Here is a 48,828-nt window from a genome sequence, read left to right on the forward strand (position 1 = left end):
TACGACGAATGCTACAAATAATAGTGATTTTGGCAATCTACCTGCTAGAGTACCGCTAAAATCGAGTTTTACTAAAAAAGGGAAAGACAACCGTTTTAAAGTAAAGGGACGTTATTCCATTTTGTATGGCAAAGAGCTTATCGATATTTCCGGTTTGGAACAATTAGTGGATACAAGTCAAACCCAATGTTTAGCAGCAATGATAAATTATTATCAAAGTCATTTGTTAAATGAACAAGATACGTTATCTCAAGCAGCAGATAAATTATACACAGTTATTCAAGAACAAGGGTTAGATGTAATATCATCATTTGATGGGCATCCAGGTAACTTAGCACTGCCAAGAAAACAAGAGTTTTGTGCAGCACTTAATCGTTACCGTGGACTAAAAGTGAAAAATAAATAAACTCAAAAAAAGCACCGGCAAATAGTTGTCGGTGCTTTTTAGGTTCATACACATATAATTATCAAATGATTTTTGGAAACTTGAAATTTTTAGTCTTTATTTAAATGAATATGAATAATGTTATTTAATCATTTTACGCATCTTATAAACTTGCGCATGATTATTCCCGGACTGTCCGATAATTTTGTAGCCCTGTTTAGCATATAAGCGTTGAGCCGTAGTGTTTTCAACTTCAACGGTTAACGAAATTTTTGTATAACCTTTGTGTAACGCAAGTTGTTCAGCATATTCAAGTAAAGCACGTCCAACACCCATACCTCTGAATTGAGCAAGTGTTGCTAACATACTCACATGATACTCGTCTGTATTGCCTTCATCTAATCTTATCAAGGCGATGATATCTTTAAATGCATGTAAGAATTGAGGGACTAACTGCAACTTTTGAATTTTTGCAATTTGCCATACAGTCGTAAAGGTTTGTTGCTGAAGATCTCTGTAAGGCAAGCACGATATAGCACCTGCCGGTTGTCCATGAATCATAGCAACCATTGTATTTTGATAACTAAAGCGATTACTAGGTTGTTTCCATAATTTATGCATATTACGAATTAAAACTTGCTTGTCTGTTGTATAGAATAAAACTTTTGCCATATCATTTATAGCGAGTAAGTGGAAGTACGCGCCTTTTTGTAATTGTGGGTAAGCCGGAACGATTTTTAAATTGTTCATTAGTCATCCTCCTGAAAAGTATTTTGCTCAATATGTACCCATATTCATAAATAATTTATTATCATTTAAAATATTGAGTTGTTAACTTAAGATGATCATGTGCTTTAATTAGGTGAGGGTGAGCCGTCGGGTTGTGTGACGGCACTGTTACGTACCCTGTAAAAAACCAGCGCATCAATTATTATTAGGCTTGCTACTTACTATTTCTTATTAAATAAAGTTAAGTATTTTATACTATCATAAATATCGGTTAATGAATATTAATTTTAAAAAGGAGTTTACAACACATTTTGCATTGGTTAAACTTGGAATGTAAATGAATTAAGTAGTGCAATATACATAATAGTTAAGGAGCTTATGCTAAATGAAGGGGAAATGGATTTTACCAACAGTTTTAACTGGTGCATTATTAATCACTGGATGTTCAAACGAGGGTACGAAAAATGGAGACAACCAAGCAAATAAAGAAAATAAGGACAGTCAATCTACTAAAAATAGTGATGATGTGAAATATCCAAAAGATGGCGTAAGAGGTATTTATGTAAGTGCTGATGCGACAAACGGCGAAAAATTTGAAGAACTCACAAAGTTTATTGATGAAAGTGATTTAAATGCAATGGTTATTGATGTTAAAGATGATTCAGGGAACGTAACTATAAACTTTAACACTGGTAATAAAGAAATTGATAAACATACATTGGATATTGTGGATGCCAAGCCATTACTTAATAAAATGAAAGAGAAAGATATTTATCCTATTGCAAGGATTGTTACTTTTAAAGATAAGAATTTAGCAGAAAGTCATCCTGAATGGTCGTTCAAACAATCAGATGGTTCAGTATGGGAAAGTGATAGTGGCGATAAATTTGTTAATCCTTTCGTTAAAGAGGTATGGGATTATAATATAAATGTGTCTAAGGAAGCTGCAAAAGCAGGTTTTAGAGATATTCAATATGACTATGTAAGATTCCCTGAAGCATTTGAAAATGTAGAAAGTAGTTTGACGTATGATAAAGGAAACTATAAAAATAGCAAATTAAGTGATGTTGATCAACGTGTAGACACAATTTCACAATTTTTAAAAACTGCTCGTAAAGAGTTAAAACCTTATGGTGCAGAGGTGTCTGCTGACGTATTTGGTTATGCTGCAATGGTTGAAGAAGCACCAGGGATTGGTCAAAGTTTCCCTAAAATAGCAGAAAATACAGATGCTATCTCGTCTATGATTTATCCGTCACATTGGAGTCCTGGTGACTTTGGTTTAGAAGCGCCTGATAAGGAACCTTATGAAGCTGTTGATCATTATTTAGATAAAGAAACAGCTGTGTTAAATAAATTAGGTGATAAGAAACCGAAGTCTCGTCCATGGTTACAAGACTTTACAGCACGATATTTAGGTGAAGGTAAATATATGGAATACGATAGTAAAGCTGTAGAAGCACAAGTACAAGCACAAGTACAAGCACTTAAAGATCATAGCATTAATGAGTATCTATTGTGGAATGCGGGCAACGATTATTCTAAAAGGGTAGACTATACTCCTGAAGCAAATAAAGAAAAACTAGACCAAAATAAAGCAGAGTTAAAGAAAGATAACAAAGACGGAAAAAGTGACAAAGATAAAGATGACAAGTGACCTAGCAAAGTGAAAATATTACTTATACAACCATGACACTTTAAATTAAATATGTATTAATAAAAAGGAGTAGCCGGTTGAAATCAAATTGAACATTTTGATTTCAACGGGCTACTCTACTTTCTAGCTACTTAATTTTCTGTTTCCAATTAAACAGAAGTACAGGAAGCCAGTAATTATGATGATAACACCCATAATAGCGTACATATTTCCATAACCAGTTAAAGGCGTAACATAACCTAATAAGTATGGAGAGAGACCTAAGCCTGCATCAAAAAATATGAAATAAGTTGATGTGGCAATGCTTATACGAGAAGTTGGTGCAGATTTCACTGCTAAGACTTGTGTTGCTGATTGTAAATTTCCGAAACTTAATCCCATAATTGCGCTGATTAATAGTAATATAAATCCACTTGTAACTTGGCTTAACATAAACATACTAATTGCATAAAAAATGATTGCTGGATATACAACGACGTGGTTTCCTTTATTATCCATGAGTTTACCTGCAACCGGACGCGTTAGTAAAACCACAATGGCGTAAACCACAAAGAACAAACTTGCTACACTTGTTAAATTTAATTGACTCGCATATAAATTTAGATAAGTTAATACCTCAGAATATGCAAAACTTAATAATAAAATGATTAAACCAACAGGTATGACGCTTGGCTCAATGATATTTTTAAGAAATGATGTACCTTTTTCTAAATTAACGGAAGCTGTTTTGATTTCGGTGACTTTAGGGGCTTTAACAAAAATACTCATGATTAAAGCGATGCACATTATGGCAAAACAAAAACTAAATAATATAGAAAATGAAATATAATGAATCATTAATATACCAAGAAATGGGCCAAATGCAGTAGCTAACGTCGTACTCATACTATAGTAGCTAATCCCTTCAGACTTACGAGATTCTGGAATGATTTGTGTAGCAATTGAACTAATGATTGTTAATGCCATCCCATGTGGAATCCCATGTAATAAACGTATTAATATAAGGAACTGTACGTTGATATTAATAAAATAAATACCGATGATAGCTAAACATATGATGATGGTGATAAGTAATAAACGTTTAAGGCCGAATTTATTAATGAAATAACCAGCAAAAAGTCGGCCGATTACACCCCCGATAATAAAGATGCCACTGACGAGCCCTGATTGACTCATTGAAGCTTGGTAATGATTGATTGCAAAAGTTGCAATAGTAACCATAAGTAAGTAAAAGACTAAAGTTAGTAGAAAGTTAATCAATGATACACTGATAAACTGTTTAGTCCAAAGTTTATTGGATTGCATGATGAAAGCCTCTTTTCTAAAAATTTAAACTTAAAATTTATCAAAATTCGCACAAAAAAGACACTTTGGTAACCAAAGTGTCTTTATATTATTTTGTTAAAATGTATATCAATACAAGAAAGTACTGATAAAGATTTTACTAATAAAAATTGGTCACTGTCTTTGTATATATTGAATTAAAAAATGATAGACTACTCCCGACAGTACAGGCTTTTCGTGTCTCAAATAATTTTTTAATCTAATAGGTTTTACATATACAGCTACCATGGTTTAGTTGTCCTTTTAATAAAAATTTAATGATTAAATAATACACTCTTCAAATTTAAATAACAACACAATATATGATTAATTTAGGGAACTATTACATAACTATAATTTACATTTAATGAATGTAATTTTTGAACATCCAAAAAATAAACACAATATAATATTAGGAAAACTACATTATCTCTTTAATATGTTGTATAATATACAATATGCTATTTTTTATATTAATAAATACCAATGAGGAGTACATTATTTTATGATTAGAATTTTAGTTCCGTGTTTTAATGAGGCAAGCGTTATTAAAAAAACATATGCTGAATTAACAGAAATCATGCAACAAGATAGTCGCAACAATAATTATAAATACGAATTGCTTTTTGTGGATGATGGAAGCAAGGATAACACTTTAACTATTATTCAACAATTAGCGCAACAAGATCATGCAGTAAAATACATATCACTTTCAAGAAATTTCGGTAAAGAGTCTGCCATGTATGCAGGATTAAAGGCAAGTGTAGACGCGGAAGCTTTAATTATTTTAGACGGTGATTTACAACACCCGCCAACCTTAATACCACAAATGATTCAATACTTTAAGGAAGGCGAAGATCAAATTGTTGCCAAAAGGGATAGAACCGGTGAAAACATAGCACGTAAACGTGTGTCACAACTGTATTATGCAATGATTAATAAAATGGTTGATGTCACACTAGAAGATGGCGTTGGTGATTTTGGATTATTAAGCCAGCGAGCAGTGAAAGAAATTGTGAATATGGGTGAGTACAATAGATTTTCTAAAGGCTTGTTTGCGTGGATTGGTTTTGAACCGAAAGTCATTGAATATCAAAATGTAACTCGGGTAGAAGGAGAGTCTAAATGGTCATTTAGCTCATTACTCAATTATGGAATCGATGGTTTGATTTCGTTTAATAATAAGCCATTGCGTGCCATCATTTATTTAGGCCTTTTCATTTGCGGATTGAGTTTTCTCTATATTTTATTTAACTTTATTTACACATTGAATTACGGTGTGTCTACACCAGGATATTTCACAACAATCTTCTCCGTATTGTTTTTAGGCGGGATACAGCTTACATCATTAGGTGTGATTGGAGAGTATATAGGAAGAATTTATTATGAAGTGAAACAGCGTCCACTCTATATTGTTCGTCAATCTAACTTGAATGATCAAGAGGTGGAATAAGATGAAATTATTAAGGATAAATAAGACGTACCTTACAGTAACCGCACTGTTTATTTTTTATATTTTTATGGCTATGCTTACGCCATTAACGCATGATGATTGGGATTGGTATAGTCACTATGGTATTCAGATGCTACAAGAACGCTTTATAAATTTGAATGGGCGTTATTTGGGTAATATGTTAGAAATTATTGCCGTTAGACTTGATTGGTTTAGATGGTTGTCTTATGCGGTTTTTAGTATTTCGATTATATGGATAATTGGACGTTTTGTGAATGAAGCTAAGATTTTATATTATTATTTGTGTGCATTTATTTTGATGCTTACGATACCAAGTGACATATATAAGCAAACGTATGGTTGGTTTGCTGGATTTTATAACTATGTTCCTGCGACGTTCTGCGTGCTGTTTATTATTTGGTATATCTCAACAATACTATTTAAGCAGAAAAATTTAGATCCTATAACTAATATTTTGTTTTACGGTATCTGTTTTGTAGGACAATTTTTTATGGAAAATACAACGCTATTTAATACGATGATTTTAATTTTAGCAATTGTATTACATGTATTACTTTATAGAAAGTTAAATCCTAAATTTATATTAGGTTTGGCTATTTCATCACTAGGAACAATTTTGATGTTTATAAATCCCAATTATCGCAAAATATTTTTTGAGGGTAATAGTTATCAAAAAGTATCTAGTGATACCGGCATTATTGATAAAGTTACAACAACAATAACCACAGTACTACCTGATTGGGTGGTTTTTAACCAAATAACGATAATCTTGATGATTATTGGTGTTGCTATTGCACTTTTATTCAGAAACGCTACGTTACTTACACGTCCTAAATGGATGCAAGTATTTGTTATAACGGGTTTATTGATTTTGCCAATATACTACTTCTTTATTTATGAACAATTTGCGTTACAAAACTTTCATATACTTCTTATTGCTAATTTAGTAAATACATTCGTTTGTATCTGGTTTTTAAGTGCATTTATTTTAGCAATTCATATAGTCGTTGAGCCGAAAGAAGTTAAATATACGTTATACTTATTGCTGGCTGCTGTTTTGTTAGTGTGTGCACCTTTGGTGATTGTATCGCCGTTAGGGCCAAGAAATTTTTATACAGTTTCTGCTTTGTTTGTCATAATCTTTTTAATGTTATTTTCACAGTTGAATATTACTGGTCAACTTTGGAAACGGATTGTGGGTGTTATAGCAATTGGTAGTGCGACGTTTTATTTAGGGACATTTTCCTATATTAATCAAAAAAATGAAACACGAATTACACAGTTAAAAGAAGAAATACAAGCACATCCTAAAAAAGAATTTTATACGATGGAAAAATTACCCTTTGAACATTATTTGCATCATGCTACACCAACAAGCAAAAGGTATCAGTCATTATTTAACAAATATGAAGGTATACCTAAAGATACAAAAATAAAATATGTGCCCTTTGGTAGTAAACATAAATAGGGTGTTTGTATGCAACGTCTATAGATAGTAAAAGTAAATATAACAAGGGAGTGTACAGAAATCATATTTTGCTAAAATGATTTCTGTACACTCCTTTTTACCTAGTTAGTACAACGCTTAGTTATCAAGCTATAAGTCTGATGAGAGATATAACTTGAGATAAGATAGTCGTATTTTATAATTCTTTTTCTAATATAATTGCTTTGTAATCATGAATATCTATGCGAGCGAAGATTTCACGTTTTAAGTTTTTAATATGTTCTCGTTTAGCTATGTTACTCATCATGTTATTAGGTACATGATTTTCCGAATGTTCAAGTTCTGAGAATAATTCGTGCAATGATTTCATAAAATTACCACCTTTTATTTTTTTACAAATAAAATAGCTCTTCTTAGATAAGAAGAGCTTCCGCACATCTTCTCATCTGTCAGTTCGTAAATTAGAACTGTTGGATTTAGCACATCGCTCGTCTGAGCTGTTGCTGGAGTTTTACAGGGCCAAGTCCCTCCACTCACTCTTAATAAGAGAACTATTCTATTTCAAGTTATTGTAACGAATGTTCAGTGAATTAGCAAATAAATATATTGTCGAAATCTGTTGGTCATGAGATATGCACTTTCAAATATTGAAACAATACACTTCATAATTAATAAAAGATGAGACCAAGCAATAAACCTAAAATTACAATTAACCAAGATGGTGTTTTGCAATATGCCAATAATACAAATAATGTAGCAGCAAATGCAAAATCTATATTGCTATTTACTGATGATGTGAATATTGGATTATAAAAAGCTGCGATTAAAATACCTACTACGCCAGCACTGATAGCTTTTAGCATTGATTTTGCATAGCGATTTGATTGTACGTGCTCCCAAAAAGGTAAAACACCAACTAATAATAAAAAGGCTGGTAAGAAAATAGCAATTGTTGCAACGATACCACCTGTAACACCAGACATAACGGTTCCAATATATGCGGCAAATGTAAATAATGGTCCTGGAACTGCTTGTGTTAATGCGTAACCTGATAAAAAGTCATTGGCACTAATCATATCAGTCGCTACAAATGATTGTTCTAATAAAGGTAAGACAACATGTCCACCGCCGAATACAAGAGCACCGGAACGATAAAAGTTGTCGATCATATTAATCCACGAATTGTGAGTGACAAAATTCAATATAGGTAAGATTAATAAAAGACTAAAAAATAGTATAAGGGAGATAGCGCCTACTATTCGTGGAATATTAAATATTTTTATCGAAGACTTCTGTTCATCTGTTTCTTTAAAAAGCGCTAATCCAACTATAGCCACTACAATCAACGCACCTAATTGTGATAATGGATGAATGACTGTTATAGCTACCACTAAGGTGAACAACGCTAAAATTTTTGTTTTTAAATCGGGTAATAATTTTTGTCCCATACCTATAATTGCATTTAATACAATTGCAACGGCGACTAATTTTAGGCCGTGTGTCCAACCTAAATCGTTGCTATAAGCTAACAGTAAAGTGGCGCAAAGCATGAGTACAATCACTGAGGGGAGCGTAAAGCCAATAAATGAAATGACTCCGCCAATCAACCCTGCCTTCGTTATACCAATGCCAAATCCAACTTGACTACTAGCAGGCCCAGGTAAAAATTGACATAACGCAACTAGATTGGTGTATTGTTGTTCTGTCAGCCATTGCCTCCGTTTTACATATTCATCATAGAAGTAGCCAAGGTGAGCTGTTGGACCACCAAATGAAGTGCAGCCTAACCTCAGGGCTACGAGAAATACTTCAAGATATTTCATAACAAATAACCTCCCAAGTTTAAATTTCTCCGACAATCTCTTTTAATTTCTGCTGACTTTTTTCTAACATTTTCTTACCAAATGGCGTGATTGTGTAGTTCTTACGTTGTTTACCGGCAACGACCGTTTTTTCACTAACGAGTAATGACTCATCTTCCATTCGATGTAAGAGAGGATATAGTGTTCCAGCGCTCATTGCATAACCATGTGTTCTTAACTCCTCCATCATCCAGTTGCCATAAATAGGATGTTCACTAGCATGATGCAAAATATGGATATAAATAAAACCGAGAAACATACGTCTTTCTAATTTCGAATCGATATCATCCAGCCCCTTTAATTAATAATAACGTTAGCCGATATCGGTTTCGATATCACGGACAATATAGCATATATCACTGTACTTTTGACTAGATTTACAGAAAGTTTAAAAACTTATAATAATTGTTACTTTAATATATTTAAATAAATGGAATTAAGAATAATTAAGATTATTTACGAATGACAGATAAGTAAGGTACAATTGTGTGTAAGCGCTTACTATAGTTATTTGACGTGTTGATTTAAATCGTTTATTTAAAGGAGAATGCACATGAGAGATAAAGTAATTATTGTGACAGGCGGTAGTAGTGGTATGGGTAAAGCAATGGCAACAAGATTTGCCGAAGAAGGTGCAAACGTGGTAATTACTGGTCGTTCATTAGAACGATTAGAAGCGGCCAAAGCTGAAATAGAGAAGTTTGAAGGGCAAGTGTTATGTATAGATATGGATGTGAGAGACCCTGAAAGGGTTCAATACACAGTAGATAAAACAGTAGCAACATATGGAAAAATTGATGGCTTGGTCAATAATGCGGCAGGTAATTTTCTATGTCCAGCAGAAGACTTATCCCTCAACGGTTGGAACTCTGTTATAGATATTGTCCTTAATGGAACTTGGTATTGTACACAAGCTGTAGGTAAAGAATGGATAAAAAATGGTCAACAAGGGCGCATTATTAATATGGTAGCGACTTATGCCTGGAGAGCTGGTATCGGGGTGGTGCATTCAGCAAGTGCTAAGGCTGGTGTATTATCAATGACAAGAACACTAGCGGTAGAGTGGGGTAGTAAATATGGTATTACAGTCAATGCAATTGCGCCAGGACCGATTGATCATACAGGGGGTTCAGGAAAACTTAGTTTATCAGAAGAAGCTAAGCAACAAACGCTTGATAGTGTTCCGTTAGGTAGAATGGGGCAACCAGAAGAAATAGCTAGTTTAGCTAAGTTCTTATTATCAGAAGAAGCTAACTATATAAATGGTGCATGTATGACTATGGATGGTGGCCAATGGTTGAATCAAAACCCATTTTAATTAAGGCAGGACAAGCATAACTAATGAACATATACCATAAAACTAATGGAGCATATCGTTTGTACAGTTTTTTAATTAGTACAGAAAACTAAAATATAATTTAGTTAACCGATACAATTTTAATTTAACCTCATTCAATTGAAATTATTGTCCTTTTCTACTATGATATAGACTTGTGTTAAAAAATTAATAAAAGCTTTAATTTACGAAACTTTTTGGTTCAATAACTAGAAAGTTTCTTTTTATGTCGTCTGATTTTTTATGGAAGAAAATGTTACATTGAGGAATTTATGTGTGTATTTTAAATCATTAAGAAAAGAGGTGTTTGGGGGATGTTGTATAAAATCCATTTTAAAAATATATGTTTTTGTATTTTAGGTACGTTTCTTATAAGTATAGGTATCAATGCGTTTGTCATTGCTTCAAATTTAGGGGAAGGTGGCACAGTTGGTATTTCTTTAAACTTGAAATATACATTAGGTTTATCACCGGCGCTCACTTCCTTGATTATAAATATGATATTAATTGTGATAGGTTGGAAATATTTAAGTAAAACTACCGCAGTTTATACTTTAATCACAGTTATTTCGAGTTCAGCGTTTTTAGGGCTGACTGAATCGTTTAATATGCATTTGGAATCTGATTTTATCAATACTGTGTTTTCTGGTGTGTTGATCGGAATTGGAAGTGGACTAGTGATCTCTGCACGAAGCACACTAGGTGGTACTTCTGTTATTGCTAAAATTATAAATAAATATAGCGAGATGAAGACATCACAGGCATTGTTTATTTTAGATTCAATCATTGTATTATCTTTCTTAATTGTACTGCCAGTCCAAAACGTATTATATACGATTGTTATGCTTTTTATTGTTGAAAAAAGTATGACATTTATTATAGAAGGATTTAATCCGAAAAAAGCGATTACGATTATTTCAGATTATAATAAAGATATCAGTTTAGATATTAATAATGAAACAGGTAGAGGTTCCACACTATTAAATGGTGTAGGAGGCTATGAACGTAAAGAAACGAATGTACTTTATGTCGTCGTACCGCAAAACCAATTAGCTAGAATTAAAAAAATTGTTAACGCGCATGATGAAAACGCATTTCTAGTTATCCATGATGTACGTGACGTCTTAGGTAATGGATTTATGAAACTACAATAAATTCAGCATTGTAGTAGGAAATCAACTTTTATAAAATGATTGCGTGATTTCAACGAGTTATTTACTGCGTATATCATTGATGTTTTGAAGATCCGTGGCTTTTGTTGAAGCCTCGGGTCTTTTTAAATTTAAAAATAGCTATAAATGAACCTATTGACATAGGTCTCTTTATAGCTGAATTTAATATATTAATTATGGATGGAAAATCACCTTATTAAAATGCTGCTTGTTATTTACGATTGCATCAAATGTTGCAGGACCTTGTGCTAAATCTAGATAATCTGAAATCATAGCATGTACTTTAATTTTCCCAGTAGACATATAATGTAGTGATGCATGCCATTCTTCACCAGGAAATGGCGCAGATAAGCCATTCCAAGAACCAATCACATTGAGCTCATTACGTAATATCTTTTCAAAATGTTCGCGATTGATTTCAATATCTGAATAAGGTATACCAAGTAGTAAGACTTCTCCGCCTTTAGACGGTAATGTTAAGACTTGCCCTATCGTATATGGTGATCCGGCAGATTCAACGGCTACATCTATGTTATACGGGAGGTTTTTAATAACTTCATTTAGACTTTTCTCTTTAGAATTAATTGTATCATCAACACCAAGTGTTTTAGCAATCTCTAGTTTGTTGGGGTCTATATCTATAGCAATAGTCTTAGCAGCACCAAATATTTTAGCCCATTGTAAGGCTAGTAATCCAATACTTCCGCAACCGATGACAGCCACAGTTGCACCAGGTTTCATAGTGGTTCTATAAAACCCATGTGCTACCACTGCAGATGGTTCAACCATAGCGGCCGTATCAAAATCTACATTATTAGGTAACTTTAAGACGTTATGAGCTGGGAGTTTAACGTATTCTGCAAAACATCCTGGTTCATAAGAACCTATGACATATAAATTTTCACATCTAGAATACGCACCTTTTTCACATTGTTCACAGTTGTGGCATACAATCGCAGGGCAGCCTGTCACGGCATCACCAACAGATAAATGTTTTACATCATGCCCTATACTATGAACAGTACCTGAGAACTCGTGGCCAAATGGTGTACCTGCTCGGTAAGGTCCTAATTTTTTATAACGTGAATTGTCGGAACCACAAATTCCTGTTGCTACTACTTTGATAATAACATCATTGCTGTTGTCAATTTCAGGTGGTGTTGTTTCTTCATATCTTAAATCTTCAATGCCATATAAGTTTAAAGCTTTCAAATGTTGTCACCTCTTAACTTGTAAATATGAAATGAATTAACCTTGCTCAGAAGTTGTTTTTCTCTTTTTAAAAAATTTAACGACAAAGTAACCGACAATGACGATAGTATTCGCATATAGTAAGTTGTTCATATATAAATCTGTAATATTTCTCAAGGGTCCAAGCATGAAATCCAACATTAGTTCTACCATATTTTTACGCTCCTTTTATCGTTTGTATATTAACGATGACTATTTTGAGAGTTATTCGATAGGGCGAAGTAATACTTTGATACCTTCACCACTTTTTATATGATCGTATCCTTCTGTCCATTGTGTAATATCAAGTTCGTTTGTAATAAGAGATTCTGCGTTGACTTCACCACAGCTTAGTAGTTGTAAAGAAGGTTCCCAATCTGCTGGTTTTTGGCTTCTAGTACCTACAATACGTAATTCTTTTTGAACTATTTGCTCTAAATTGAAAGGGATTTCGCTATCTTTAAAGATACCAACTTGAACATATTGTCCTTTTTTACGTAAAATATCTAATCCTTGTTTGGCGGCAGGTATTGCGCCAGAACATTCTAATACAACATTTGCACCATAACCGTTAGTGACTTTATTTACATATGATTTCAAATCAGTATTTTGAATATTAACTACATGATCTATGTTAAGTTCATTTGCTTTATTTAGTCTTGCTTGATCATTATTCAATCCGGTGATGATAACTTTAGCGCCTTTACTTTTAACAACTTGAGCGACTAACAGTCCAATAGGCCCAGGGCCAATAACAACGACAACATCTTCAGGTTGAATGTCAATTTTAGAGACGGCATGGTGCGCGCAGGCTAAAGGTTCAGTCATCGCAGCAGCTTTGTAAGAAACATTGTCGGGTATGTGATGGGCGCTAGTTGCTGGAGTGACTAAGTATTGCGTGAAACCACCATTTTGTTGAGTACCCAAGCCTTTACGATGATTACATAAGTTATAATCACCGTTTTGACAATAATCACATTCCCTACAAACGTAGTATGTTGTTTCGGAAGTAACACGATCCCCGATATTAAAATTTGTAATATTTGTACCGACTTCTACAACTTCTCCTGAGAATTCGTGGCCTAGTATAACAGGAAAATTCACTTTATAATGTCCTTCGTATGTGTGAATATCTGTACCACAAATACCTGCATAATGGACTTTTATTTTTATTTCATCTTCATTCGGTGAAGGCGTTTCTGTATCTAATAATTCTAGGTTTCCAAAACCTGCTTTAGTTTTAACGAGTGCTTTCATGTGTAGTCAGCTCCTATAAGTTAATTAAATAAGCTAAAGAATTTGAATATAATATAGTTTAAGATGTTACCGCCTTGGTCTATACTTGAAATTTGTGATGAACCAGATGGCATTTTCACATTTGTTCCTTCTGCCATACTTGTGAATATCGGTGCAACATCAGTTGCGATATATAAGGAAATTGCAATCATGATTGTGCCAACAATAACTGAGTGTATAATGTTTCCTCGAGCAGCACCTACAATAAAAGCGACAATAAACGGAATGGTTGCTAAGTCACCAAAAGGTAGCACTTGGTTACCAGGCAAAATAACAGCTAACAATACGGTTATAGGTACTAAAATTAAAGCGGTTGCGATAACTGCTGGATGCCCTAATGCAACAGCAGCATCTAAGCCAATGTAGATTTCGCGATCACCAAAACGTTTGTTTAGCCATGTACGTGCGGATTCTGAAACAGGCATTAAACCTTCCATCAAAATCTTAACCATACGAGGCATCAACACCATAACTGCAGCCATTGACATACCAAGATTGATTACGTCCCCAGCGTTGTAACCAGCTAATAAACCAATTGCTAAACCGAGTACTAAACCGACGAATATAGATTCACCAAATGCACCAAATCTTTTTTGAATCGTTTCAGGATCTGCATTTAAGTTTTTAATTACAGGTACTTTTTGCAATCCTTTTACTAAGAAAATACCTGGAGCATATGAAATGGTACTACCTGTTGCAATAGACACACCAGGTAAGTCATAAAATTTACTCATCATTGGTGCAGTCCAATCAGCCACTTTTAGACAAACAATTTGGAATACTGCAGCGGCTATTAAAGATTGCCAAATACTGCCAGATATTGCATAAACCATGGCGCCCATAAAGGTATAGTGCCAGAAATTCCAGATATCTACGTTCATAGTACGTGTTGTTTTTGTTAATAACATTGCAATGTTAACGACAATGCCTAAAGGAATAATAAATGCAGCAATTGTAGAGGCCCAAGCAATAGAAGACGTTGCTGGCCAACCCACATCAATGACATTTAAACTAACCCCTAAGTTTTTAACCATGGCTTGAGCAGCAGGGCCAAGGTTGTTAACTAGTAAGTCAATAACTAAGAAAATCCCAACGAATGCAACACCAATTGTCAGACCGGACCTGAATGCTGCGCCCACTTTTTGCCTAAAGAATAATCCTAATAGGAATATAACGATAGGAAGTATAACTGTTGCCCCTAAATCTAAAAATGCTTGAATAAAATCTACAAATCCACTCATCCCTTACACCATCCTCTTTATATAAAGTACTATTGGTATAAATTAAGATGTCATTTTGTTATAACTATAAAAAATTGTTTCGGCATTTATCCCAACAGTTCGTATGATTATTTTAATAAATGGTTCATTAGCTTTGTAATGCATCTAAAATTTCTTTTTTAGTATCTTCAACCCCAATACCAGTTAAAAAGTTACGTGCATTAATAACAGGAAAGTCGTATTCTTTTTGCGTCATAGCAGTTGTAACTAATAAGTCTGCTGTATCAACATACGAGCCTACCTCAGAAATTTTTATTTGTTTTAAATCTACTTTGATGTTGTGTTCTTTAGCCATTTCTTCAATTGCACTGTTCACTACCGTTGATGTTGCAATACCTGCACCACATGCTACTAATACTTGTTTCATAATAAATTCCTCCTAATTTTTGATCTGTATATTTAAGATATATTGTTTCAAATTTTTATGATTTCAAAAAACTGCTTATGCTTCTCTAATTTCATGTTCGATAATATCTACGATGTGAGTACTGTTTGTTGAAGTTGCAATGGCTTCAAGTATCTGATTGTTTTGAAAAATACCCATTAATTTTTGGAGTAATGATAATTGTGTATCTTCTTTATCCATTGCGAGCATGAAAATTAATTTTACATCTGTTGTTGCTTCAAGTTCTCCCATAATCACAAAAGGTACGGTTTCTTTAAGTACAGCCACGCCGATAGATTTTGAATTAACGTGTTGAATGTCTGTGTGTGGAATGGCTACCGAACAATACACTGTAGGTAAGCCTGTAGCAAAAGATGCTTCTCTTTCAATAACTGCATTTTCATAAGAAGCTTTGACGTAACCATTGTTGTACATGCGTTTTGCTAATTGACTTAATGCCTCTTCTTTTGTGGCTGCCTCTAAACCAATAATGATGTTAGATGTATCCAATTTTAAACTTTCCATATGGCTCAACCCCTTTGTTTTACTCTATTATTGAAAAGTGTTTAATGACTTCTAACACTTGTGATTTTGAATCCGTTTGTATCATGTTTTGTACCATTTCGGCGTCTTGAGCCAAGTCCCGTAATTGTAGTAGAGGTCTTAAATGTTTGAATTTATCTGTAGCTGCTATAATCACAAATACATTTACATCGAGTCCTGTTTTTAGTGTTAATGGTTCATCTAATACCAACATACTCATAGACGTACGATTCACATTTTGTTCGTTTTCTGCATGTGGTATTGCGATGTTTTGGTTAATAACCATATACGTTGCGTCAAAATATTGAATCATAGAATCAATGTAATTAGCATCTATATAGTGTTGGTTATAAAGTGGTTTAGCAGCTACGCGTATGGCCTCGTCTATATTTTTAACGTGAGAGATTAATTGAATATGATTGATAGGTAGCAAATCTTGCAAATTTAAGTGATAATCCAATGATATTGAAGATGATTCGATTGATGTATAGGCATGAATTTCATCGAACTGTTGTTTAATTTCATTTAATAAGCTGTCCTCATTATGAATATCAGCGTGTTCACGTATCATCGCTAACATTTTTTGAGCGTGTATGTCAGTATCAAATGTGTTGTTAAGTTGTCCGAATACGTGTTGGCGTAGTTGATGTTTTTCTTTAGCAGTTAATATCGTTTTAGTGATATACAATCTCTTATTTGTCATGATGTGCATTGGTGAGAAAACCACATCAAAGTCGAGTGTATAATGGTTAAACTCGCGAAGTGATAATGCATCTAAAAATATAAATTCAGGAAATACACTTCGTAGTTCTTGCAACATTAATTGAGAAATTGATGTTCCTTGTGTACAGACAACAACTGCTTTCACTTTTTTATCAATGTCTTCATCTTGTCTTCTTAAAATGCCACCGATAATAATGGTTAAGTATGCAATTTCATTATCGGGCAGAGGTTGTCGTAATATTTTTTCCATTGGTTTAGAAGAGAGTTTTACAAGATGAAACAATTCTTTATAATCATCTTTCAGAGTATTCTGTAAACTTTCGACATCAGATAATTGATATCTAATTCTGTAAAAAGCTGGCTTCATATGAAACATTAATTGATTAAGTAATGTTTCACGATCTTTAAATGTGATGAAAGTGATTTTTTCAAATTGATCAAGCATAGTCTGAAGTGCTACTTTTAATTCTGGTAAAAATGTCGAATCATCTAGTTCTGACCATTGCACACTTGTTGATAAAAGTTGTAATGTTATAAACAATTTTTCTTGTCGAGGTATATCAGAGTAATTTGTAGTGAGTATTTCTGTTGCTCGATATTCCTCAGTATCCGAAAGATCATCATAGCCAATGGAAAAGGGTGAGACAATTTTGTTATGTTGAATTCTTCTAATAATAAAATAGAGTTTATAACGTAACGTTTGTGTACTTTCGTCTATAAAATTGTTTTGTAAATACTGTTCGATTTTATTAATTTGTGTATCTATGATTTGAAGTTTTTCTTTGCGTAAGCCTAAAATACCAAAAACATCATGGTTTAAAATGTTTAGTGTATATGCTTTATCAATTAAGTTAGTTAAAAGTTTTCTGATTTCAAATTCATTACCTTTTAAATGATAGCCTTTCTGTCGCGAGTATTTCAGGATAATATTATATGGTTCTAGTAATGACTTTAATTGCTTTAAATCGTTTAATACAGTGTTCTTACTAATTTTTAAATCGATAGAAAAGTGATTTAACGATAACACTTCATCTTCTTTAAACAACATCAGTAAAATGAGATGCGCGCGCTGACAAGCAGTATATACTTGCTCATTTTCCTGTGGTAAAGGTTCAATATATACATTAAGAAAATGCTTTATTGCGTCATCAACGATGAAGAAGCCTTGGCTAGTACGCTCTATCGTAGGTAAATTTTGTTCAGTTAACCATGTATTGATTTTTTGGATTCTATAGCCAAGTTGTCTACGAGATATATTGAACATTAATTCGAGATCTTTGCCTTTAAGCCTAGGGTTTTTAATCAATTCTGTAATGACGCTAAAGTTTTCTGTCTGTATATTGAATCCCTCCCTTGTTGTTGACTCTAATTTAGCACATAGCATCAAAGAGTTGTACATTCATCAGACACAAATCCAATTTCATTTTATGTACATCATTGTGATAAAAGTTGCAATATTCAATGAACATCATTGGTCTAAGACTTTTAATTAGATTGTGAAATTAACAAATATATAAAGAGACTTTTTATTTATAAAAAGTGAGAGCGAGATTTTAATAATAGCTTGAAATCACATTTGTCAACAAGGTGTGAAATTACTATAAAATTTTGAACTATTGCGTTTTGAATTGACATATTTTTGACAAAATTTCATAATAGTATATGAATATAAGAATCTAAATATTCACATAAATATGTTTGGAATGATGCATATCGATGAAGTAAGCATAAGATGTAAAGCAAGGACAATGTTGTCAGAGGCAGCAATAAATAAGATTTCAGAGGTATCAGGACAATTACAAATGATCGCCAACTTGAATCAGGCAAATGTTTTTATTGATTGTCCAATAGAAGCGCATGGTGAAGTTATTGTTGTTGCAGAAGCAGTTCCGGTGAATTGTAAAAGCTTGTATCAAGGATCTGTAGTAGAAGCTAATGTTTATGAAAAGTTTGAGCCTGCTGTATTCGAAGTGCTTTCAGGTAGTGAATTTGCACAACATCGAGCAATTTCACAGGAGGGTAAAGTAGTAGAGCAGAGCGCTACTCCAATTAAATTAGCTAATGAAATTATAGGCATTCTAATAATGGAAATAGATGTCAGTAATAAAATTATGGAAGAAAAAAGGTTAAAAGCACTAACACAAGCAACTAGTACTTTAAGTGATTTGGTATCGAACTCAGAAAGTAATCCCATTTTTGTACCAGACATGATTGAAGAAAGTTTGTTTGATTTAGATAATGAGTTGAATATCCGCTACTTTAATTTAGCAGGAGAAGCAATGGTAAGTGAACTTTTATATTTGGACTGTGAAGCAGGGCTGAATTTCATAGAATTGTTTCCATCTATCGAAAATATGCTTACAGATGGACGAATTATCACAATTGAAGAGCGTGCGCTACAAGGGCATTATTTTCAAATTAAATGTATACAGTTGCTTGAAGATGGCGTGATGACCGGTCATTTAATTCTGTTAAAAGATATTACAGATTTAAAAGAAAAAGAACGGGCGTTAATATCTAAATCCGTTGCTATTGGTGAAATTCATCATCGTGTGAAAAATAATTTACAGACTGTTGCCAGTTTATTGCGTTTACAGATGAGGCGAGGATTACCCAATGGAAGTGAAAAGTATTTCCAAGAAAGCCTAAATAGAATTTTAAGTATCGCTTCTGTCTACGAAGTTATACTAGATGAATCATCCACAGATTCTGTAAATATTGATAAATTAATTAAAAAAATTGGGAATATGATCGTTTATAACGAATCACCTAATAAAATGATACATATTAATTATCAAACTGATGAGAATATCCATTTAGTTTCAAATATAGCAGTGTCTATCGCACTAATTGCCAATGAACTTATAACGAATTGCTTAACACATGCATTTAATGGACAAGCAGAAGGGGTAATAACAGTTTGTCTATCTTATAATGCTCAATCTGAATTAATTAATTTAAATGTACAAGACACGGGAAAGACTGCGTGTGAATTCAAACAATCATTTGGTTTGAAAATAGTAAACACAATTACGGAAAATGACTTAGACGGAGCTTTTAAAATTGAACGTAACAGTGTTGGAACGAACGCGAGAGTAGCGTTTCAATACAAAGGGGAGAATTAAAATGACATCTATTATAGTTGTTGAAGACGAGTCAATCGTTAGGATGGATATCGTAGAGATGTTGGAAGCTGCGAATTATAATGTAGTTGCTGAAGTCGGTAATGGAGAAAAAGCATTAGAAGCTACTGATAAGTTTCGGCCAGATTTAATCATCATGGACATTAAAATGCCGAAAATGGATGGTTTAAAAGCAAGCAAAATCATTTCGAAAAAATACAATATTCCCATATTGCTACTGACGGCATATAGTCATTGTGAATACGTAGAAGAGGCGAAACAAGCGAATATAGTGGGCTATATTGTGAAACCTATTTCCGAAGCTCAATTATTACCAGCTGTTGAGATTGCAATGAGGCAAGCTCAAAATATTGCTGAATTAAGGTTTGAAGTGGATCATACTAAGAAACAAATGGACGATAGGAAACTTGTTGAAAAAGCAAAAGGCATATTGATGAAGCAATTAAATTTAACAGAAGAAGCAGCTTATCAGAAACTCAGGAGTAAGAGTATGGATAAGCAAGTGGGTATTGAAATTGAAGCTTCTAAAATCATAGAAAAATTGAGATAACAAAACAAGTGAATATAAAAAGCAAAGGTGCTTATTTGAATTAATCAAATAGGCACTTTTTTGTTTTTTTATAGCCTTTAACAATGGGGGGAACATTATGGAGCATATTGGAACGGTAATTATTTATATTATTATGGCATGCGCAGTGTTAGGTGCATTTGGTGCGATTCGTAATGCAGATAAAGGTATTGGTAAAGAGTTTATGGAAGGGATTTATACGATTGGGCCTATTTTTGCTAATTCAGCAGGCATCATGGCATCAATTCCTTTTATTTCAAAATTCATAGAACAAGTTTTTGGTCCGCTATTTGACAAGATTGGTGCTGATCCAGCAATCGCAGCCACTTCTATACTTGCAACAGATATGGGAGGATATCAACTTGCAGATGTTTTAAAGCAAAGTTATGAAGGGTGGATAATGGCTATGATTGTTGGTTTTATGGCAGGGGCAACGATTGTGTTTACCATACCGCTAGGGTTGCCAATGCTAGATAAACGAGATCATAAGTATATGGCGTTAGGCATATTGTCAGGGCTATTGGCTATACCATTTGGTGTTTTTATTTCCACGGTAATAATTCTATTAAGCCATACAAAAATTAGAACAGTCATTGATACAACAAGTGCAGCAACACATATATTTCAAATTAGCATGTCTACGGTATTTATTAACTTGTTACCATTAATTCTATTTGTATTAATCACAGCAATAGGGTTGTATTTCTTTTCTGACATTATGATTAAAATATTTATTGTCTTTGGTAAAGTTCTAGATACATGTATTAAATTAGTATTTGTCTTTTCTGTAGTAGAAATATTTACAGGTTTGTTTACCACTATATTTGGCAGTTGGGGATTTGACCCCATTATGGCTGATAAGCACGACAATTTTAGAGCATTAGAAAATGCAGGTAATATCGCTATTATGTTATCAGGTGCTTTCCCGATGGTATATTTAATTCGTAAATACTTTTCTACGGGATTGCACAAAGTTGGAAGTAAAGTAGGGTTAAGTGAGGTAGGAAGCGCAGGTTTTATTGCAACAATTGCGAACATTTTAGCAATGCTTAAACTTGTAAGAGATATGCCACCAAAAGATAAGGTGCTCAATATTGCTTTTGGTGTATGCTCGGCATTCTTGTTAGGAGATCATCTTTCTTATACAGCAAATTTTCAACCTACACTGATCCCTGCTGTAATGATTGGTAAGTTGAGTGCAGGTATTATTGCGATTATATTTGCATATCTATTATGTATTCCAAAAGCGAAAAAATTAGAGGAAATTGATAGACGTGCAGGCATTATTGGTGAAGATGAATACTTAGAGAATAAGTAATAATAATAGCTCGAATCTATAAATCTAGAATTTTCACTATTCAGAACGATTGTTTCGAATATAATTCTTACAAAGTTGATGAAAAAATAAGAATGTCTCAGTTATTGTCTATAAAATTAAAAATCCCGAGACTTATAATGTCTCGGGGTTAATTTATGTCTTATTAAGCAAATTGGATTGGAAATACTTTAATTTAATAGTTAACTTAAAGTATTAGCGTATGTCTATTTCTAAATGTGTTTCAAAAGGCCATGAAGTACATGACTTTGTACGGTAGGACTCTAAAGTATTTATAGCAATGTATCATGATTTAGAAGTAGTTTGCAGTGATACCGCCATCCACGTTAATATTTGCGCCGTTCGTCCAGTCTGATTCATCTGATGCCAAGTATAACGCACAGTTTACAATATCTTCTGGTTTCCCAAAGCGGCCAGTTGGTTGTCTGTTTAATCTAGTATTTTTAGCTTCTTCATCTGAGACTAACCACTCCATTAGTAATGGTGTTTCGATTGGTCCAGGACTTATTGCGTTCGTTCTAATACCTTTAGGTCTAAATTGTATAGCTAAGGATTTAGTTAAAGAAACAACAGCGCCTTTTGATGCGGTATAAGCATCTTGTGGTACAGAACAACCCATTTCGGCGACAAATGATGCAATATTAATAATAGAACCAGAATTATGTTTCTCCATTTCAGGTATGACATATTTTGTCATAAAGAAAATGCCTTTAACATTGATATTCATGACTAAGTCCCAAACATCTTCACTTGTATTTACTACAGAATTATCTGCTTCAGGCATAACACCTGCATTATTGTAAAGTACATCAATTTTTCCATAAGATTGAACAGTGTCTGCAACTGCATTTTTAACATTTTCTTCGTTTGCAATATCTACTTTGAACAATGAGGCTTCGCCACCATTGTCTTTAATTATTTGCACAGTTTCAAGACCAGCTTGCTCATCTCTTTCAAAGACTGCAACTTTAGCACCTTCTTTGGCAAAGGTTTGTGCTGCAATTTTCCCCATACCGCCACCTGCGCCGGTAATAATACATACTTTATCTTTTAGTCTCATAAATTGTTCCTCCTTATAATAATAGTTTTGCATGGTATTAGCTCTGTTCAAAATAACGTGAACGTTCCCAAGTCGTGACGTAAGAATCGAAATCATTTTGCTCTGATTGTGCAGCTTCTAAATAGTGATTTGCGACATCTTCACCTAGTACTTCTGTGACAACTTCGCTATTTTTCCATTGCAAGATAGCTTCATGTAATGATGATGGGATTCGCGTGATACTGTCTTGTTCGTAGGCATTACCAACCAATTCCTCACTTAAAGGGATCTTGTTATCAATACCATATAGTCCTGCTCCTATAAGTGCGGAATATGCTAGGTAAGGGTTCATATCTGCACCTGAAATACGTGATTCAAAGCGTAATGAATTGCCATCACCAACTACACGGTAACCTGCTGAACGATTGTCTCTGCTCCATGCGATGCTAACAGGTGCCCAAGAGTTAGGGGCGAAACGTTTATATGAATTGACGTAAGGTGCAAACATTAAACTAAAATCTTTAGTATATTTTAAAATGCCAGCTAAGAAATGTTGCATGGTTTCAGATTTAGGTTCGTCAGCGTCATCACCAGCATAGAAGGCGTTTGTTTTTGTTCCTTTTTCCATCATGCTGAGATGTATATGACCACTTGATCCAGTCCACGCTTCGTAAGGTTTAGCCATAAAGGTTACGGATTTATCATTTTGTATACAAATTTCTTTCATTCCATGTTTGAACATGATGTGTTGATCGGCTGCATTTAAAGCATCAGAATATTTTAAATTGATTTCATGTTGTCCTTTGTATGCTTCACCTTTTGAAGATTCGACAGTGATGCCCATGAGGTGCATTTGGTGTCTTATTTCTTGATAAATAGGCTCGTTTTTACTGCCTTGTAGTAAATTGTAATCTTCATTTAAATGTCCAGCAGCTTCTAAATTGTTGTAACCTTGTTTTGAAATTTCTTCGAAAGAATTATTGAATAAGTAGAATTCTAATTCACTGGCCATATGTGGTGATAAACCATGTGCTTCAGCCTTTTGGATTTGGTGTTTTAATATATTTCTTGGTGCAATACAAATAGGTTCACTACCATCTACGGAGTAGACATCACAAAAGACCATGGCAGTTTTTTCTAACCATGGCACAACTTTTAACGTATCTAAATCAGGTACTGCTAAATAGTCGCCATAGCCCTTATTCCAATTCATAAATTCAAAGTTTTCATTTGTATCCATTTCGAAATTGGTGCCTAGTAAGTAGTTACAAAAATGTGTACCATCTGAAATATCATTTTCTAAAATAAAGTCTCCTGTAATTCGCTTACCCATGAGTCTTCCTTGCATATCACAAAATCCCATGATTATAGTGTCAATTTCATTTGATTTGACTAATTCAATTAATTTATCTTTTGTTATATTTCCAGTTACTCTATTTTTGTTTTGCATATGTGACATCCCCTTAGCTATTTTATTTAAGTAAAGATAATGAAATATATTTTAATTCTAGGAAGCCATCTAGACCGAAGTGACTACCTTCGCGTCCCATCCCGCTTTCTTTAATACCGCCAAATGGTGCTTGAGGTACACTTAATTGAGTTCCGTTAACGCCAATCATTCCAAATTCTAATTGTTCGCTAATTTGATATACTGTATTGATATTATTAGAGAAAAAGTAAGCTGCTAGTCCATAAGGTGAGGCGTTAGCTATTTCTATTGCTTCATTAGTAGATTCAAAAGTAATAATTGGTGCTACTGGTCCAAAGATTTCTTCTTGAGCAATCGACATAGTTGGCGTGACATCAGTTATAACTGTAGGTTGATAAAAAAGTTCAGAGCCTGCTATATCAGCTTTGTGCCCTCCTGTTTGAATAGTTGCACCATTTTCCTGGGATTCTGCTACTAATTTTTCAACTTTTTCAATGGCTTGTTGGTTAATTAATGGACCAACTTGTGCACCGGAGTCATTGCCAGGAGCTACTTTTAGCTTATTAACTCTACTAATGATTTTTTGGGTAATCTCTGATTCGATATCTTTGTGTACGAGTATGACGTTAATTCCATTACACATTTGCCCACTATTCTCAAATTTATTATCGACTACCGCATCAGCTGCGTTATCTAAATCGGCGTCAGGTAATACGATTGCAGGTGCATTACCACCAAGTTCTAGAGATATACGTTTTATTTGTTTGGAAGCTTCACTCATTAAGGTTTTTCCAATTTTAGTAGAACCAGTGAAGGACATTTTTTTAACACGTTTATCGCTAAAAAGTTTGTCAGATATTAACGAAGAGCTACCTGTAACAATATTAGCAACGCCCTTATCGATGCCAGTAGCTATTAATTCTTCAAAAATAGCAATGGCAATTCTAGGTGTTTCACTAGACGGTTTCACAATAACTGTACATCCTGCAGCTAGTGCTGGTGCAACTTTACGTGCAACCATTGCACCTGGGAAGTTCCAAGGTGTAATTAGGCCACAAACACCTACAGGTTGCTTAATTACTGAAATACGTTGGTTTTCAGATGAGGGTGGAATGATTTCTCCATATATACGTTTGCCTTCTTCGGCGAACCAACGAATGAATTTAGCACATACACCAATCTCACCAAATGCTTCGTTATATGGTTTGCCTTGTTCTTCACTCATAATAGTTGCAAGTTCTTCTTGTTTGTTAAGCAAGTTGACTGCCCACTTTTCTAAAAATACTTGTCTAGTTTCAGCAGTATAATTAGACCAACTTTCAAAAGCATTAGCAGCGCTATCAATTGCTTTTTGAACGATTGCACCATCTACACTAGGAACTTCTCCAATCGTTTTACCACTTGCAGGATCGACAACTGATAAAGTTTTTTCAGTTTGAATTTGCTCACCATTTATCCAATTGTAATTTAAATTTCGTGTCATAAAATCGCCCCTTAACATGCAAAAAGGCGCTTATATACACAATCAACGAGATTGAGATATAAGCGCCTTTGCTTAATTTATATTTACTTGTGAAAATTCAAAATAATATTGCTTGTTTCTTTTATATATTGATATAAACAAAGATTACTAAAATTTTTAAATCTTGTCAATATTCAGATAATATATTATACTTTTTCACAATTAAAGGCAGGGGGTATGGTCAATGCAAGATACATTAGATTTACTAGAACATTTGATTCAATTTGATAGCTCTAGTCAGCATACTGCAAACGAAACGATAGACTATTGTGCGGAATGGTTACAAAAAGAAGGTTTGGCGTCAGAAATAATAATAAATAATGGTTATAAGATGTTGGTTTGTAACGTAGGGGAAGGTAATAAAAAACTTGTTTTAAATGGTCATGTTGATGTTGTTAGTGGTAAGAAAAACCAATTTACACCACAAATTGAAGACGGCAAGATTTATGGGAGAGGCTCAGCAGATATGAAAGCAGGCGTCGCTTCATTTATGGTAGCGATGCGTGATTTGAAGAACATTGATTTAGGAGATGTCTGTGTTCAGCTTCAATTAGTAACGGATGAAGAAATTGGAGGATATAACTGCGCTTCATATTTAACGGATCAAGGTTATTTAGGTGATTTTGTAATTTGTGCTGAACCAACACAAATAGGGATTGGCTTTCAAGCTAAAGGTATTTTGCAATTTGATATTCAATTTAAAGGGAAATCAGCTCATGGTAGTAGGCCTTGGGAAGGGGAAAATGCAATTGCTAAAGCAATGGAAGTTTATCATAAAATACTTGATTTACCCTTTGCTAAAGAGTCTACAGATATATTTGAGGCACCTTCAATCAACCTTGCCAAAATTAAAGGTGGCGAAGTCTACAATAAAGTTCCAGATGAATGTCTGATTTCATTTGATATTCGTTATTTACCTAATCAGGATAAAGAAGATATTTTAGCGCAAATTAAAGAGATTACTGATGGTGAAATTTCTTTGAATTTGACTGGCCCAAGCGTTAAAAATGAAATCAGCAATCCTTATATACAAAAATTAATGCAACATATCAAAATGGTTGGAAATAAAGAGCATGTTGATGTGTTCGGGCAACATGGTTTCGCAGATACAAGGTATTTTTCAAGATATGACGTCCCTGCTATTGAATTCGGTCCCTCAGGAGGAGAATGGCATGGTGATGGCGAGTATGCAGTTATTGAATCTTTAGAGACATATAAAGATATTATTATTTCATTTAGTAAGAATTTTGCACATTAGGAAAGAATAACTCATTCATCATGAGGGTAAAGGTTTACTGTAACGAAGATAAATTATAACCTTGGAAATAATAAGCAATTCAATTCCAATCATAAATGAGGAGATCTAATGAATAGAATTAATTTAATCACGTTAGGTGTTAAAGATTTGAAAGCATCACTCCAGTTTTATAAAAATATTGGTTTTAAAACAACTGCCGAGGTAACAGATGATCATTTAGCAATCGTGTTTTTTAATAACGACGGTACAAAATTAGAAATTTTTCCTGTTGAAGCATTAGCAAAAGATATCAATGCAGATAATCCTCCTACAATAACTACAGGTGGCTTTATAGGTATTACTTTAGCTTACAATGCCAAGTCTAAAGAGGAAGTCGATTCAATTTTAGAACAAGTCGAGACATTTGGTGCGACAGTTGTTAAACCAGCTCAAGTTTTAGATTGGGGTGGTTATGGTGGCTATTTTACAGATATCGATGGTTACTATTGGGAAGTCGCATTTGGTGATATGTGGAAATTTGATGAACAAAATATGCTGATTATTCCTGATTAAATTCATGAGATTCGGCAATATAACTATTGAGGATAGAAATGATATAACAGTCATAAGTGGATAAAAATAATGAATGATTAGGTGATTTAATATGGATGTAAGATTTCCAATTGGTAAATTAGACATACCTGAAAATGTAACATTAGGTGATGTTCAAAAATGGCTAGCAGAAATCGACAATTATACACAGCGTTTAAGAGATGTAGTTGAAAATATCACAGATGAAGCATTAAATAAAACGTATCGTGATGGAAGTTGGAATGTACGTCAGTTGGTTCACCATATTGCAGACTCACAACTCAATATGTATCAAAGATTGAAATTAGCATTAACAGATAATAATCCAATCGTCCCACCATTCAATCAAGAGAAATGGGTAGAGTTGGCAGATAGTTCAGCCCCTATTGAATATGCGCTTCAAATGTTAGAGGGGATTAATGCACGCATTGTAGCATTAGGTAATCATATTGATAAAGATCAATTAGAACGTAAATTCACGCTTAAAGATAGTGGCGAGATCACAGTTGCTACAAAATTAGCTAAATTGGCGTGGCATGAAAACCATCATTTAGCACATATTGAAATTGCATTATCGAGATAAGTAGCACTTTCAATTTCAAGCTAATCATCGGTGGATAAATTAGTGATTAACTAGTATTTATATTGTTACAGTTACCATGATAAAGCGCTACGGAATCAATTAACTAAATTGATTCCGTAGCTTTTTTATGTGCATTTGTTTGAACGCGACTAGATAAATAGTTGTTACTTAATTGATTAGAACTATAGATGTTGATGATGTTATTTAAATCTTAACTGAAATGATCTCTATATTTAAGAATGAGTTAAGAAACGTTAATAATCAGTTAATGTTAAATGATTTATTCGCGCCGTATTATAAAACTATGAAAAAAATAAATTGAAAGTAGGTATATATTATGAACATAAAAACATTATTTATTTCGGGAACGGTAGCGACATCATTGTTACTAGGAGCATGTAATAATATGGACACTAAGAAAGAAGATATGGAAGAAAAAACAAAATCTGAGACAAAAATGGATAATAAAGATATGAGTGAAAGTAAAAGTATGAAGGAAGGTATGTTTAAAGGAGAAAATAAAGAAAAAGTAGAAGGCAAGGTGATGATTCATGATAATAAACTGATGTTAAAAGATTTCAAATCATCCAAAGGCCCAGATTTACATGTGTACATCACTAAAGATGGCGATATTAAAAAAGGGAAGAAAATCGACAAAGTTGATTATGACAAATCAGAGCAAACATTTGATTTAAAAGGCATAAATACCGATGAATATAACACCGTAACAATATACTGTGACAAAGCTCATGTAACCTTTGGTTCAGCAGAACTAAAATAATAACCAATTAGTATGTGGATTGACTTCTAGATGATAAGTTGGGTCAATCCACATTATATTATAAAGGAGTGGAGTAATAGGATGATATCAAAAATGATATTGTTGATGATTCGATTAGGTTCTGGTTTTTATATGCTATTTCAAGGTTATGAAAAATTAACAGGTGGTTTTGCGATAGATGGTTTAGTATCAGTAATTAAAGAAAACCAGGATTCCCCAGCTTGGTTTAAATTTTTCTTTGAAGCAGTTGTGGCAAATCATCTAGAAATATTTAAATGGATGGTGCAACTTGGAGAGATTGCTATAGGTCTTAGTCTGATTCTTGGTGTACTTTCATATACAGCAAGCTTTTTTGGTGTGTTTATAATGTTAAATTATATTCTTGCAGATATGATTTTCACATACCCAATTCAATTGTTTTTCTTTATAATTATATTAATGAATAAAGAGATAATAAATTCAATAAGCTTAAATCATTTTATAAAAAGAAAACAATTAAGGAATGATGACAATGCCCCACATACTTATAGCGGATGATGAAAAAGATATTAGAGAAATCTGTAAAACCTATTTTGAATTTGAGGGTTATCAAGTAACCCTTGCCGAAAATGGTAAAGAAGTACTTGGATTCTTAGATGAATCTATAGATTTAATGGTGTTAGACATTATGATGCCTGAAGTGGATGGTTATGACGTGGTTAAAGAAATGAAAGCACAGCAATTAGATATTCCATACATTTATTTAACGGCTAAAACAAGTGAGTCTGATACAATTTTGGGGCTAATGTTAGGCGCAGATGATTATGTAAAAAAACCATTTAGTCCAAGAGAACTAGTGATACGAGCGAAAAATTTGTTAGATAGAGTAGCAACGAAACCTAAAAAACATGAAGTTATCTGTTGTGGTAATCTTAAATTGAATAATATAACTAAAATAGTAGAAATTAATGGTGAGGCTGTACCATTTCGTATTAAAGAGTTTGAGTTACTTTGGTATTTTGTGACGCATGAAGATGAAGCTATTTCAAAAACTTCATTAATCGAAGAAGTTTGGGGTTATGAATTTTACGAAGATGTCAATTCACTTAATGTCCACATTCATCGTATTAGAGAGAAATTGGAAAGTAGTCATTTTAATGAATACACGATTTCGACAGTTTGGGGACTCGGTTATAAGTTTCAAAGGAGTGTTTAAATGACGATCCGTAAGCAATTAATTTATTCATTCATGGGGTCCTTATTTATAACGACGCTTTTGGTTTTTATATTATACAAATTAATGTGGTTCGATGTGCATCAAACTATATTACTGACACTTTGTTCTTTTGTATCAAGCATGATGACAATGGCTATCGCGATATTTTTCTCTGTTCCAATGATTTATAAAATTGAAAAGTTAAATGACCGCACTGATCAAATTGCTAAAGGTAATTATAAAGTCGAAGATTTAAATATTCAATCACCGAAAGAATTAAAAGAATTAAGTGATGCCTTTAACCAAATGACTATAAAAATCGATAACCAAATGAATCAAATTTAAGCAGAACAAGATGAAAAATTATATATGGTTCAGAATTTAGCGCATGACTTAAAAACACCGCTAGCTAGTATTAAGTCCTATTCAGAAGGGCTTAATGACGGCATAATTTATACTGAATTAGCCAAGCAAGATGCTTATCAAGTACTTATTAGACAAGCAGACCGTTTAAATCAAATGTTTGATGACTTAACAGATGTCATGTCTGTAAATAATAAGCGCTCCGATACGCGAATCAATATTGATCAATTATTAATGCCTATTTTGGAATCATATCAACAGTGTTTGAAAAAGAACAAGAGACAATTAGAAGTTAATATGCCACTCAATATAAAAGCTTTCTATCAAGATAAGATCGCATTGGAACGAATTGTTACGAATTTTATAGATAACGCATTAAAATTTTCAGATACTGATAAAGTAGTGACCATTACAGTATTTGAACATGAACGTAATATGTTAGGCATTTCAGTGAAAGACGAGGGCATAGGTATAAAGGACGTACATTTAAAATATATTTTTGATAGAACTTATAGAGTAGATAACTCAAGAAATAAAGAAACTGGTGGATCTGGGTTAGGGTTATATATTGCGTCGACATTAGCTAAACAAATAGGTGGTGAAATTTCTGTTGATAGCACATTTGGAGAAGGCACGACGATGACAGTGTATTTCCCGAGAAATTAAACGGTTTGATTCATATGATTATTGTATAAAAGGTATGTTGTTTGGATAATCCAAATTAATGTACCTTTTATTATGTTTGTTTAAATTTAAATCAATAATTAGTAGAAAAAGAGCAGAGTTTTCGCACTAATTACATTAATGTTACAAAGATATACATTGATAGATAAACTATAGAGACTTTCATGGCAGTTTTCAAAAAAGATTTTGTCATAAAATTAACTAGATTGTATGTAATTAGGATGTAAAAAAGACGTCTGTTATTTTAATTTCATTGTAACCTACAGGAGTTTTATGGATGTTATAGTACTATTTGTGAATTAATTGAAGCAGTAAATTATCTATGTGTTTAGGTAATTGAAATTCAATAACAATTTTAAAAATAAAAACGAAAATTATCTTCTGGGAGGATTATTAATAATGAAAAAAACAGTAGTAGCATCAACATTAGCAGTAGGATTAGGTGTAACAGGTTTCGCAGCAGGAAATTCAGCAGACGCTTCAGAGCAAGGTGTAGATAAAGCACAATTAGCTCAACAAGCACAAACTAATCCAGAATCATTAAACGAAGCGCCAGTACAAGAAGGTGCTTATAACATTAACTTTAATCATAATAATTTAAACTATAGCTTCCAATCAGACGGTCAATATTGGACTTGGAGCTATGGTCAAGGTAATGCTTCAGCAGAGCAACCAGCACAAGCTGAACAACCAACTCAACAAGCTCAACCACAACAAACAGAGCAAGCATCAACTGAGCAACCAGCTCAACAAGCTGCTCCACAAACTGAACAAACTCAACAACCAAAACAAGAAACAACTCAAAAAGCTTCAACTTCTTCAAATGAATCAAGCTCAAGTGAAGCTTCAGAAGGTTCATCAGTAAATGTTAACTCTCATTTACAAGCAATCGCGCAACGTGAATCAGGCGGCGACTTAAAAGCTGTTAACCCATCATCAGGTGCAGCAGGTAAATATCAATTCTTACAAAGCACATGGGATTCAGTAGCACCAGCTCAATATAAAGGTGTATCTCCAACAGAAGCACCTGAATCAGTACAAGATGCTGCAGCAGTTAAACTTTACAACGAAGTTGGCGCTTCACAATGGGTAACTGCATAATAAAATAGAATTTCAAATTTTGATTATATGAATTTTAAGAGGCTAGGACATTAATAAATGTTCTAGCCTCTTATTTGTTTATGCTTAATGCATTTATGTGAACTTAGTAAGTCAGCTAATATTAATATAATTTAAGTTGTTCGAAATAAGATAATTCTCTATAAAAAATTGTTTTTTATTTGGAATTTGGGAATTGGATAAAGGTATAATTTGTTAGATAGTCATATATAAATATAATTCTGTAATAGCTAAAATGGAATATTTTAGCTATTGATATATTCTAGGTTACTCTTTTAAATGTGTGAAAAATAAGAGCTATGTAGGTATTATTTTCACACTAATTACAAGCATGTTACATAACTAAAAGTGTATAAATACACTTTTTTGCCTTTGTGAAAGTTTTTAAGTAGTCATATATGTATGATTAACGTACTTTTTAACGTAATGATGATGTAAAAAATCGATTGTTTTTTAATTTGGCTGTAACCTATGAGCTTTTTATGGGTGTTATAGTAGTAATTACAAATTAGTTGTAAAAAGTAAATATTTTCCTTTGTTGGAATTGCAATCTAATTTTTAAATCTAAAAATGGAAATTATCTCTTAGGAGGATTATTAATAATGAAAAAAACAGTAATTGCATCAACATTAGCAGTAGGACTAGGTGTGACAGGATTAGCAGCAGGAAATTCAGCGGATGCATCAGAACAAAATATTGATCAAGCAAATTTAGCACAACAAGCTCAAAATAACCCAGAACAATTAAATGAATCAGCATTACATGATGGTTCGTATAACTATAACTTTAATCAAGACGGAGTAAACTACAACTTTACTTCAGATGGTGAAAACTTTAGCTGGAGCTATGGTGAAGGATCAGGAGAAGGTTCAACTAGCTCATCAGCACAAAATACAGATAACAGTGGACAACAAAGTGGACAAGCGGCACAAACTGAACAAGCTTCAAGTGGGCAATCTGAACAAGCACAACAATCAACTCAACAAAGTGCACCAAAACAAGAGTCAGCTCAACAACCACAACAAGAAACAACTACACAATCTTCAGCTAGCTCAAACGAATCCTCAGATGAAGCTTCAGAAGGTTCATCAGGTGTGAATTCACACTTACAACAAATCGCACAACGTGAATCTGGTGGCGATATTCATGCTACAAATCCATCATCAGGCGCTTCAGGTAAGTTCCAATTCTTACAAAGCACATGGGATTCAGTAGCACCAGCTCAATATCAAGGTCAACCAGCTGGTAATGCACCAGAAGCAGTACAAGACGCTGCAGCACAAAAATTATATGATGAAGTTGGCCCTTCACAATGGGTAACTGCATAATATAGATATTCGGTATCAAAAAGATTATAAACTTTAATAATAAGATAACGGTTGGGGCACACAAATGTCTCAGCCGTTATTTTTTATTTTTGACAATTTCTTTAAACTCAATCAATGATCGATGTAAATATGGGTATACATAAAATAATACAACGCGTAGTTTTTAATGAAAATTTTAAAGATACACAAATTTTTGGAATATAGATAGGGGTAATGAATATGAGAAAACTTGTAGTGTTCTTGCACAGTTCTTTGGACGGTTTTGTTGAAGGACCACAAGGTGCCATGGATATTGGATGGATTGCTTACAATCATGAATTGGAAGATTTTGCTAATGAAGTGTTGCAAACTGCAGACACAATTGTTTGGGGACGCAAAACCTATGAAATGATGTATGATTATTGGCCAACCGTATCATCAAATGAAAATGCTTCTAAACATGAACTTAATCACGCGAAATGGATTGAAAATGTTGAAAAAGTCATATTTTCTAAAGGTTTGAATCGTGTCGATTGGCATAACTCACGATTAGTTAAAAAGAATGTTAAAGATGAAATTATTCATATGAAGCAACAAGAAGGTAAAGATATTGTAGTATTGGGAAGCCCTCGATTCGCACATTATTTGATGCAATTGGATGTAGTAGATGAATATAAAATGACTGTTTCGCCTACACTGATTGGTAAAGGATTGCCATTATTTCAAAACATACATGAACAAGTAGATTTGAAATTAATTGATAGCAAAACGTTTGAATCAGGTGCTTTAGGACTTATTTACCAAAAAAATAAAGCGTAAGCAAAAAGTAGAGGTTGGTTAAGTCACCGACCTCTATTTTTGAATAGTAGATTATCCTCATTCGTTGTGAAAGGCTTGCTCTAATGTTGCAATATCGAACTTTTTCATTTTTAACAATGCTTCTGTAACACGTTTGATTTGTTCAGGTGTTCCTTTACTAATCATTTCGTCCATTTGTTTAGGTGCAATTTGCCATGAAAGCCCAAATTTATCTTTAACCCAGCCACATTGTTCAGCTTCAGGAACGGCAGAAAGTTTATCCCAATAAGCATCAATCTCTGCTTGGTCTTCTGCAGTGATTAGCAGAGATATACCTTCATTGAATTGAAAGTCATATTTATATGCGCTATCCATGCAAGTGAACCATTGATCTTCAAGTTTGAATGTTGCATATGCTAAGTGAGATATGCTATTCGGTTCCAAACCCTTTGGATAATAAAATTTATATCCTTGTTCGCTTTGCTTAAATACATGAGTATAAAAATTCATTGCTTCTTCAGCGCGTCCGTTATTTTCGTTCATAAACATGATTGAGGGTGTTATACGATGTTCAAATGTTTGATCAGTTACGAGTAATTGCCAAGAAACATCAAATTGGTCCTGAACCCAACCATATTTTTCACTGAAATCATATTGAGCTAAAGGCATAACCGCTCTGCCATTTTCTATTAATTTTTGATAAATATCTTCTAATAAATTTGTCTCAGATTGTTTAAATAAAACTGTAAAAGAAATCGAAGGATTCTTTACAAAATATGGTCCAGCGTTAATTGCCATAAAACGGAAGCCATAAATATCGAAAATGAGCTGGTTAGCGTCTCCAGACGGGGTGTCTTTCAGCGTGACCTCTGTAATAAGATGTGTTTCTGGAAATATATTTTTATAAAAGTCAAAGGCTTGTTCTGCTTCAGTATCAAACCATAAATGTGGCACAATTTTTTGGTGAGTCATGACCCTCATCTCCCATTTTTTAATTTAATACATGTTATATACCCGTTTTACATAGATTGAAGAAATAATGATGATATATTAATGTATAACAGAAAAAAGCTGAGACATGCTTATGTCTCAGCTTTAAATAGGATTTTAGAAATATCGATTAAGTTGAAATACACTTAGAGTTAGTCTGTCAGTACAATCAATATGTTAATATGTGCTTAATGCTTTTATTGATTTACTAATTCTTTGAAGTTTTCTAAGCGGTTAGCTTTTTCTTCGTCACTAATATCATGTTTTTTTACGTAGCGATTATTTTCATGCGCGGCACATTCATGAGAGCAAGCTCCTAAGTAACGTGCTTCATTCTCTTCTGACACGAGAATTTGTTTATTACACTCAGGATTGCTACAGTTGATATAGCGTTCACATGGCGTACCATCAAACCACTCTTTACCTACAACTGTCTTATCTACATGGTTTACTTCAACACTGATACGTTCATCAAAAACATACATCTTACCGTCCCAAAATTCACCTTTTGTTTCTGGATCTTTACCGTAAGTAGCTATGCCACCTTCAAGTTGACTCACATTTTCGAAGCCTTCTTTTAATAAATAACCTGAGAATTTTTCACAACGAATACCGCCAGTACAGTAAGTTACAATTTTTTTATCCATAAATTGATCTTTGTTTTCTTTAATCCAATCAGGTAAATCTCTGAATCTTGTAATATCAGGACGAACTGCACCACGGAAATGACCAAGGTCATATTCGTAATCATTTCTCGCGTCGATAACGATTGTATCGTCGTCTAGTAATGCTTCTCTAAATTCTTTTGGAGATAAATAATCACCAGTTAATTCTCTTGGATTGACGTCGTCTTCAAGGTCTAAAGCTACGATTTCTTGTCTTGGGCGAACATGCATTTTCTTGAAAGCATGTCCTTCAGCTTCATCAACTTTAAAAGTAATATCTTGAAATCTGTCATCAGATTTTAATGCAGCCATATATTTATCGGTAGCTTCAATCGTACCTGAGACTGTACCATTAATGCCTTCTGTCGATACTAAAATACGGCCCTTAAGCTCTAATTCTTTACAAAATTCTAAATGTTCTGTGGCAAAAGTTTCGGGGTCTTCAATAGTTGTATAATTATAATACAATAATACTCTGTAATCCATAATACTATTCTCCTCTAATTGATTTTTATCGTTATTCATTTATATTAATTTTGGGTTATAGTGGTTCGCGTAAAAAGTATGCATCACATTTTATTTAATATAAGAACAGTTTATACTTTGAATAAAAGCACAAAATTCTCCTTATTACATTGTAACAAAAAAGGGATAATATTCAATTTATAAATTTGACTAAATTCAATATTTTAATTAAACGATTAATAGACTGGTGGAATTATTTGATGGAAAATATGTTTAATACAAATATTAGCTGGAATTAATTACGCTTCCACTGCTATTTGTAAAAACTTTATTGTTAAATCGTATAATATGAGTTGATTTTACTGTTCGTAAAAAGACAAGACTAGTATAAATAGAAGTTATTGAGATATCCTGTGAGAATTACTATACTTTATTAAATATAAGAAGCAATAGGAGTGATAATGATGGAAACTGTTTATTTAGCAGGTGGGTGTTTATGGGGCGTACAAGCCTTCGTCAAAACACTTCCTGGTGTTGTTAATACTGAGGCGGGTAGAGCTAACGGTACTTCGAATACTTTAGAAGGGGAGTATGACGGTTATGTGGAAGTTGTTAAGACAGACTTTGACCCTGAAAAAGTAACCATAACAAAGTTGATGGGGTATTTATTTGAAATTATTGATCCATACAGTGTAAATAAGCAAGGGGAAGATATTGGTTTGAAATATAGAACTGGTTTATATAGCGAAAACCCTAAACACTTGAAAGAAGCGCAATCTTTTATAGATTTACATGATAATCATCACCTTATTGCAACGGAAGTGTTACCTTTAACAAATTATGTTAAAAGTGCTAGAGCACATCAAGACCGACTATCCAAATTTCCAAATGATTATTGTCACATACCTAAAAAACTTATGACTAAATACACATAGTCGCGAAGTTATAAAGAGTGCTTGTAGTGGGTAGAAGTGACAATAATACTAAATGCGGAGTTTATTTAGTTTATCTATATAAAAAGTTGCACAATTATATTTTTTTGTAGCGAATGATTCAGAGAATAAATTAGACGTATGCTATAATATACGTTATTACTAAATATTGGTGCGATTAGGAGATTTTCAATTATGAATAAGCCCAAATATCAAATTGTAGCGAATGAAATAAAGGAAAAAATAATAAATAAAACGTATCAAGTCGGCATGTTACTACCAACAGAAAAACAATTTCAGGATAGATATCATGTGAGTCGCTATACGATAAGACAGGCGATGGATGTACTTGTTAAAGAGGGATTTATTAAAAAGAAAAAGGGTTCAGGCTCTTATGTGAGCTATAGTTATTTGAACGCGCGCCAAACGAATGAAACTAAAAAAATAGGTGTTATCGTGACATATTTATCGGATTATATTTTTCCGAGTATCATTAGAGGTATAGAAAATGTGTTAAGAAAAAATGACTATTCCTTAATACTAGCAAGTACTAATAATAATCATGAAGAAGAACGTAAATGCTTAGAAATGATGTTGAACCAAGGTGTGACAGGATTAATTATAGAACCTACTAAAAGTAATGTTTATAATCCAAATCTATCTTATTATTCTCTATTCAAACAACGCGACATTCCGATTTTAATGATAAATGCCAAATATGATGAATTGAGTTTGCCTTATACAGCAATTGATGATGTGAAGTCTGGTTATTTAGCGACTAAATATTTGATTGATCATGGGCACGAGCACATTGCGTTGATTACGAAAATTGACGACAACCAAGGTAAGCTAAGGATGAAGGGTTATTTTAATGCCTTTGAAAACAATCATATTCTATTTAAAGGTGAACATATCTATACATTTGATACTGAGAGTAAACTACAAGTAATCGAACAAATTGTAGAGCATATTTGTAATAAAAAGATTAATATTACTGGCTTAGTTTGCTATAACGACGCTATTGCATATGAAGTCATGCAGGAATTGAAAAAAAGAAATATACAAATACCGAATGACTTATCGGTTGTAGGACAAGACAATTCAGTATTGAGTAAGTTAAGTGAGATGAATTTAACTACAACTTCTCATCCACAAGAATTACTAGGTAGTAGAGCTGCTGAATGGATGATTAGTGCAATAGATACAGATAAACAACAAACCTCACAACTCATAGATACATATATTATAGAACGTAATTCAGTGAAAAAAATATAAATACTGACTCAAACCAATAAAGATGTTGGTTTGAGTCTTTTTTTACGCTCTTACATGTACGGACATAATATATTATATATTGACATGTACGGACAAATAATATAAGGTGTATTTGAAAACGGTTTCAAAGGGGGCGTTAAAACATGTATGACTTGAATCGGAATTTAAAGAGTGAAGATATTTCAATAGGTATTGAGTTAGGCTCTACAAGAATTAAAACCGTAGCTATAGATCAGAATTTAAACACTATTGCTTCTGGACATTTTGAGTGGGAGAACCAATTCATTGATGGATATTGGACATATTCTATTAATGACATATGGGTGGGTTTGCAGAAGAGTTATAGCGCAATGACAGTAGAAATCAAAGAAAAGTATGATTTAATCCTAAGAGAAGTAAGGTCTATTGGCGTTAGTGGTATGATGCACGGCTATCTGGCATTTGATCAAAACGAAGACTTGCTCGTGCCATTTAGGACTTGGAGGAATGGGAATACAGCTAAGGCAGCGAAGTTACTTAGTGAAGCATTTCAATTTAACATACCTGAACGTTGGAGTATTGCGCATTTGTATCAGGCTATATTGGATAAAGAGTCCCATATAAATCGAATATCTTATTTAACTACATTAGCTGGATATGTACATTGGTACTTAACTGGTGAGAAGGTTTTAGGTATAGGTGACGCTTCCGGTATGTTTCCTATAGACATTGATACAAAAAGTTATAGGAAAGATTTGTTAGAGGAAGCAAATTATATTTTTAAAACAAAGTATTTTGAAAAGTCAGTTGAAGAGGTGTTACCTAAAATTAAATTAGCGGGTGAAAGTGGAGGGCTACTTACAGAAGAAGGAGCGAAGTTATTAGACCTTTCTGGTAGTCTTGAAGCTGGTATTTTGATGTGCCCACCAGAAGGAGACGCTGGTACAGGTATGGTTGCAACAAATACGGTTGCTCAGAATACAGGTAATATATCTGCTGGTACAAGTGCGTTTGCCATGGTCGTACTATCAAATGCTTTGAAAGATATGTATCCAGAGATTGATGTTGTGACAACTCCTGATGGTAGTGAAGTGGCTATGATTCATACAAATAATTGTACTTCAGACATTAATGATTGGATGAATTTATTCGGTGAAGTGTTAAACGTCATGGGCGTTGATTTTTCATCGGATGAGTTGTACGGACATATTTTCGAACGTTCATTAAGTAGTGATGATAATATAGGCGGTTTACTATCATATAACTATGTCTCTGGAGAGAATATAACAGAGGTAGAAACGGGCTACCCGTTATTTATACGAGAGCCAAATTATCAGTTCAATTTAGCAAATTTTATGAAAATGCATTTATTTAGTGCTTTTAGTACTTTGAAAATTGGCATGGATTTACTAAAGGAAAATGAATCTATCAGCATAGATAAGTTGATTGCTCATGGAGGAATATTTAAAACGAAAGCAATCGCGCAACAAGTACTAGCTTCTGCACTTGAACAGCCTATAACAGTTATGGAAACCGCAAGTGAAGGCGGTGCTTGGGGCATTAGTGTTTTAGCTTATTATGTCGCATTAGATACTGAAGTACCGCTAGATGAATTCCTTAATGACTCCGTATTTATAAATACGGAAGCTAGCACATTACACCCAGTAGAACAAGAAGTTATTAATTTTAATAATTATGTAGAAAAAATGAAAAAAGGATTATCGATTGAACAATCCGTAACTAAATATTTAGGAGGGGATATAAATGCTCGAAGCGTTAAAAGCTGAAGTCTATCAAGCGAATTTAGAATTACCTGACCGTGGCCTAATTAAGTATACCTGGGGTAATGTCAGTGCCTTTGATTCAGAATCACAATTATTTGTGATTAAACCGAGTGGCGTTGATTATGATGAAATGAAGCCTGAGGATATGGTTGTTTGTAATTTAGATTGTGAAGTTGTTGAAGGGGATCTGAGACCATCATCAGATATGCCAACACATGCAGTGTTGTATAAAAAGTTCGGCGATATTGGTAGTGTGGTCCATACACATTCACCATGGGCAACTACTTGGGCGCAATCTGGATTGGCTGTTCCTGCAATGGGTACCACGCATGCGGATACATTTTATGGAGATATTCCATGCGCAAGATTTTTAACAACAGAAGAAATAAACAAAAATTATGAGTATGAAACAGGCAATGTCATCGTTGAAACATTTGATGAAAAGGGGATAAACCCACAAGAAGTGCCTGCTGTTTTACTACATGGACATGCACCATTTATATGGGGAGAAAGCTGTGACAAAGCAGTCATGAATGCAGTTGTTTTAGAAGAAATATGCAAAATGAATATATTTACGCGCCAGTTAAATCCATTTGCTGAAACATTGCCTAAAGCAATACTCGACAAGCACTTTGAAAGAAAACACGGAAAGAACGCCTATTATGGACAACAATAAGGGGGAAACAAAATGACAAATATAAAGAAATTCTGGTTTGTAGTCGGATCACAAGCACTATATGGTGAACAGGCTTTAGATCAGGTTAAGCAAAACGCTAAAAACATCACTGATGGGTTGAATGAAAGTGGTCGATTACCTTTTAAAATTGAATTACAGCCTAAATTGGCAGTCTCATCAGATGTGATAACTGAAATTATGAAAGAAGCCAATTATCGTGATGATATTTTAGGCGTTATTACTTGGATGCATACATTTTCACCAGCAAAAATGTGGATAAGAGGTACTAAATTATTACAAAAACCGCTATTACATTTAGCGACACAATACAACGAAGATATTTCCTGGGAAAACATCGATATGGATTATATGAACCTACATCAATCCGCACATGGGGATAGAGAATATGGTTATATTAACCGGCGTTTGAATAAAAATAATGAAGTTATATTTGGACATTGGAAAGATACAAATGTGCAACAGCAATTAAGAGATTGGATGCTTATAGCTAATGCTTATAGTGAAAGCTTTAATTTAAAAGTTGCTAGATTTGGTGACAATATGCGTAATGTGGCAGTCACAGAAGGAGATAAGATAGAAGCACAAATTCAATATGGTTGGATTGTTGATTATTATGGTATCGGTGATTTAGTAGAATACATTAATCAAGTTTCTGATGAAGATGTAGATGAATTATTTAAAACATACAAAAATTTATATGAATTTGACTATAGAAATTATAGCGAAGCGGCATTTAACAGTTCTGTAAAAGAACAAATTAAATACGAAATAGCGATTAAGCAATTTTTAGATGAAGGCGGGTATACTGCTTTCACTTCAAACTTTGAAGATCTACATGGTATGCAGCAATTACCAGGTTTAGCAGTACAAAGATTAAATGAACAAGGATATGGATTTGCTGGCGAAGGGGATTGGAAGACAGCAGCGTTAGATCGTTTATTGAAAATTGCTGCAGAAAATGAAGCAACAGGATTTATGGAAGATTATACGTATGATTTAAGAAGCAGTCATGCACATATCCTAGGATCACATATGTTAGAGGTCGATCCGACACTTGCCGAAACGAAACCGAAACTTGTTGTGAATCCACTAGGTATAGGTGATAAGCATGACCCAGCAAGATTAGTGTTCGATGGTAAATCAGGTGAGGGCGTTGTCGTAACGATGCTTGACTTAGGGACACATTATAAATTTATTATTAATGAAATAGAAGCTAAAAGACTTGATGAACCTGCTCCTCATTTGCCGGTAGCTAGAGTGCTATGGGAAGTGAAACCATCACTAGAAAAAGGCGTGAAACGTTGGATAGAAGAAGGCGGCGGACACCACACGGTACTTTCTCTGAAATTAACACGATTACAAATAGAAATATTGTTGAAAATGTTTGACGCCGAATACACGCTAATTAATTGATTGTCAAAAGCGTTTGTCGTGAATTGATGCATATGTGATTAAGTTTTTCATTAAAAAGAGGGTGAATGGGATGAAAGTTAACAGTAAGGTTTCAAATCGTTTTATCTATTTCTTTGGAGCATTCGGTGGTATATTATTCGGTTATGATATAGGGGTTATGACTGGAGCGCTACCATTTTTAAGAGAAAACTGGGGTATCGAAAGTGGATTTATTATAGGTTTAATTACATCTTCAGTTATGTTGGGGGCGATATTTGGTGGTATTTTAGCTGGTAAACTGTCGGATAAACTAGGTAGAAGAAAAATGATATTAATTTCAGCAATTATTTTCGTTATTGGTTCAATCTTGTCAGGGATTGCACCGCATGATGGTAATTACTTTTTGATTTTATCAAGAGTTATACTTGGTTTGGCAGTGGGTGCAGCGTCAGCATTAGTTCCTGCTTATATGTCTGAAATGGCACCAGCGAAATATCGTGGCCAGTTATCAGGTATGAATCAGACTATGATCGTATCAGGAATGTTGTTATCTTATATTGTTGATTATTATTTAAGAGGATTACCTATAGAAATTGGTTGGAGATTAATGTTGAGCATTGCGGCTATTCCGGCATTGATTTTATTCTTAGGTGTATTAAAACTTCCAGAATCTCCAAGGTTCTTAATTAAAAATAGTAGGTTTGAAGAAGCTAAACTCGTATTAAGTAATCTTAGAAATAATCATAAAGTAGATGAAGAATTTGAAGAAATTAAAAAGACGATTCAAAAAGAGAATAATGTGAAAAATAATCAGTCATTAGCCACATTATTTAATGGTAAATATAAATATTTAGTAGTTGCCGGATTAGGTGTAGCAGCATTTCAACAGTTTCAAGGAGCGAATGCAATATTTTATTATATTCCCTTAATTGTAGAACAAGCAACTGGCAATTCTGCGAGTGATGCACTTATGTGGCCTATTATTCAAGGTGTTATACTTGTATTAGGCTCATTACTCTTTATTTGGATAGCGGATAAGTTTAACAGAAGAACATTACTTATGCTAGGTGGTACCGTAATGGGCTTATCGTTTATATTGCCTGCTATTATTCATATGTTTTTACCCAATGCGAATCCGATATTGATAGTAATCTTTTTAAGTATTTATGTTGCCTTCTATTCCTTTACATGGGCACCACTTACTTGGGTTATTGTCGGTGAAATATTCCCGTTAGCAATTAGAGGTTTTGCTTCGGGTAGCGCATCATCATTAAATTGGATTGGTTCTTTCTTAGTTGGGCTTCTATTCCCAATTATGACTGCATACTTTTCACAACAAATTGTTTTTGCAATCTTTGGTGTCATCTGTATACTTGGTGTATTATTTGTGAAAAAATTTGTTCCTGAATCAAGAGGTCGTACACTGGAAGAAATTGAAGCAATTGGAGAGTCACATAATTCTAATCAGGTTAATGTGCAAGTGGAAAATATATAATAATTTAAGTAGAAAACAATGCGGTAAATATTAAAAGACCTTTTCTATGAAACCCCTCAATTAAGAAGGGTTTCTAGAAAAGGCCTTTTTTAATGCATATGTTTATTTAAAGAAACCTAAAATGAAGTCTACACCTTTACCTAAAACCTCTGCGATGCTTACGCCCATTGTAGCCCAGTCATGTGCTAAACCTGCATTTACTGCGTTGCCAATTGCTTCTACGATTCCTTCCATGTGAAACACTCCTTTTTTAGAAATTTAAAATTAAAACATTTGCTTTAATTTGTTAAATGCAATATAGATTGTTTTCTTAATTAATTGCGTAAAAATGCCTAACTAAAAGTTTTTTATGCCTAAGTGTAATAATAGTTTTTTTATAGGAATTTTAAGCATAGTATACAAATTTTAATTCTTTGTAAATTTTTTTAATGTTGTGTAGCACTTTTGTTAGAATTGTGGCATGATGGTAAGTTATGCAGCTGGATTTATTGTGAATAAGGTTGAGATACATGAAGTGAAAAAAAGGAGAGTACAATAAAAGCATATTTTCAAAAAATTGATTCCATTACCTCTTTTTGTTTTTGTGAAACGTGGTGGGAGAATTTTTAACATTGTTATTAGTGAACATATGATGCGTATGCAATAAGCGTGATTGGACACGATGATTTTATTAAATAAAGATTTACATAGCAATAAGAAAGATGGCGGAAAATTTTAGCCCAACAGCGAATCGGGGGTAATCTTATTAATAATAGTTGATAATTCCTCTGTAGTTTCTGGTTTTCCGTTATCTACCCAGTCTTGAATTATACCAAAAATTGCGTTGCTCAAAAAAATTACAAAATAATGTTGTTCCCTTTCGCTTAAATTAATCGTTTTTACTGAAGGCAGAATATTTTTTTCTGCATTTTTTTGCAACATTGATTTTACTTGGTTTTGGATTTCAGTAGAACCACTTTTAGAGATGAGCAATAATAAAAGTTCGGCTTCATTATTCCAAAAATTAAGCATGGGATAAAAAAATAAATGACGGTCTGAGTTTAAAAATTTATGAACTTTCTTACTGCCAGTTTTTATAATTTCTTGCTGATATTGATGTACTAAATCATATTTATCTTTGTAATGTAAATAAAAAGTTCCTCTACTTACATTAGCTTCATTACAGATATCTTTTACCGAGATATCATCGAATCTTTTCGTTTTTAAGAGCGTTATTAAAGCTTTTCGGGTGTTTTTTTTCGTCTTCAATATGCGGGCATCGGTAAATAATTCTTCAGTCATTCGTTTCACTCCTAATATTATTAGACATATTTTTTTAATGTGTTCAGTAACGATAACCTTTTTATTGTTTTTATATTTTATAGGTATATAATCGCATTATGAACGATAATTGACACTATGTCTAATAAGGGGGCTAAACATGTCTGAAGTTGCAGCTAAACTAACATGCGCGACAAAATATTATGACAAAAAGAAAGTTTTAGATCATATTGATATTGAATTACCATTTGGAAAGATTTTAGGGTTAATTGGTCCAAGTGGTTCGGGTAAAACGACAACGATTAAGTGTCTTATGGGTATGGAGAAATTGGATGAAGGTCATGCTCAAATATTCGATACTAGTATACCCGACCGTAAAATTCTTAATGAAATTGGTTATATGGGGCAAAGTGACGCGCTATATGAATCGTTAACTGCTCGAGAAAATTTAGTGTTCTTCGGTAATTTGATGGGTTTAGACGGTGATAAGCTAAAACAAGCGATTGATAAGAATATGAAGCTAGTTAATTTAGAGAATGAATTACATCAAATTGTGAATACATTTTCAGGTGGTATGAAGCGCAGATTGTCTTTAGCGATTACGTTACTGTCAAATCCTAATTTAATTATATTAGATGAGCCAACAGTGGGTATTGATCCGAGCCTTAGAAAAGATATATGGAAACAACTTAACCTGCTCACAGAGGAAAATAAATCAGTGATTGTGACAACGCACGTCATGGGAGAAGCGGAACGCTGTGATTACATTGGATTGATTATGGAAGGCCGTTTATTCACTATGGGAACACCAAAAGAACTGAAAGAAAAATTCGGTGTAGATTCTATAGAGGAAGTATTTATAAAGGCTGAAACGGAGGTAAAATCATGAGATTTAAAGCCGTTTTTATAAGAGTTGTTAAGGAATTATTGAGAGATAAAAGAACATTGGCTTTAATGTTGTTCGCACCGATTTTAGTATTAACATTGCTATATTTCGTTTTTGATACAAATTCAGAGACAAATTTAAAAATTGGTATTACTGATCATGTGCCTAACAAAATTGTAAATGAATTACCTTCAGATAAAGTGGATATAGAGAAGGTTGATTCATCAGATTCTGTAAAAAATACGATGGTAGATTCAGAGCTAGATAGTTATATTACGAAAGATGGGTCTAAAATAGAAGTAACATATGCTAATGAAGACCCTAGTAAAACTGATGCTACGAAACAATTACTTGCTAATGCACTTCAGAAAAATAAAATGCAAGATATGATGAAAATTGTAGAAAAAATTCCAGGTAATATGCAACAAGGAAATAAGCAAGCCTCAGAGGATGTGGAGTTGGATCATCATTATCTATATGGTGATGAGGATAGTACGTACTTTGATAAAATGTTCCCAATTTTAATTGGTTTCTTTGTTTTCCTTTTCGTATTTTTAATCTCTGGTATTGGATTACTTAGAGAACGTACTAAAGGTACACTTGAACGTTTATTAGCAACGTCGATTAAAAGAAGTGAGATTGTGTTTGGCTATTTAGCTGGTTATGGTTTGTTTGCTATATTACAAACGTTACTCATCGTGTTTTATGCGATTATTATCTTGAATATAGAACTTGCAGGTAGTATATGGTGGGTATTATTGGTTAATATTTTAATCGCATTGGCCGCATTGGCTATGGGAATATTTGTTTCAACTTTTGCTAATTCTGAGTTCCAAATGATTCAGTTTATACCTATTGTAGCAATTCCTCAAATCTTTTTCTCAGGTATTATTCCTTTAGAAAATATTGCTAATTGGGTAAGTTTCATAGGTTATCTATTTCCCTTAAGATATGCAGGTGATGCATTGACGCACATTATGATAAAAGGACAAGGGCTTGAATATATTTGGTTTGATATTTGTATATTATTCGTCTTTATTATTGTGTTTACCATTTTAAATATTATCGGGCTTAAACGTTATAGAAAAGTTTGATTTTATGTTAACTTGAAAAATCAAAAGCGCCTTTCTTAACAGTGTTACTGTTTAGAAAGACGCTTTTTTTAATGCTTAAAATTTTGGTGACAAGATTTTAACCAATTGATATGATGTGTCTCTCTTTCAATAGCATAATCTAATACTAGATAATGCCCATAATGTTGTTCTTGAGATGCTTTGTTGCTAAATAATGCCGTACGTCTTTCTTTTAAATGTGCTAACTTTAATTCGTGTAAATGAATTTGCTCGTCGAACATTACTGACAATATAGGATCATTTTTATCATTGATAAAATACAATTTTAAATTGAATTCATTTTTGTGAACTGACAACTCAGGCGTTGGAGAAACTAGCCATTCATTCAATAGTTGTCGTCCTGTATCAGTAATAGCATATATCTTTTTTTCTAATTTTTCTCCTGTTATTTCAATCGTTTTATCAATTAAAAGACGATCGTGCAATTTTTTTAATTCAGGATAAATTTGACTGTGATTTGCTTGCCAAAATTCTCCAATATCACGTTCAAAAGCTTTTTTTATATCGTAACCAGACATACGTTCATTTTTCAAAAGGCCTAGTAATACATATTGTAATATGTTTTTTTGTGCCATAACATCCTCCTTGACGTTTTATCGAATAAAGTATAGCATTTATATGTAATCAAAAACATGTAATTAATTACATGTTTGGAAGGAGCTTTTTATGACTAATAATTTTGAAACATTAGAAGATTTTTTAGGGACACATCTTATTTATACTTATGATAATGGTTGGGAATATGAGATGTATGTAAAAAATGAGCATACGATTGATTATCGTATACATGGCGGTATGGTAGCTGGTAGATGGGTTAGAGATCAAGAGGCTAATATCGTGAAATTAACTGAGGGTGTTTTTAAAATAACTTGGACTGAACCAACAGGTACAGATGTAGCATTAGATTTTTTACCTAATAATCAGATTATGCACGGTACCATTTTCTTCCCTAAATGGGTTGAAGAGCATCCAGAAATTACAGTGACTTACCAAAATGATCATATTGATTTAATGGAAGCATCTCGTGAAAAATACGATACTTATCCTAAATTAGTCGTACCTGAATTTGCGAAGATTTCATATATTGGTAACGCAGGACAAAATAATGAAACGGTTGTTAATGTCGCACCATATGAAGGTATGTTAGAAGATATTAGAAGCGGTAAGTTTTTTGATGAAAATTGTCAACATACAAAATAGTAATTACGTTAATTAAATAAGTTTATAGTATAAAAACATTAAACACTGATTCTGTCTTTTAAAGGGAAGAATCAGTGTTTTTAATTTTATAAAAAAACCATACGCTATGCGTATGGTGCAGTATGGTTATACCGTTGT

The 48,828-nt window shown here is 33.3% G+C and carries 47 protein-coding genes, 1 pseudogene and 1 riboswitch (1 of these 49 only partly in view); of the genes and pseudogenes, 28 read left to right on the forward strand and 20 right to left on the reverse strand.

Annotated elements, in window-relative coordinates:
• Positions 1-406: the end of an ABC-ATPase domain-containing protein gene (locus D9V42_RS06095; RefSeq protein WP_122063851.1), read on the forward strand. Its footprint begins 1,304 nt before the window's first position; 406 of the gene's 1,710 nt are visible here — the last part of the coding sequence; its start codon lies beyond the left edge, outside the window; it ends in the stop codon at positions 404-406.
• A gap of 120 nt (positions 407-526) precedes the next feature.
• Here D9V42_RS06095 and D9V42_RS06100 read toward each other — a convergent pair whose 3' ends face one another.
• Entirely contained in the window at positions 527-1,135 is a 609-nt protein-coding gene (locus D9V42_RS06100) for a GNAT family N-acetyltransferase (protein ID WP_122063854.1), read from the reverse strand.
• Between the two features lie 364 nt (positions 1,136-1,499).
• Between D9V42_RS06100 and D9V42_RS06105 the strand changes: the two genes are divergently transcribed.
• The gene (locus D9V42_RS06105) at positions 1,500-2,771 is read left to right on the forward strand and encodes a putative glycoside hydrolase (RefSeq protein WP_122063857.1); all 1,272 of its coding nucleotides are present in this window, start codon (positions 1,500-1,502) and stop codon (positions 2,769-2,771) included.
• A gap of 123 nt (positions 2,772-2,894) precedes the next feature.
• On the opposite strand, the gene D9V42_RS06110 is transcribed toward D9V42_RS06105, so the two are convergent.
• Positions 2,895-4,076: an MFS transporter gene (locus D9V42_RS06110; RefSeq protein WP_122063859.1), complete on the reverse strand. Its 1,182-nt coding sequence runs from the start codon at positions 4,074-4,076 to the stop codon at positions 2,895-2,897.
• A gap of 523 nt (positions 4,077-4,599) precedes the next feature.
• Here D9V42_RS06110 and D9V42_RS06115 point away from each other — a divergent pair.
• Both D9V42_RS06115 and D9V42_RS06120 read left to right on the forward strand, forming a co-directional pair.
• Positions 4,600-5,547, forward strand: coding sequence for a glycosyltransferase family 2 protein (locus tag D9V42_RS06115; RefSeq protein ID WP_122063862.1), 948 nt, complete (start codon positions 4,600-4,602; stop codon positions 5,545-5,547).
• 1 nt (position 5,548) lies between these two features.
• Positions 5,549-7,036 (forward strand): DUF6056 family protein, encoded by a 1,488-nt coding sequence (locus D9V42_RS06120; RefSeq protein WP_122063865.1) that lies wholly within the window; start codon positions 5,549-5,551, stop codon positions 7,034-7,036.
• A gap of 175 nt (positions 7,037-7,211) precedes the next feature.
• On the opposite strand, the gene D9V42_RS15275 is transcribed toward D9V42_RS06120, so the two are convergent.
• The 3 genes from D9V42_RS15275 to D9V42_RS06130 form a co-directional block, all read right to left on the reverse strand.
• Positions 7,212-7,385: a hypothetical protein gene (locus tag D9V42_RS15275; protein ID WP_167456089.1), complete on the reverse strand. Its 174-nt coding sequence runs from the start codon at positions 7,383-7,385 to the stop codon at positions 7,212-7,214.
• A 69-nt stretch (positions 7,386-7,454) separates the two neighbouring features.
• Positions 7,455-7,564, reverse strand: a riboswitch (SAM riboswitch).
• Positions 7,565-7,683: 119 nt separating this feature from the next.
• Entirely contained in the window at positions 7,684-8,838 is a 1,155-nt protein-coding gene (gene chrA / locus D9V42_RS06125) for a chromate efflux transporter (protein ID WP_122063868.1), read from the reverse strand.
• Positions 8,839-8,857: 19 nt separating this feature from the next.
• The gene (locus D9V42_RS06130; RefSeq protein WP_122063870.1) at positions 8,858-9,160 is read right to left on the reverse strand and encodes a PadR family transcriptional regulator; all 303 of its coding nucleotides are present in this window, start codon (positions 9,158-9,160) and stop codon (positions 8,858-8,860) included.
• Positions 9,161-9,430: 270 nt separating this feature from the next.
• Between D9V42_RS06130 and fadH the strand changes: the two genes are divergently transcribed.
• Both fadH and D9V42_RS06140 read left to right on the forward strand, forming a co-directional pair.
• Complete coding sequence (gene fadH / locus D9V42_RS06135) at positions 9,431-10,195, forward strand: 2,4-dienoyl-CoA reductase (protein WP_122063873.1); 765 nt, start codon at positions 9,431-9,433, stop codon at positions 10,193-10,195.
• Between the two features lie 332 nt (positions 10,196-10,527).
• A complete protein-coding gene (locus D9V42_RS06140) occupies positions 10,528-11,367 on the forward strand; it encodes a YitT family protein (RefSeq protein WP_017724022.1) in 840 nt (279 codons plus the stop codon).
• A gap of 192 nt (positions 11,368-11,559) precedes the next feature.
• On the opposite strand, the gene D9V42_RS06145 is transcribed toward D9V42_RS06140, so the two are convergent.
• The 7 genes from D9V42_RS06145 to D9V42_RS06170 all read right to left on the reverse strand — a co-directional run bounded on the left by D9V42_RS06145 (position 11,560) and on the right by D9V42_RS06170 (position 18,241).
• Positions 11,560-12,597 (reverse strand): galactitol-1-phosphate 5-dehydrogenase, encoded by a 1,038-nt coding sequence (locus D9V42_RS06145; protein WP_122063876.1) that lies wholly within the window; start codon positions 12,595-12,597, stop codon positions 11,560-11,562.
• Positions 12,598-12,633: 36 nt separating this feature from the next.
• Complete coding sequence (locus tag D9V42_RS15280) at positions 12,634-12,789, reverse strand: hypothetical protein (RefSeq protein ID WP_167456090.1); 156 nt, start codon at positions 12,787-12,789, stop codon at positions 12,634-12,636.
• Positions 12,790-12,840: 51 nt separating this feature from the next.
• Positions 12,841-13,872 (reverse strand): zinc-binding dehydrogenase, encoded by a 1,032-nt coding sequence (locus D9V42_RS06150; protein ID WP_122063879.1) that lies wholly within the window; start codon positions 13,870-13,872, stop codon positions 12,841-12,843.
• 20 nt (positions 13,873-13,892) lie between these two features.
• On the reverse strand, positions 13,893-15,152 hold the full coding sequence (locus tag D9V42_RS06155; RefSeq protein ID WP_107555624.1) for a PTS galactitol transporter subunit IIC: 1,260 nt from the start codon (positions 15,150-15,152) through the stop codon (positions 13,893-13,895).
• Positions 15,153-15,279: 127 nt separating this feature from the next.
• Positions 15,280-15,558 (reverse strand): PTS sugar transporter subunit IIB, encoded by a 279-nt coding sequence (locus tag D9V42_RS06160; protein WP_017724017.1) that lies wholly within the window; start codon positions 15,556-15,558, stop codon positions 15,280-15,282.
• Positions 15,559-15,633: 75 nt separating this feature from the next.
• On the reverse strand, positions 15,634-16,101 hold the full coding sequence (locus D9V42_RS06165) for a PTS sugar transporter subunit IIA (protein WP_107555625.1): 468 nt from the start codon (positions 16,099-16,101) through the stop codon (positions 15,634-15,636).
• Positions 16,102-16,120: 19 nt separating this feature from the next.
• On the reverse strand, positions 16,121-18,241 hold the full coding sequence (locus tag D9V42_RS06170; RefSeq protein ID WP_122063882.1) for a BglG family transcription antiterminator: 2,121 nt from the start codon (positions 18,239-18,241) through the stop codon (positions 16,121-16,123).
• 295 nt (positions 18,242-18,536) lie between these two features.
• Between D9V42_RS06170 and D9V42_RS06175 the strand changes: the two genes are divergently transcribed.
• The 3 genes from D9V42_RS06175 (at position 18,537) to eutH (ending at position 21,871) form a co-directional block, all read left to right on the forward strand.
• Positions 18,537-19,967: a sensor histidine kinase gene (locus D9V42_RS06175; RefSeq protein ID WP_244204778.1), complete on the forward strand. Its 1,431-nt coding sequence runs from the start codon at positions 18,537-18,539 to the stop codon at positions 19,965-19,967.
• A 1-nt stretch (position 19,968) separates the two neighbouring features.
• Positions 19,969-20,535: an ANTAR domain-containing response regulator gene (locus D9V42_RS06180; RefSeq protein WP_122063887.1), complete on the forward strand. Its 567-nt coding sequence runs from the start codon at positions 19,969-19,971 to the stop codon at positions 20,533-20,535.
• 97 nt (positions 20,536-20,632) lie between these two features.
• A complete protein-coding gene (gene eutH, locus D9V42_RS06185) occupies positions 20,633-21,871 on the forward strand; it encodes an ethanolamine utilization protein EutH (protein ID WP_122063890.1) in 1,239 nt (412 codons plus the stop codon).
• Between the two features lie 310 nt (positions 21,872-22,181).
• Here the strand turns inward: eutH and D9V42_RS06190 are convergent, their stop codons facing one another.
• From D9V42_RS06190 to D9V42_RS06200, 3 genes are read right to left on the reverse strand one after another with little or no spacing between them, the layout of a single operon-like run.
• The gene (locus D9V42_RS06190; RefSeq protein WP_122063893.1) at positions 22,182-22,949 is read right to left on the reverse strand and encodes an SDR family NAD(P)-dependent oxidoreductase; all 768 of its coding nucleotides are present in this window, start codon (positions 22,947-22,949) and stop codon (positions 22,182-22,184) included.
• A gap of 37 nt (positions 22,950-22,986) precedes the next feature.
• Positions 22,987-24,378, reverse strand: coding sequence for a glutamine synthetase family protein (locus D9V42_RS06195; protein ID WP_122063895.1), 1,392 nt, complete (start codon positions 24,376-24,378; stop codon positions 22,987-22,989).
• Positions 24,379-24,400: 22 nt separating this feature from the next.
• Complete coding sequence (locus D9V42_RS06200; RefSeq protein ID WP_122063898.1) at positions 24,401-25,840, reverse strand: NAD-dependent succinate-semialdehyde dehydrogenase; 1,440 nt, start codon at positions 25,838-25,840, stop codon at positions 24,401-24,403.
• 223 nt (positions 25,841-26,063) lie between these two features.
• Here D9V42_RS06200 and D9V42_RS06205 point away from each other — a divergent pair, with 223 nt between their 5' ends.
• From D9V42_RS06205 to D9V42_RS06250, 10 genes and pseudogenes are all read left to right on the forward strand, one after another.
• Positions 26,064-27,137 carry a M20 family metallopeptidase gene (locus D9V42_RS06205; protein WP_122063901.1) on the forward strand — a complete coding sequence of 358 codons (1,074 nt, stop codon included), beginning with the start codon at positions 26,064-26,066 and terminating at the stop codon, positions 27,135-27,137.
• A gap of 108 nt (positions 27,138-27,245) precedes the next feature.
• A complete protein-coding gene (locus D9V42_RS06210) occupies positions 27,246-27,689 on the forward strand; it encodes a VOC family protein (protein WP_122063904.1) in 444 nt (147 codons plus the stop codon).
• Between the two features lie 91 nt (positions 27,690-27,780).
• Complete coding sequence (locus D9V42_RS06215) at positions 27,781-28,290, forward strand: YfiT family bacillithiol transferase (RefSeq protein ID WP_122063907.1); 510 nt, start codon at positions 27,781-27,783, stop codon at positions 28,288-28,290.
• A gap of 337 nt (positions 28,291-28,627) precedes the next feature.
• Positions 28,628-29,071, forward strand: coding sequence for a DM13 domain-containing protein (locus tag D9V42_RS06220; RefSeq protein ID WP_122063910.1), 444 nt, complete (start codon positions 28,628-28,630; stop codon positions 29,069-29,071).
• Between the two features lie 84 nt (positions 29,072-29,155).
• A complete protein-coding gene (locus D9V42_RS06225; protein WP_233665325.1) occupies positions 29,156-29,608 on the forward strand; it encodes a DoxX family membrane protein in 453 nt (150 codons plus the stop codon).
• Entirely contained in the window at positions 29,583-30,266 is a 684-nt protein-coding gene (locus D9V42_RS06230; RefSeq protein WP_122063916.1) for a response regulator transcription factor, read from the forward strand. Before D9V42_RS06225 ends, D9V42_RS06230 begins: the two co-directional genes overlap by 26 nt.
• Positions 30,267-31,295 (forward strand): annotated as a pseudogene (locus D9V42_RS15740) (HAMP domain-containing sensor histidine kinase).
• A gap of 417 nt (positions 31,296-31,712) precedes the next feature.
• A complete protein-coding gene (locus D9V42_RS06240; RefSeq protein WP_107555632.1) occupies positions 31,713-32,414 on the forward strand; it encodes a transglycosylase family protein in 702 nt (233 codons plus the stop codon).
• Between the two features lie 620 nt (positions 32,415-33,034).
• The gene (locus D9V42_RS06245; RefSeq protein ID WP_122063919.1) at positions 33,035-33,760 is read left to right on the forward strand and encodes a transglycosylase family protein; all 726 of its coding nucleotides are present in this window, start codon (positions 33,035-33,037) and stop codon (positions 33,758-33,760) included.
• A 219-nt stretch (positions 33,761-33,979) separates the two neighbouring features.
• Positions 33,980-34,558: a dihydrofolate reductase family protein gene (locus D9V42_RS06250; RefSeq protein ID WP_122063922.1), complete on the forward strand. Its 579-nt coding sequence runs from the start codon at positions 33,980-33,982 to the stop codon at positions 34,556-34,558.
• A gap of 57 nt (positions 34,559-34,615) precedes the next feature.
• Here D9V42_RS06250 and D9V42_RS06255 read toward each other — a convergent pair whose 3' ends face one another.
• Complete coding sequence (locus D9V42_RS06255) at positions 34,616-35,509, reverse strand: VOC family protein (RefSeq protein ID WP_122063924.1); 894 nt, start codon at positions 35,507-35,509, stop codon at positions 34,616-34,618.
• 215 nt (positions 35,510-35,724) lie between these two features.
• A complete protein-coding gene (trhO, locus tag D9V42_RS06260) occupies positions 35,725-36,678 on the reverse strand; it encodes an oxygen-dependent tRNA uridine(34) hydroxylase TrhO (RefSeq protein ID WP_122063927.1) in 954 nt (317 codons plus the stop codon).
• Between the two features lie 443 nt (positions 36,679-37,121).
• Between trhO and D9V42_RS06265 the strand changes: the two genes are divergently transcribed.
• The 6 genes from D9V42_RS06265 (at position 37,122) to D9V42_RS06290 (ending at position 44,211) form a co-directional block, all read left to right on the forward strand.
• On the forward strand, positions 37,122-37,592 hold the full coding sequence (locus D9V42_RS06265) for a peptide-methionine (S)-S-oxide reductase (protein WP_122063930.1): 471 nt from the start codon (positions 37,122-37,124) through the stop codon (positions 37,590-37,592).
• Positions 37,593-37,784: 192 nt separating this feature from the next.
• A complete protein-coding gene (locus tag D9V42_RS06270; protein WP_107556060.1) occupies positions 37,785-38,864 on the forward strand; it encodes a GntR family transcriptional regulator in 1,080 nt (359 codons plus the stop codon).
• Positions 38,865-39,007: 143 nt separating this feature from the next.
• The gene (locus D9V42_RS06275) at positions 39,008-40,630 is read left to right on the forward strand and encodes a xylulokinase (protein WP_122063932.1); all 1,623 of its coding nucleotides are present in this window, start codon (positions 39,008-39,010) and stop codon (positions 40,628-40,630) included.
• Positions 40,608-41,303, forward strand: coding sequence for an L-ribulose-5-phosphate 4-epimerase (locus tag D9V42_RS06280; protein ID WP_107556058.1), 696 nt, complete (start codon positions 40,608-40,610; stop codon positions 41,301-41,303). Before D9V42_RS06275 ends, D9V42_RS06280 begins: the two co-directional genes overlap by 23 nt.
• Before the next feature lie 12 nt (positions 41,304-41,315).
• Positions 41,316-42,737, forward strand: a complete 1,422-nt coding sequence (gene araA, locus D9V42_RS06285; protein ID WP_122063934.1) for an L-arabinose isomerase — start codon at positions 41,316-41,318, stop codon at positions 42,735-42,737.
• Between the two features lie 70 nt (positions 42,738-42,807).
• Complete coding sequence (locus tag D9V42_RS06290; protein WP_122063937.1) at positions 42,808-44,211, forward strand: sugar porter family MFS transporter; 1,404 nt, start codon at positions 42,808-42,810, stop codon at positions 44,209-44,211.
• Positions 44,212-44,313: 102 nt separating this feature from the next.
• Here D9V42_RS06290 and D9V42_RS06295 read toward each other — a convergent pair whose 3' ends face one another.
• Together D9V42_RS06295 and D9V42_RS06300 are read right to left on the reverse strand one after the other, a co-directional pair.
• Entirely contained in the window at positions 44,314-44,445 is a 132-nt protein-coding gene (locus tag D9V42_RS06295) for a beta-class phenol-soluble modulin (protein ID WP_107556055.1), read from the reverse strand.
• Between the two features lie 480 nt (positions 44,446-44,925).
• Positions 44,926-45,492 (reverse strand): TetR/AcrR family transcriptional regulator, encoded by a 567-nt coding sequence (locus D9V42_RS06300; protein WP_122063940.1) that lies wholly within the window; start codon positions 45,490-45,492, stop codon positions 44,926-44,928.
• A 139-nt stretch (positions 45,493-45,631) separates the two neighbouring features.
• On the opposite strand from D9V42_RS06300, the gene D9V42_RS06305 reads away from it, so the two are divergent.
• Positions 45,632-46,360 (forward strand): ABC transporter ATP-binding protein, encoded by a 729-nt coding sequence (locus D9V42_RS06305; RefSeq protein ID WP_122063943.1) that lies wholly within the window; start codon positions 45,632-45,634, stop codon positions 46,358-46,360.
• Complete coding sequence (locus D9V42_RS06310) at positions 46,357-47,451, forward strand: ABC transporter permease (protein WP_122063946.1); 1,095 nt, start codon at positions 46,357-46,359, stop codon at positions 47,449-47,451. The genes D9V42_RS06305 and D9V42_RS06310 overlap by 4 nt, the downstream gene beginning before the upstream one ends.
• Before the next feature lie 68 nt (positions 47,452-47,519).
• Here the strand turns inward: D9V42_RS06310 and D9V42_RS06315 are convergent, their stop codons facing one another.
• The gene (locus D9V42_RS06315; protein ID WP_122063948.1) at positions 47,520-48,065 is read right to left on the reverse strand and encodes a PadR family transcriptional regulator; all 546 of its coding nucleotides are present in this window, start codon (positions 48,063-48,065) and stop codon (positions 47,520-47,522) included.
• Between the two features lie 91 nt (positions 48,066-48,156).
• Between D9V42_RS06315 and D9V42_RS06320 the strand changes: the two genes are divergently transcribed.
• Positions 48,157-48,690, forward strand: a complete 534-nt coding sequence (locus D9V42_RS06320) for a phenolic acid decarboxylase (RefSeq protein ID WP_122063951.1) — start codon at positions 48,157-48,159, stop codon at positions 48,688-48,690.
• Positions 48,691-48,828: the final 138 nt, after the last annotated feature.

It is taken from the genome of Staphylococcus pseudoxylosus, assembly GCF_003697915.1.
Taxonomy (GTDB): Bacteria; Bacillota; Bacilli; order Staphylococcales; family Staphylococcaceae; genus Staphylococcus; species Staphylococcus pseudoxylosus.

What these genes read in the sequence shown, in the direction of transcription:
- D9V42_RS06150 (WP_122063879.1), bottom strand. Translation starts at nt 13,872, where the DNA reads ATGAAAGCACTCGTTAAAACTAAAGCAGGTTTTGGAAACCTAGAATTA.
- D9V42_RS06160 (WP_017724017.1), bottom strand. Translation starts at nt 15,558, where the DNA reads ATGAAACAAGTATTAGTAGCATGTGGTGCAGGTATTGCAACATCAACG.
- D9V42_RS15275 (WP_167456089.1), bottom strand. Translation starts at nt 7,385, where the DNA reads ATGAAATCATTGCACGAATTATTCTCAGAACTTGAACATTCGGAAAAT.
- D9V42_RS06110 (WP_122063859.1), bottom strand. Translation starts at nt 4,076, where the DNA reads ATGCAATCCAATAAACTTTGGACTAAACAGTTTATCAGTGTATCATTG.
- trhO (WP_122063927.1), bottom strand. Translation starts at nt 36,678, where the DNA reads ATGGATTACAGAGTATTATTGTATTATAATTATACAACTATTGAAGAC.
- D9V42_RS06220 (WP_122063910.1), top strand. Translation starts at nt 28,628, where the DNA reads ATGAACATAAAAACATTATTTATTTCGGGAACGGTAGCGACATCATTG.
- D9V42_RS06140 (WP_017724022.1), top strand. Translation starts at nt 10,528, where the DNA reads ATGTTGTATAAAATCCATTTTAAAAATATATGTTTTTGTATTTTAGGT.
- D9V42_RS06115 (WP_122063862.1), top strand. Translation starts at nt 4,600, where the DNA reads ATGATTAGAATTTTAGTTCCGTGTTTTAATGAGGCAAGCGTTATTAAA.
- D9V42_RS06245 (WP_122063919.1), top strand. Translation starts at nt 33,035, where the DNA reads ATGAAAAAAACAGTAATTGCATCAACATTAGCAGTAGGACTAGGTGTG.
- D9V42_RS06170 (WP_122063882.1), bottom strand. Translation starts at nt 18,241, where the DNA reads ATGTACAACTCTTTGATGCTATGTGCTAAATTAGAGTCAACAACAAGG.
- D9V42_RS06320 (WP_122063951.1), top strand. Translation starts at nt 48,157, where the DNA reads ATGACTAATAATTTTGAAACATTAGAAGATTTTTTAGGGACACATCTT.
- D9V42_RS06190 (WP_122063893.1), bottom strand. Translation starts at nt 22,949, where the DNA reads ATGAGACTAAAAGATAAAGTATGTATTATTACCGGCGCAGGTGGCGGT.
- D9V42_RS06300 (WP_122063940.1), bottom strand. Translation starts at nt 45,492, where the DNA reads ATGACTGAAGAATTATTTACCGATGCCCGCATATTGAAGACGAAAAAA.
- D9V42_RS06275 (WP_122063932.1), top strand. Translation starts at nt 39,008, where the DNA reads ATGTATGACTTGAATCGGAATTTAAAGAGTGAAGATATTTCAATAGGT.
- D9V42_RS06310 (WP_122063946.1), top strand. Translation starts at nt 46,357, where the DNA reads ATGAGATTTAAAGCCGTTTTTATAAGAGTTGTTAAGGAATTATTGAGA.
- D9V42_RS06180 (WP_122063887.1), top strand. Translation starts at nt 19,969, where the DNA reads ATGACATCTATTATAGTTGTTGAAGACGAGTCAATCGTTAGGATGGAT.
- D9V42_RS06250 (WP_122063922.1), top strand. Translation starts at nt 33,980, where the DNA reads ATGAGAAAACTTGTAGTGTTCTTGCACAGTTCTTTGGACGGTTTTGTT.
- D9V42_RS06120 (WP_122063865.1), top strand. Translation starts at nt 5,549, where the DNA reads ATGAAATTATTAAGGATAAATAAGACGTACCTTACAGTAACCGCACTG.
- D9V42_RS06280 (WP_107556058.1), top strand. Translation starts at nt 40,608, where the DNA reads ATGCTCGAAGCGTTAAAAGCTGAAGTCTATCAAGCGAATTTAGAATTA.
- D9V42_RS06315 (WP_122063948.1), bottom strand. Translation starts at nt 48,065, where the DNA reads ATGGCACAAAAAAACATATTACAATATGTATTACTAGGCCTTTTGAAA.
- fadH (WP_122063873.1), top strand. Translation starts at nt 9,431, where the DNA reads ATGAGAGATAAAGTAATTATTGTGACAGGCGGTAGTAGTGGTATGGGT.
- D9V42_RS06290 (WP_122063937.1), top strand. Translation starts at nt 42,808, where the DNA reads ATGAAAGTTAACAGTAAGGTTTCAAATCGTTTTATCTATTTCTTTGGA.
- D9V42_RS06205 (WP_122063901.1), top strand. Translation starts at nt 26,064, where the DNA reads ATGCAAGATACATTAGATTTACTAGAACATTTGATTCAATTTGATAGC.
- D9V42_RS06200 (WP_122063898.1), bottom strand. Translation starts at nt 25,840, where the DNA reads ATGACACGAAATTTAAATTACAATTGGATAAATGGTGAGCAAATTCAA.
- araA (WP_122063934.1), top strand. Translation starts at nt 41,316, where the DNA reads ATGACAAATATAAAGAAATTCTGGTTTGTAGTCGGATCACAAGCACTA.
- D9V42_RS06210 (WP_122063904.1), top strand. Translation starts at nt 27,246, where the DNA reads ATGAATAGAATTAATTTAATCACGTTAGGTGTTAAAGATTTGAAAGCA.
- D9V42_RS06240 (WP_107555632.1), top strand. Translation starts at nt 31,713, where the DNA reads ATGAAAAAAACAGTAGTAGCATCAACATTAGCAGTAGGATTAGGTGTA.
- D9V42_RS06295 (WP_107556055.1), bottom strand. Translation starts at nt 44,445, where the DNA reads ATGGAAGGAATCGTAGAAGCAATTGGCAACGCAGTAAATGCAGGTTTA.
- D9V42_RS06255 (WP_122063924.1), bottom strand. Translation starts at nt 35,509, where the DNA reads ATGACTCACCAAAAAATTGTGCCACATTTATGGTTTGATACTGAAGCA.
- chrA (WP_122063868.1), bottom strand. Translation starts at nt 8,838, where the DNA reads ATGAAATATCTTGAAGTATTTCTCGTAGCCCTGAGGTTAGGCTGCACT.
- D9V42_RS06175 (WP_244204778.1), top strand. Translation starts at nt 18,537, where the DNA reads ATGTTTGGAATGATGCATATCGATGAAGTAAGCATAAGATGTAAAGCA.
- D9V42_RS06165 (WP_107555625.1), bottom strand. Translation starts at nt 16,101, where the DNA reads ATGGAAAGTTTAAAATTGGATACATCTAACATCATTATTGGTTTAGAG.
- D9V42_RS06195 (WP_122063895.1), bottom strand. Translation starts at nt 24,378, where the DNA reads ATGCAAAACAAAAATAGAGTAACTGGAAATATAACAAAAGATAAATTA.
- D9V42_RS06265 (WP_122063930.1), top strand. Translation starts at nt 37,122, where the DNA reads ATGGAAACTGTTTATTTAGCAGGTGGGTGTTTATGGGGCGTACAAGCC.
- D9V42_RS06215 (WP_122063907.1), top strand. Translation starts at nt 27,781, where the DNA reads ATGGATGTAAGATTTCCAATTGGTAAATTAGACATACCTGAAAATGTA.
- D9V42_RS06305 (WP_122063943.1), top strand. Translation starts at nt 45,632, where the DNA reads ATGTCTGAAGTTGCAGCTAAACTAACATGCGCGACAAAATATTATGAC.
- D9V42_RS15280 (WP_167456090.1), bottom strand. Translation starts at nt 12,789, where the DNA reads ATGGTAGAACTAATGTTGGATTTCATGCTTGGACCCTTGAGAAATATT.
- D9V42_RS06105 (WP_122063857.1), top strand. Translation starts at nt 1,500, where the DNA reads ATGAAGGGGAAATGGATTTTACCAACAGTTTTAACTGGTGCATTATTA.
- D9V42_RS06100 (WP_122063854.1), bottom strand. Translation starts at nt 1,135, where the DNA reads ATGAACAATTTAAAAATCGTTCCGGCTTACCCACAATTACAAAAAGGC.
- D9V42_RS06155 (WP_107555624.1), bottom strand. Translation starts at nt 15,152, where the DNA reads ATGAGTGGATTTGTAGATTTTATTCAAGCATTTTTAGATTTAGGGGCA.
- D9V42_RS06230 (WP_122063916.1), top strand. Translation starts at nt 29,583, where the DNA reads ATGCCCCACATACTTATAGCGGATGATGAAAAAGATATTAGAGAAATC.
- eutH (WP_122063890.1), top strand. Translation starts at nt 20,633, where the DNA reads ATGGAGCATATTGGAACGGTAATTATTTATATTATTATGGCATGCGCA.
- D9V42_RS06270 (WP_107556060.1), top strand. Translation starts at nt 37,785, where the DNA reads ATGAATAAGCCCAAATATCAAATTGTAGCGAATGAAATAAAGGAAAAA.